The 45,859-nt window shown below is 58.3% G+C and carries 45 protein-coding genes; 20 read left to right on the top strand and 25 right to left on the bottom strand.

Features of this window, described 5'->3' with window-relative positions; translation table 11 throughout:
• Positions 1 to 159, top strand: a 159-nt coding sequence (locus tag G494_RS26215) for an ATP-binding protein (protein ID WP_161629994.1), incomplete at its 5' end; no start/stop codon positions are given.
• 164 nt (positions 160 to 323) lie between these two features.
• Here the strand turns inward: G494_RS26215 and G494_RS0113455 are convergent.
• On the bottom strand, positions 324 to 995 hold the full coding sequence (locus tag G494_RS0113455; RefSeq protein ID WP_028584965.1) for a hypothetical protein: 672 nt from the start codon (positions 993 to 995) through the stop codon (positions 324 to 326).
• Between the two features lie 409 nt (positions 996 to 1,404).
• Between G494_RS0113455 and G494_RS0113450 the strand changes: the two genes are divergently transcribed.
• A complete protein-coding gene (locus G494_RS0113450) occupies positions 1,405 to 1,836 on the top strand; it encodes an FKBP-type peptidyl-prolyl cis-trans isomerase (RefSeq protein WP_028584964.1) in 432 nt (143 codons plus the stop codon).
• A 105-nt stretch (positions 1,837 to 1,941) separates the two neighbouring features.
• Here G494_RS0113450 and G494_RS0113445 read toward each other — a convergent pair whose 3' ends face one another.
• Entirely contained in the window at positions 1,942 to 2,538 is a 597-nt protein-coding gene (locus tag G494_RS0113445; protein WP_028584963.1) for an outer membrane protein assembly factor BamD, read from the bottom strand.
• A gap of 313 nt (positions 2,539 to 2,851) precedes the next feature.
• On the opposite strand from G494_RS0113445, the gene G494_RS0113440 reads away from it, so the two are divergent.
• The 4 genes from G494_RS0113440 (at position 2,852) to G494_RS25580 (ending at position 5,998) form a co-directional block, all read left to right on the top strand.
• Positions 2,852 to 3,490: a LysE family transporter gene (locus G494_RS0113440; RefSeq protein ID WP_028584962.1), complete on the top strand. Its 639-nt coding sequence runs from the start codon at positions 2,852 to 2,854 to the stop codon at positions 3,488 to 3,490.
• Between the two features lie 90 nt (positions 3,491 to 3,580).
• Positions 3,581 to 4,705 carry a tRNA guanosine(34) transglycosylase Tgt gene (tgt, locus tag G494_RS0113435; RefSeq protein WP_035246514.1) on the top strand — a complete coding sequence of 375 codons (1,125 nt, stop codon included), beginning with the start codon at positions 3,581 to 3,583 and terminating at the stop codon, positions 4,703 to 4,705.
• Between the two features lie 28 nt (positions 4,706 to 4,733).
• Entirely contained in the window at positions 4,734 to 5,075 is a 342-nt protein-coding gene (gene yajC, locus G494_RS0113430; RefSeq protein WP_028584960.1) for a preprotein translocase subunit YajC, read from the top strand.
• Positions 5,076 to 5,200: 125 nt separating this feature from the next.
• Positions 5,201 to 5,998 (top strand): spermine/spermidine synthase domain-containing protein, encoded by a 798-nt coding sequence (locus G494_RS25580; protein ID WP_028584959.1) that lies wholly within the window; start codon positions 5,201 to 5,203, stop codon positions 5,996 to 5,998.
• Here the strand turns inward: G494_RS25580 and G494_RS0113420 are convergent.
• From G494_RS0113420 to G494_RS23470, 5 genes are all read right to left on the bottom strand, one after another.
• Positions 5,974 to 6,921 carry a radical SAM protein gene (locus G494_RS0113420; protein ID WP_028584958.1) on the bottom strand — a complete coding sequence of 316 codons (948 nt, stop codon included), beginning with the start codon at positions 6,919 to 6,921 and terminating at the stop codon, positions 5,974 to 5,976. The genes G494_RS25580 and G494_RS0113420 overlap by 25 nt on opposite strands.
• Before the next feature lie 22 nt (positions 6,922 to 6,943).
• Positions 6,944 to 7,297, bottom strand: a complete 354-nt coding sequence (locus G494_RS0113415) for a cupin domain-containing protein (protein ID WP_028584957.1) — start codon at positions 7,295 to 7,297, stop codon at positions 6,944 to 6,946.
• A gap of 6 nt (positions 7,298 to 7,303) precedes the next feature.
• Positions 7,304 to 7,900 carry an FmdE family protein gene (locus G494_RS0113410; protein WP_028584956.1) on the bottom strand — a complete coding sequence of 199 codons (597 nt, stop codon included), beginning with the start codon at positions 7,898 to 7,900 and terminating at the stop codon, positions 7,304 to 7,306.
• A 111-nt stretch (positions 7,901 to 8,011) separates the two neighbouring features.
• The gene (locus G494_RS23475; RefSeq protein WP_035246512.1) at positions 8,012 to 9,085 is read right to left on the bottom strand and encodes a hypothetical protein; all 1,074 of its coding nucleotides are present in this window, start codon (positions 9,083 to 9,085) and stop codon (positions 8,012 to 8,014) included.
• A 131-nt stretch (positions 9,086 to 9,216) separates the two neighbouring features.
• Positions 9,217 to 10,476, bottom strand: coding sequence for a U32 family peptidase (locus G494_RS23470; RefSeq protein ID WP_035246509.1), 1,260 nt, complete (start codon positions 10,474 to 10,476; stop codon positions 9,217 to 9,219).
• Positions 10,477 to 10,731: 255 nt separating this feature from the next.
• On the opposite strand from G494_RS23470, the gene G494_RS0113395 reads away from it, so the two are divergent.
• Entirely contained in the window at positions 10,732 to 11,028 is a 297-nt protein-coding gene (locus tag G494_RS0113395) for an isoamylase early set domain-containing protein (RefSeq protein ID WP_028584955.1), read from the top strand.
• A gap of 131 nt (positions 11,029 to 11,159) precedes the next feature.
• On the opposite strand, the gene G494_RS0113390 is transcribed toward G494_RS0113395, so the two are convergent.
• From G494_RS0113390 to G494_RS0113320, 15 genes are all read right to left on the bottom strand, one after another.
• Positions 11,160 to 11,714 (bottom strand): gamma carbonic anhydrase family protein, encoded by a 555-nt coding sequence (locus G494_RS0113390; protein ID WP_028584954.1) that lies wholly within the window; start codon positions 11,712 to 11,714, stop codon positions 11,160 to 11,162.
• A 97-nt stretch (positions 11,715 to 11,811) separates the two neighbouring features.
• Positions 11,812 to 13,305 (bottom strand): ABC transporter ATP-binding protein, encoded by a 1,494-nt coding sequence (locus tag G494_RS0113385; protein WP_028584953.1) that lies wholly within the window; start codon positions 13,303 to 13,305, stop codon positions 11,812 to 11,814.
• A 6-nt stretch (positions 13,306 to 13,311) separates the two neighbouring features.
• Positions 13,312 to 13,794 carry a xanthine phosphoribosyltransferase gene (gpt, locus tag G494_RS0113380; protein WP_028584952.1) on the bottom strand — a complete coding sequence of 161 codons (483 nt, stop codon included), beginning with the start codon at positions 13,792 to 13,794 and terminating at the stop codon, positions 13,312 to 13,314.
• A 72-nt stretch (positions 13,795 to 13,866) separates the two neighbouring features.
• Positions 13,867 to 14,787: an ABC transporter permease gene (locus G494_RS0113375; RefSeq protein ID WP_028584951.1), complete on the bottom strand. Its 921-nt coding sequence runs from the start codon at positions 14,785 to 14,787 to the stop codon at positions 13,867 to 13,869.
• Positions 14,784 to 15,848, bottom strand: a complete 1,065-nt coding sequence (locus G494_RS0113370; protein WP_028584950.1) for an ABC transporter permease — start codon at positions 15,846 to 15,848, stop codon at positions 14,784 to 14,786. The genes G494_RS0113375 and G494_RS0113370 overlap by 4 nt, the downstream gene beginning before the upstream one ends.
• A 40-nt stretch (positions 15,849 to 15,888) precedes the next feature.
• Positions 15,889 to 16,950: a BMP family ABC transporter substrate-binding protein gene (locus tag G494_RS0113365; protein WP_028584949.1), complete on the bottom strand. Its 1,062-nt coding sequence runs from the start codon at positions 16,948 to 16,950 to the stop codon at positions 15,889 to 15,891.
• Between the two features lie 303 nt (positions 16,951 to 17,253).
• The gene (locus G494_RS0113360) at positions 17,254 to 17,478 is read right to left on the bottom strand and encodes a hypothetical protein (RefSeq protein ID WP_028584948.1); all 225 of its coding nucleotides are present in this window, start codon (positions 17,476 to 17,478) and stop codon (positions 17,254 to 17,256) included.
• Positions 17,456 to 17,875, bottom strand: coding sequence for a response regulator (locus G494_RS23465; RefSeq protein ID WP_035246506.1), 420 nt, complete (start codon positions 17,873 to 17,875; stop codon positions 17,456 to 17,458). The genes G494_RS0113360 and G494_RS23465 overlap by 23 nt, the downstream gene beginning before the upstream one ends.
• A gap of 94 nt (positions 17,876 to 17,969) precedes the next feature.
• The gene (locus G494_RS25575) at positions 17,970 to 19,754 is read right to left on the bottom strand and encodes a sensor histidine kinase (RefSeq protein WP_028584947.1); all 1,785 of its coding nucleotides are present in this window, start codon (positions 19,752 to 19,754) and stop codon (positions 17,970 to 17,972) included.
• Positions 19,745 to 20,104, bottom strand: coding sequence for a NifB/NifX family molybdenum-iron cluster-binding protein (locus tag G494_RS23455; protein ID WP_035246504.1), 360 nt, complete (start codon positions 20,102 to 20,104; stop codon positions 19,745 to 19,747). Before G494_RS23455 ends, G494_RS25575 begins: the two co-directional genes overlap by 10 nt.
• An 11-nt stretch (positions 20,105 to 20,115) precedes the next feature.
• Positions 20,116 to 21,492, bottom strand: coding sequence for a sigma-54 interaction domain-containing protein (locus G494_RS0113340; protein ID WP_028584946.1), 1,377 nt, complete (start codon positions 21,490 to 21,492; stop codon positions 20,116 to 20,118).
• Between the two features lie 274 nt (positions 21,493 to 21,766).
• The gene (locus G494_RS0113335; protein WP_051305691.1) at positions 21,767 to 23,188 is read right to left on the bottom strand and encodes an SLC13 family permease; all 1,422 of its coding nucleotides are present in this window, start codon (positions 23,186 to 23,188) and stop codon (positions 21,767 to 21,769) included.
• A gap of 88 nt (positions 23,189 to 23,276) precedes the next feature.
• Complete coding sequence (locus G494_RS25570; protein ID WP_051305690.1) at positions 23,277 to 23,837, bottom strand: CBS domain-containing protein; 561 nt, start codon at positions 23,835 to 23,837, stop codon at positions 23,277 to 23,279.
• Between the two features lie 140 nt (positions 23,838 to 23,977).
• Positions 23,978 to 24,418 carry a response regulator gene (locus tag G494_RS0113325; RefSeq protein ID WP_028584944.1) on the bottom strand — a complete coding sequence of 147 codons (441 nt, stop codon included), beginning with the start codon at positions 24,416 to 24,418 and terminating at the stop codon, positions 23,978 to 23,980.
• A gap of 35 nt (positions 24,419 to 24,453) precedes the next feature.
• Positions 24,454 to 25,671: a response regulator gene (locus G494_RS0113320; RefSeq protein ID WP_028584943.1), complete on the bottom strand. Its 1,218-nt coding sequence runs from the start codon at positions 25,669 to 25,671 to the stop codon at positions 24,454 to 24,456.
• 656 nt (positions 25,672 to 26,327) lie between these two features.
• Between G494_RS0113320 and G494_RS0113315 the strand changes: the two genes are divergently transcribed.
• The gene (locus tag G494_RS0113315; RefSeq protein WP_028584942.1) at positions 26,328 to 27,644 is read left to right on the top strand and encodes a uracil-xanthine permease family protein; all 1,317 of its coding nucleotides are present in this window, start codon (positions 26,328 to 26,330) and stop codon (positions 27,642 to 27,644) included.
• A gap of 24 nt (positions 27,645 to 27,668) precedes the next feature.
• On the opposite strand, the gene G494_RS23445 is transcribed toward G494_RS0113315, so the two are convergent.
• Positions 27,669 to 28,739: an MBL fold metallo-hydrolase gene (locus G494_RS23445; protein ID WP_051305689.1), complete on the bottom strand. Its 1,071-nt coding sequence runs from the start codon at positions 28,737 to 28,739 to the stop codon at positions 27,669 to 27,671.
• An 83-nt stretch (positions 28,740 to 28,822) separates the two neighbouring features.
• Entirely contained in the window at positions 28,823 to 29,395 is a 573-nt protein-coding gene (locus G494_RS0113305) for a TetR/AcrR family transcriptional regulator (protein WP_028584941.1), read from the bottom strand.
• Between the two features lie 427 nt (positions 29,396 to 29,822).
• On the opposite strand from G494_RS0113305, the gene G494_RS0113300 reads away from it, so the two are divergent.
• From G494_RS0113300 to G494_RS0113275, 6 genes are all read left to right on the top strand, one after another.
• Complete coding sequence (locus tag G494_RS0113300) at positions 29,823 to 32,099, top strand: ATP-binding protein (RefSeq protein WP_028584940.1); 2,277 nt, start codon at positions 29,823 to 29,825, stop codon at positions 32,097 to 32,099.
• Positions 32,100 to 32,750: 651 nt separating this feature from the next.
• Positions 32,751 to 34,070: a PAS domain S-box protein gene (locus tag G494_RS0113295; protein WP_028584939.1), complete on the top strand. Its 1,320-nt coding sequence runs from the start codon at positions 32,751 to 32,753 to the stop codon at positions 34,068 to 34,070.
• Positions 34,071 to 34,820: 750 nt separating this feature from the next.
• Positions 34,821 to 36,035, top strand: a complete 1,215-nt coding sequence (locus G494_RS0113290) for a transporter substrate-binding domain-containing protein (protein ID WP_028584938.1) — start codon at positions 34,821 to 34,823, stop codon at positions 36,033 to 36,035.
• Between the two features lie 236 nt (positions 36,036 to 36,271).
• Positions 36,272 to 37,657 (top strand): sigma-54 interaction domain-containing protein, encoded by a 1,386-nt coding sequence (locus tag G494_RS0113285; RefSeq protein ID WP_028584937.1) that lies wholly within the window; start codon positions 36,272 to 36,274, stop codon positions 37,655 to 37,657.
• A 186-nt stretch (positions 37,658 to 37,843) separates the two neighbouring features.
• Positions 37,844 to 38,398: a universal stress protein gene (locus G494_RS25565; RefSeq protein ID WP_051305688.1), complete on the top strand. Its 555-nt coding sequence runs from the start codon at positions 37,844 to 37,846 to the stop codon at positions 38,396 to 38,398.
• 84 nt (positions 38,399 to 38,482) lie between these two features.
• Positions 38,483 to 39,262: a sulfite exporter TauE/SafE family protein gene (locus G494_RS0113275; RefSeq protein WP_028584936.1), complete on the top strand. Its 780-nt coding sequence runs from the start codon at positions 38,483 to 38,485 to the stop codon at positions 39,260 to 39,262.
• 635 nt (positions 39,263 to 39,897) lie between these two features.
• Here G494_RS0113275 and G494_RS28110 read toward each other — a convergent pair.
• Positions 39,898 to 40,224 (bottom strand): ATP-binding protein, encoded by a 327-nt coding sequence (locus tag G494_RS28110; protein WP_208597678.1) that lies wholly within the window; start codon positions 40,222 to 40,224, stop codon positions 39,898 to 39,900.
• A 336-nt stretch (positions 40,225 to 40,560) separates the two neighbouring features.
• On the opposite strand from G494_RS28110, the gene G494_RS0113270 reads away from it, so the two are divergent.
• The 6 genes from G494_RS0113270 to G494_RS26865 all read left to right on the top strand — a co-directional run.
• Positions 40,561 to 40,938, top strand: coding sequence for a pyridoxamine 5'-phosphate oxidase family protein (locus G494_RS0113270; RefSeq protein WP_028584935.1), 378 nt, complete (start codon positions 40,561 to 40,563; stop codon positions 40,936 to 40,938).
• A gap of 1,152 nt (positions 40,939 to 42,090) precedes the next feature.
• Positions 42,091 to 42,372, top strand: a complete 282-nt coding sequence (locus tag G494_RS0113265) for a hypothetical protein (RefSeq protein WP_028584934.1) — start codon at positions 42,091 to 42,093, stop codon at positions 42,370 to 42,372.
• Positions 42,373 to 42,474: 102 nt separating this feature from the next.
• Positions 42,475 to 42,786 (top strand): TSUP family transporter, encoded by a 312-nt coding sequence (locus tag G494_RS23435; RefSeq protein ID WP_028584933.1) that lies wholly within the window; start codon positions 42,475 to 42,477, stop codon positions 42,784 to 42,786.
• Between the two features lie 585 nt (positions 42,787 to 43,371).
• Positions 43,372 to 44,004 (top strand): DUF2867 domain-containing protein, encoded by a 633-nt coding sequence (locus G494_RS0113255; RefSeq protein ID WP_028584932.1) that lies wholly within the window; start codon positions 43,372 to 43,374, stop codon positions 44,002 to 44,004.
• A 70-nt stretch (positions 44,005 to 44,074) separates the two neighbouring features.
• The gene (locus tag G494_RS0113250; protein ID WP_028584931.1) at positions 44,075 to 44,257 is read left to right on the top strand and encodes a hypothetical protein; all 183 of its coding nucleotides are present in this window, start codon (positions 44,075 to 44,077) and stop codon (positions 44,255 to 44,257) included.
• An 859-nt stretch (positions 44,258 to 45,116) separates the two neighbouring features.
• Positions 45,117 to 45,859 (top strand): transposase (locus G494_RS26865; protein ID WP_153305875.1); only part of this gene is annotated, 743 nt, incomplete at its 3' end.

The following is a 45,859-nucleotide window of genomic DNA, read 5'->3' as shown; positions in this document are numbered from 1 at the left end:
GGCTTTGCAGACTGGTCGCAGGTTTTTGGCGATCCGATAATGACAGGGGCGTTGCTTGATCGTTTAACGCATAAGGCGCATATCATCACATGTGACTGGAAAAGCTATCGATTAAAGCAAAGCCTGGCCGAGCAAGAGATGGCGGCAAAGCGAAAATAGAAACCGCCGGGCCAGCCCCAGCATAGGGAGCCCCCGGGGGCTCCCTATGCTGGGGCTGGCCCGGCTTAAAAACGATGCCGAGTTCCCCTTAACCGGTAACTTTCAAACAATAATAGGTGGTCAAAATTCAGTTAGCACAGGTGGTCAATTTTAGGTTGTCATTTCTAGGCACAGGTCCCCACCACCAGCCGTACCCCCAGGCTGCGGGCCTCGGCCACCAGGGCAAGCTGCTCCGGCAGGCGCGCGGGATCCTGGCTCTTCAAGGCGAGCAGGCTGGGCATCCAGGCCCCCCCCTGCCTGGCCAGCTCCTCCAGTTGCTCCCGCCCCTGGCAGGGCCCCTGGAAGAATCCGCCCGGGGAGGGATCCGGCTCTTTCTCCCCTGCATCCGGACAGAGCCGGATAGGAAGGGGAAAGTCGGCCGCCTCGGTTGCATCCTGCCAGTGCCGGAGCGCCTGACCCTGTGGAGATGAGGGGACCTGCCGATATGCGGGATCAGCCACCGCCAGGATACCATGACTGAAGTGATCCCGCAGGTGCCTGCTGAGCTGCAGACGCAACTGTTCAGGGGAGGCACGCTGCTGTTCCTGCCGTTTGCCGAGATCCGTGGTGGCTGAGAGGGCCAGGTGGGCACGGCCATCGACCAGGGGGGGCAGGATGGTACAGTGGGAGAGTTCCTCCACCACAGCCTGGGCAGAGAGTTCGGCGAGCCGCTCCCCGCTGCACGGCTCCCACCCGGCCCAGCGTCCCTCTTTCACCGCAAGCAGCATCTGCCGGGCCACAGGTTTGCCACTGCCATCAAACAGCCAACCGGCAACAATATAATGGGGCTCTGTCATGGGATCTCCTCCCTGCCAAGCTTGTCCACCACCGCCTTTCCCCAGGGAAAGACGGTCCCTGTTTCAACCTTAGGTCAGCTAGCGGGCCAGTCAAGGAAGGGATCCACCTTTTGCTGCTGGCCCTGCTGAACTTTTCCAGAAAAAAAATTGCATTTCCCCGGATCGCCTGGTAGATCAAGGCAGATCTTCGTTGCAGCAGGGCCTCTCTGCCCTGCTCGTTGCATATCCTTTTGGCGGGCTGCTTGCCAGAGATCTGGAACACGTCAGCCGCACACCTATCTGACCTGCTCTCCACCCCCTCCCCTCTAAGGATGGACTGCGACCGAGGCGAACCCCCATATCGATCCCCTGAGCGCCCGGCAAAAAAGAGGCCTGGGGACGCATCAAACATTTAACGCAGGAGACAGCCATGACACAGGCAAAAGATGGTGATAAGGTAACCATCCATTATACCGGTAGACTGACGGACGGGACGGTTTTTGATTCCTCGGATGGCCGTGATCCCCTGCCCTTCACCATTGGTGCAGGCCAGGTAATCCCGGGTTTTGAAGAGGCGGTCCTCGGCATGGCCTGCGGAGAGAACAAGACGGTGACCATTCCGGTGGACAAGGCCTATGGCCCCCGCAACGAAGAGATGGTCCTGACCTTTCCCCGTGATCAGGTGCCTGCAGACATCAAGCCCGAGGTAGGGATGCAGCTCCAGTTGATGAATGAGCAGAATCAGCCCCTGATGGTCCGGATCACCGAGGTGACGGAAGAGTCCGTCTCCCTGGACGCCAACCCGCCTCTGGCAGGGCAAGAGCTGACCTTTGACATCGAACTGGTCAGCTTGGACGGCTGAATCGTCGGCCCTCGCCCGCTGGCACAGAGAGCAGGCATCGGGGACGATGCCTGCTCTCCTCACCCTGCTCAGCCGGCGCCCTGTTCCATACCCGGTAGAGCTTCCTTAGAGGCTGGAAAGCTTTTTCAGATCGATCCCCTTGGCATAGGCCTTGAGATCATCCTTACTGACCTGACTGCCCTCCACCGAGACCAGGAAACGGTTGGCGATGATCATCTTGATATCACCGTCCCTGCCGCTCTCACCATACTTGACAATGGCCTTCTGGCCGTTAATCCGTTCCAGCTTACCGCCGTCGGCCATGGCATAGGCCGGATTGCTGAAGAGCATCATCAAGCCCTGGAGCATGGGCGAGTCGGTGACGATCTGGACCGTGACCCTGCTGTCGCCCTTGGCAAAGCTGCGTTCCGCGGTGACCCCGCCGCCGAACATGGCCGCCCCCATGGCCTGGGAAGAGGCATCCTCTGCCGTCCAGCCGGGCAGGGCCTTGGGCAGGATGGACTCCAGTTGACCGCCCTTCTTCTGGCGAATCAACTGGGCCGCATATTCCAGGTTGCCGGCAGCACTGGAATAGTCCCCCTGTTTATAAAACTCCATGGCCTCCTTGACCACATCCTCCACCTCATCGGCATAGACCATGGTGGAGCACAAACAGCTCAGCACCAGCCCGACGACCAGCCCGATCAACCTCTTGGTTCTCATCGCTTCTCCCTCTGCAGCCCGAGCTGCACGCTTTTCAGCCAGCCTCCTCTCAGAGACGGGACTCACTGTTCCCGTGGACCCGGGGCCCACAGCCTGTTTCCGGAAAACTTGTTGAATAATAGTCTATTGTTGCCCGATTCTCAGCCAAAGGTCAACGCCTTTTCAGCGGATCGATTCGGTGGCCGTCGCCCCCGAGCCTGGGCCTGGCTGGCAACGATCCGCCCCTGGGGGGCAGGCCTGGAGACTTGCGAAAAACAGCCGGGAAGCGTATAAATGGCCACACCCTTTCTCTCTATCCTGCGCTGAGGCCGCCATGAACGAACTCTACATCTCCCAACTCTGCACCATTGCCCTGGTCCACCTCCTGGCCGTAGCCAGTCCTGGACCTGATTTTGCCATCATCGTCCGTCAATCCATCAGCCATGGCAGGGCCACCGCCCTCTGGTCCAGCCTGGGAGTGGCCTGCGGCATCCTTATCCACGTCTGCTACTGCCTGCTGGGTATCGGGGTGATCGTCTCCCAGTCCATCCTGGCCTTTACCCTGATGAAGCTGGTCGGCGCCTGCTACCTCTTCTACCTGGGCATCCGCTGCCTGGCTGCCCGCCCCCAAAACCAGGCCATCCTGGTGGGGGAGAAGGCCTGCCAAACACCCACGATCCGTCAGGCGATCTGGACCGGCTTTCTCACCAACGGACTCAATCCCAAGGCGACCCTGTTCTTCCTCTCCCTGTTCACCGTGGTCATCCAGCCGGCAACGCCCCTGCCCATCCAGGTCGGCTATGGACTCTACATGGCGGTGGCCACCGGGATCTGGTTCAGCCTGCTCTCCCTGTTCTTCGGCCACGCCCCGGTGCGCAGCTCTTTTTTAAAGATCGGCCACTGGTTTGAACGGCTGACCGGAGCGGTGCTGATCCTCCTGGGGCTGAAACTGGCCACCACGGCCAACCACTAAACCCCGGATCCAGGCCTGTCGAGGTGACAGACGCTGGAAAAGGACCTATATTCTTTATTTAACCTTACCTCCTTTTACACATAAGGCCCCATGACAAGCTCACCCTTCACCCTGCTCCACAGCTCCTCGGAATGCGCTGCCCGCGCAGGAGAGGTCACCACCCTCCACGGGACCATCAAGACCCCGGTCTTCATGCCCGTGGGCACCCAGGCTACGGTCAAATCCATGACCCCGGAAAACCTGAGCCAGGCCGGTGCCCAGATCATCCTGGGCAACACCTACCATCTCTTTATCCGCCCGGGCCATGAGCTGATCGCCAGCTTCGGCGGCCTCCACAACTTCATGAACTGGCAGGGGCCCATCCTCACCGATTCCGGCGGATTCCAGATCTTCAGCCTCCAGGAGCTGGCCAAGATCACGGAAGAGGGCGCCGCCTTCCGCTCCCATCTGGATGGCCGCAAACTCTTTCTCAGTCCCGAGGATGCGGTCAGAGTCCAGGAGGCTCTGGGTTCGGATATCATGATGGCCCTGGACACCTGTATCCCCTATCCTGCCAGCCGGGAAGAGGCCATCCGGGCCACGGCCCTGACCAGGCGCTGGGCAAAGCGCTGCCGCGACGCCCAGAAAGAGACCGGCCAGCATCTGTTCGGCATTGTCCAGGGCGGGATGTATCCCGACCTGCGGCGCGAGGCCATCGAGCAGCTGGTGGAGATCGGTTTTCCCGGCTATGCCCTGGGTGGACTCTCGGTGGGGGAACCCAAGGAGTTGATGTATGAGATGCTGGAGGCCTCGGTCTCCTACCTGCCTGCGGCCCATCCCAAGTACCTGATGGGAGTCGGCACCCCCGAGGACCTGGTGGAGGGCGTCTATCATGGGGTGGATATGTTTGACTGCGTGATGCCCACCCGCAACGCCCGCAATGGAATGCTCTTTACTTCACAGGGGAGACTTGTTATAAAAAATTCCAGCTACAGGGATGATCCCCGTCCCCTGGACGAACAGTGCGACTGTTATACCTGTCGTCATTACTCCCGGGCATACCTGAGACATCTCTTTCAATGCCGAGAAATTCTGGCCTATCAACTGAACAGTATCCACAACATCCATTACTATTGTTCACTGATGGCCGCCATGCGGGAGGCCATTGTCGAGGATCGCTTCACGGCCTTCCGCCAGACCTTTTACCAACAGCGGGATATTCCCGCACCAAGCTGATATCTTACTTATTTGGAGGTTTCTTCCCATGATCGGAATTGCCCACGCAGCCGATACCCCGCTGGCCGGCGGTGCCGGCGGTATTGCTTCATTTGTGCCGCTTATCCTTATCTTTGTGGTTTTTTATTTCCTGCTTATCCGTCCCCAGCAGAAGAAGGCCAAAGAACATCAGCAGTACCTGTCCAACCTGAGAAAGGGGGACAAGATCGTCACCGGTGGCGGTATCCACGGCCAGATCACCGGCATCACCGACAGCGTGGTTACCCTGGAGATCGCCGAGAATGTCCGCATCAAGGTCAACCGCGCCTCCATCATGGGCTCTGCCAATGATGGCGACAAGAAGGCAGCTCCTGCCAAGGGCGGTGGCTGAGGGATCGGCGGCAAATGCTGATTTTCATCGGGTATGAAAATTGATCCCGGAACGATGTTCCGCTATCAGTAATAAAGGCTGCAACGGTACTGCGTTGCAGCCTTTTTTCGTTCCAGTCTGCTGAGATGGAAGAGCTGATCTATCGGGGGCAGGGCGAGAGCCACCCCATCGAGGTGAGCGATGACGGCCCCCTGCGCTACCTGCGCTTCGGCGCCGAGGAGAGCCAGAGCTGTCTCCACCTGGAGCGTCCCCATGAGCTGCAGCTGGCCTACACCCGCTGGATGATGACCGCCCTGCTCTTTCCCCCAAACCCCGGTCGTTTCCTCCTCTGCGGCCTGGGAGGCGGAGCCATTGCCCACTTTCTCCACCACCACCACCCCGAGGCCCGGCTGGATATCATCGAAAAGGAGGAGGAGGTTATCCGGGTGGCTGACACCTTTTTCAAGCTCCCCCGCGGCCCACGGCTGCAGGTCCTCCACGCCGACGTGGTCGACCACCTCTGCCGGACCCCGCAGGCCCCCTGCTATGATGTGGCCTTCATCGATATCTTTGGCCCCAGGTCCATGGCCCCGCCGCTCTTTGTGCCCGCTTTTTATCACGACCTCCTCCAGCGCCTCAGCCCCCAGGGGGTCTTGGCCGTCAATCTCTGGAACGGCGAGCTGGAACTGTTTGGCCGGGCCCGCCGGGCCCTGGCCGAGAGCTGCAACCATCAGCTCCTCCAGTTGGCCGTCAAAAAACGAAGCAACACCATCCTCCTCGCCTTTCCCACCACTCTTCCCAAGGATACCATCAAACGGGCCAGGAAAGAGATCCCGCTTTATCAGCAGCGTTACCGGCTGCCCTTCCACCGCTACCTGAAACGGCTGCGTCGCACCAACAAGCTCGCCGCCATCCTGGCTCAGGCTGAGCTGTTTCTCCCCTGAGAACGGCAGCCCTGAAAGAGCTTGCGTGCGGCCAGCAGCCGCTGGAGGCGGGGACTGAGCGTGGAGGGCAGGACCTGCCAGCGGGGAGCCACCAGGATATCGGGATGGGAGGTGGACCAGAGACGGTGGATGGTGATATCTGCGGGGATCAGGGGGAGCAGGCGAAGGAGCAGCTCCAGGTAACCCTCCAGGGTAAAGAGGGAAAGGTTCTGCCTGAGGTGCAGGCTGTGCAGGGGGGTGTCGGCGATCACCTGGAGATGATGGAGCTTCAGGGCCTGGATGCCGCAGGCAAGGACCCCGCTCAGAGTGGCCTCCATCTCGGCAACCGACTCCCCGGGGATCCCCATGATCAGGTGCACCCCCAGCTCCAGGTTGCCCTGGTCCCTGACCCGCTGGGCAGCGCTGAAAAAATCCTCTACACTGTGGTTGCGATTCAGCAGGCGAAGACTCTTTTCCTGGAGCGACTGGAGGCCCAGCTCGAGCAAACACTCCTTGCCGGACAAGTGGACCAGGGCGGACAGACGCTCCAGCAGTTCAGTGGGAAGATAGTCCGGTCGGGTGGAGAGGATCAGCCCCAGGCATTGGGGATCGGCCAGCACCGACGCCAACAGCGGCAGCAGCTTGTCCGGAGCCAGGGCGGTGGTGGTCTCCTGCTGAAAGTAGCCGAAATAATGACTGAAACGACCAGGAAGCAGTTGCTGCTTGCCCCGGGTCAGCTGGGTCATGATCCCGTCGCTGCCAGAGAGGTAGCCCGGGGTAAAGCTGGCCGGACGACAGTAGATGCAGCCACCCTGGACACGGTTGGGACAGGGGATGCCCACATCCAGGGGAACCTTGCCCACCCCCATGCCGAACCTCTGACGGCAATGGACACTGAAGGTCCGGATCAGCGGCCCGCGACCACCCAGCTCTGGCACCGACACCCCTGCGGCTCAATGGTTGCTGCTACTCGATGATCTCGATAATATCTTCCTGGTTCGGCACCAGGCAGAGGAAGGTAAAGGGCTCATCCCCCAGGGTCGTGTAGGAGTGGGGCACGCCACTGGGAATGAAGACCACATCATCCTTCTCCACCTCCAGGACCTGATCCGCGATGGAGACCCGGGCCCGGCCGTTGAGGATCAGCTGCTCATGTTCCACCGAGTTGGTGTGCATGGGCATGAAGCCGCCGGCAGCAATGGTGAAGCTGCGCATGGCAAAGTTGGGCCCCTCCTGGGGACTGATCAGGATCTTCCGGGAGACACCCTCTCCCACGGGCACAGCCTCGGCTGCCACCTCTGTCATCTTCTTCACATACATGGGGCTTCACCCCTCCTGTTGTTCGATGGGTTGATAATAACGGGCCCCGGCACAGGCACGACAGATGGTCCTGCCCTGATCGCTGACCTCGCGACAATCCTGGACCCAGTCACCGCACTGCTCGCACCGGACCCTCCGCAGGGGACGTCCGGGCATATCGCAGTCAGCCAGTTGGACCGTGACCTCCTGGAAGGAAAAGAGTTCCTCCAGGGGCATGACCCGATAGGCGGCCAGCTGTTGCTGATATTTATTCTCGATCTCCGGGCAGTAGTGCTTGGAGCGTTCCCGGGATTCCTCCAGGGCCGTAATCCGCACGGCCTGCTTGGTCTCCAGGTTGACAAAGGTGGCGGCCATGATCCCGAAATCCAGCCAACGCATGGAACGTTTGCCCAGGCTGCAGCCGGTCACCGACTGGATGGCATCGGTGGCGCAGCGATCAATCTCCACCAGGACATAGAGTTTTTTCCGATCCCTGCCCTTGGGCTCAGCGATGCCGATCCGCTCCAGTCCGGCCATGGCCATCCGCACCCCGATCACCTGACCGGCGCAGATATGGCCATGAATCCTGGTTGACACCTCCAGCAGCTCTTCAAACGACTCCATGCTCTTCTCCCCCTGACAACGCTCCGCCAGGCGCTGGGCTGTACCATTTACAGCCGCACCGGACAGCAGCTCAATACCAGTGCTCCAGACTACCTCCAGAGGCTGGCCCTGTCAATCGGCGAGCGCACGATGGTCGGGAATTGCTGCAGGCAGGCGGTGACTCACCGCCTCAAACAGGTCCTTGCAAAAGCCGCACTGATCACAGCGATAATCGCACATGGAGAGCATGTTGGCAAAGTCAAAGGAGAGGGAGCTGTTCTCGATATAGAGGGACCTGGCCAGCCAGTTGACGGCATCCAGCAGGTCCAGGAGGTTGCCTTCATAGCGACGATCGAGGTAGCCCTGGAAGACATTGCGGAGAAAGCCGCCCCCCAGGGAGCGTCCGCAGAGCTTGATGGTGTCGATGTGATAGAAGTAGAGATCGATATCCTCGGGCCGGATAAAGGGGGAGAGCAGCAGCCGATGGGGCTGTTCATTCAGCAGCCGCACACAGCCCAGGTTGCAGTTGAGCTGGTAGGTGGTGTCCTGCTGGGAGATGTTGGCCAGGGCAATGTAGGAGTCGTGGGAAAGTTTGAACGGACAGTAGGGCAGACACCCCTCGTTGGCCAGCACCTCGAGGCGCAGCTCAGGAAACTGGGTATGGCACTGCAGGGCCACCTTGGCCAGCATATCCAGATCCCGATTGAGGGAACGGTCCAGGATGATCTTGCGGGGTTGTTGAAACCTGGTCTCCCGGATGTAGTAAAGCTGGGACTCGATCTTGCCAAAGCAGTCCAGCATGGTATTCACCCCGGGAACCGCCTCCAGGGACGAGGCAATATCCGGGGCCTCATCGGAGAGGCGCTGGAGCAGGTAATGGTCGCAGTAGATGATCCCGTCGATCACCCCCAGGCAGAGGGCCTCCTCCAGGGTGTCGATGATGGGCCGGATATTTTCCGTGTCAGTCAACAAGGGGGGCAGATAAAAACGACTGTTCATCAGGGCATATTTCCTGGGGCCCTGCAACCGTGCCAGCTGGGCCAGATTCTCACTGCGCTCGGCCTGCTCGGCCTGGAGAATCCGGCTGTCCAGCCTGGCACCGGGAAGGAGACTGAAGTGGACACTGTCCAGTTCGTCCACGTTGTCCCGGAGAAAATCCACATAGGATGCTTCGGGTAGAAAAGGTACATCAAAGAGTGACTTCATGGGGCGACTCTGTCTCATAGCAAAAATCGAGGCCATCCTGGTGAACTGTTCTTCTCTTCCCCTCTCCGCGTGCCGAAAATCAGGGTCTCTTCGGAGACGCCGCCCAGCTGAGGCTGGTCGAAAAAAACAGTTTACTCAGGATCCCCTCTGTATATTCTGACAATGGCGTCCAACTGGGGAGCACCCAGGGGCGGCTCGGTGACCAGTTCCACCCGGTTGCCGGGGTTGACCCGTTGGGCCTTACTCCCATCCGGGTGAATCATTCCGGTCACCTCCATCTGGAGCGGCTCAATCTCCGCTCCCAGGTATTCGATCCTGTCTCCCAGTTCAAGCACATTGCGCGTTTCAATAATCAGCGGTTCGGTTGCCCGGACGATACCCACCGGGGCATACCCTTGCGCTTGACGCATTGTATCATACAACATGTCCTCTGATGAAGGGGGAGCGTCAAAAAAATTCTGGGAATGTCCCCTGGTACCGATCTTCTTCATTTCCTTACGAAAAACCTGGGGCAACTCGACTTCTTCCAGATCCGCGCCTGAAGAAAGTTGCTGTTCAATCCAGTCCAGGGCCGCTCGATAGAGCCTGACCGCACTGCCCACATAGCCCATGGATTTCATTCGACCTTCGATCTTGATCGAGTCGACCCCGGCAGCAATCAACTGGGGCAGACGGGGCAAGAGACAGAGGTCGGTGGAGTTAAAGATATAGGTCCCCCGTTCATCCTCTTCCACGGGAAAGTACTGACCCGGTCGCTTCTCTTCCACCAGCCTGTAGGAGTAGCGGCAGGGGTGGGCACAGTCCCCCTTGTTGGCATCCCTGCCGGTCATATAGTTACTGAGCATACAGCGCCCCGAATAGGAGATGCACAGGGCCCCATGGACAAAGACCTCCAGCTCGACACCGGTGCACTCCCGGATCTCTGCGATTTCCCTCCGGCCGAGCTCCCGGGCCAGGTTCAACCTGGACACCCCCTGCTCGGCCCAGAAGGCCGCACTGGCCCCGTTGGTGACGTTGGCCTGGGTGGAGAGATGGAGGGACAGGGAGGGCACCTCCTGGCGGGCAATGGAGAGCACCCCGGGATCGGCGATGATCAAGCCATCCACCCCGGCAGCTTCAAGCTCCCGCAGGTAGGCAGGAAGGGTCTCAAGGTCCCTGTTATGGGCAAAGATATTGACCGTGACATAGACCTTGACCCCGCGGCCGTGGGCATAGTCCACGGCCCGGATGATCCCGGCCTGATCAAAGTTGCCCGCCCGGGCCCGCAGACTGAACCGGGTACCGCCCAGATAGACGGCATCGGCACCGTAATGGATGGCGGTGACCAGTTTTTCAAAGGTACCGGCCGGAGCCAGCAGTTCAGGCAGGGAAGGGTACGGTTGTTGGCTCATGAAAACCTACTCCAGATGTTGTCCGGTCGGCGAGGCTGGCCTCTGCTCCCGGGCAGGGAGGCCAAACTGGCGGCCGGACCGGGACGGATCATTGGTTTTTAAGTGATACATCAAGAAATTATCTACTATCGAATTGACCGAAACAGGAACTTATTCTACAGTTGAGCTAGTGGTTCAACAGGGGACCGTGGCTGCCTGACAAGGGGCGACCGAAAACGGTGCACCGGTTGATAAGAGGACAACAGGGAGGATAGGATGTTAAAAAAAAGCTACTCCACCACCGGCAGGGTCTGCCGGACCACCTTCAAGTACGCAAACCCGGAAGAGGCCGAGAGCGCCGTACTGGCAGGTGAATTCAATGGTTGGTCCCTGGAGGCCAACCCCATGAAAAAGTTGAAAGACGGCAGTTTCTCGGTAACCGTCTCCCTGGAGGCGGGCGCCTCGTACCGCTTTCGCTATGTGCTGGACGGCAACGTCTGGGTCAATGACCCCCAGGCCGATGACCATGCCCCCAATGAGTACGGCGAGGAGAACAGCCTGATCACGGTCTAAGCGGCCGAGGCAAAGCGCTCCCCCAGTTGAAGCGACTTCCGCTTGAGCAGCCGCTCTCTGCCATCCAGGGTCCCCCTGTCCGGGCTTGTTTCAACCCACCGGCCCGGGCAGGGGAGCAGCGCATGGCCGCCCTAGAAGCAGTGTCCCACCAGGGCCTGGTGGTACTCATTCTTCAAGTCCACATAGCGCTTCCACGAGGCATGCAGCCCCTGGACCTCTTCTTCACTGAGCTCGCGCACGGCCTTGGCCGGCGAGCCCAGGATCAGCGAACGGGGGGGAAACTTTTTACCGCCCGTGACCACGGCACCGGCCCCGACAATGGACTCCCGCTGGATCAGGGCACCGTCCAGGATGATGGCGCCCATGCCGATCAGGCAGAGGTCTTCCACGGTACAGCCGTGGAGAATGACGTTATGGCCCACGGTGACATCGCTGCCGATGATGGCCGGATAGCCATCCTCCAGGCTGCGGCCCTCCCCTTCATGGTGGGTCGTATGGATCAGGGAGTTGTCCTGGATGTTGGTGCGGGCGCCGATCCTGATGCTGTGAACATCACCCCGGACCACGGTGCCGAACCAGATGGAGACATCCGCACCGATCTCCACATCACCGATAAAGGTCGCATTGGGTGCCACCCAGGCACCTTTGCCGGCCTGGGGCAGGAAATCTCTGTAAGGTAATATCATCGTTCGTCCTCCATGGGATAAAAGAGAGCAAAGAGCCCCCCGCGCCAGGGGACTCTTCAACAAGGCAGCGCTGGGACCGGCACCGGCCGACCTGGGGTCAGGAGTCCTTCAGCCCGGCCATCATCTGGGGAATCCGCTCCACCTGCTCCTGGTCGTCCCTGGAAAAGGTGGAGACCAGGGTGCCGTCATACATCACCCCTATCCGGTCGGACAGGGCCAGGGCCTCGGAGAGGTCACCGGTGACCAGCAGGATCCCGGCCTGTTCCCGGGCCTTCATCAACAGGTTCCAGACATCTTCGGCCGCGGCAATATCCAGCCCCTGGGTGGGCTGCTCGGCCACGATCAGCCGGGGCTTACGATAAAACTCCCGGGCCAAGACCATCTTCTGCAGGTTGCCCCCGGAGAGCTGCCAGGCCAGGGCCTCCGGATCAGGGGGACGGATATCAAAATCCCGGATCAAGCCGTCGGCCTTGATCCCGGCCTGGCGGCGCTGCAGCCAGGGCCCCCGGACAAAACCGCCCCTGGTGGTCAGGAGGAAGTTATCCAGGAGACTCAGCCCCTGGCAGGTGGCCAGCCCCTGACGATCCTCGGGGATATAGCTCAGGGTCTGCTCCCAGGCCTGCCTGGAAAAAAACCGTTTCCACTCCTGGCCCAGGATCCGGATATGGCCCTCCCTGGGCGGGCTCAGGCCGCAGATGGTCTCCACCAGGGGTTTCTGGCCATTACCGGCCACGCCGACAATCCCCAGGACCTCTCCCTGACGCAGTTCAAAATCCGCCTGCTCCAGTCCCTGGGCCCGGAGGTTTGAGACCTTCAGCACCACCTGGCGGGGTTCCACGGGGGGCCGCTCCACCTCGAGCAGGACCGCCCGCCCCACCATCCGCCGGGCCAGATCGGCGCTGGAGGTAACCTGAGCCGCCTCCAGCTGATCGATGATTTGCCCTCGTTTGAGGATGGCGATATCATCGGCCAGTGCCCTGACCTCCTCCAGCTTATGGCTGATAAAGACGATGGCCTTGCCCTGTTCGATCATCCGACGGATGGTGGCAAACAGCTCCTCTGACTCCCTGGGGGTGAGCACTGCGGTGGGCTCGTCAAAGATCAGGATGGAACTCCTCCGGTGGAGAAGCTTGAGGATCTCCACCTGCTGGCGCTCTCCCATGGAGAGTTCACCGACCACGGCCTCGGGCCTCACCGACATCCCGTAGGAACGGGCCAGCTCGGCCACCTCCCGGTTCATCGCGCCATGACGCAGCCAGAGCCCGTCGCTCTTGCCCAGAAAGACATTTTCCGCCACGGTCATGGCGTCCACCAGCTTGAAGTGCTGGTAGACCATGCCGATGCCGCTGGCGATGGCCTTATCGGTGTTGCTAAAGGCCACCGGCGCACCCTTGAGCCGGATGGTCCCGCTGTCGGGTTGGAGCTGTCCGGCCAGGATGGACATCAGGGTCGACTTGCCGGCCCCGTTCTCCCCCACCAGGGCCAGGACCCTGCCCTGGTGGATATCCAGGGTGATATTCGAGTTGGCCTGGACCTCACCAAAAGCCTTGGAGATCTCCTCCAGGCGAATCACGGGAACCTGCGCCGTCATGGGCGGCTACTTCCCGCTGGCCAGGGGTTGGACAAACTGTGATTCCGAATCCCAGGGAAAGAGAATCCAGGTATCCTGGCTGACCTCGGTGATATAGGTGTCCACCAGGGGACGGCCGGCAGGTTTGGCATAGACCGTGGCAAAGTGGGCCTTGGGCACCATCTTCTTGACCAGCTGGGCAGTACGGCCCGTGTCCACCAGATCGTCCAGGAGGAGCCAGCCCTCACCGTCCCCCTCAAAGGATTTGAGGATCTCTGCCTCACCCTTCTGGTCCTTCCAGTCATAGCTGGAGATACAGATGGTATCCACCAGATGGATATCCAGCTCACGGGCCACGATGGCGGCCGGTACCAGGCCGCCGCGGGTGATGGCCACGATCCCCTTGAAGTAGTCCATGCTCAACAATCGCCAGGCCAGGGCCTTGGAGTCGCGGTGGAGCTGTTCCCAGGAGATGGGGTAGGTCTTGCGATATTTTTTATTCTCTTCCATACTCATTTTTTTCCTTAATCACGCGCAAAGATCCCGGTGGAGGAGGCGGCAGGCAGGCCTCCCTTGCCACCGTTAATCCGCAGGTTCAATATTTACTCCCAGGGCCGCCGGCTCACCGGTCCGTCCCCTGCCCAGGGAGGAGAGGACCAGGACCACCACGGTCAGCCCGTAGGGCAGCATCAGCAGCAGCGAAGAGGGGAGCTGGGTACCCGAGGCCTGCAGCCGCATCTGCAGGGCCATGATTCCCCCAAAGAGATAGGCCCCAAAGACCGCCCGTCCCGGACGCCAGAAGGCAAAGATCACCAGGGCCACGGCGATCCAGCCCCGCCCGGCGGTGAGGTTGTTGGTCCAGAGGTGGGTATAGGCCAGGGAGAGGTAGGCACCGCCCAGTCCCATCAGAAAACCACCGCCCATGATCCCCCACCAGCGATGGACGGCCACGCTGAGCCCGGCTGCGGTGGCCGCCTCGGGATACTCGCCCACGGCCCGAATGCCCAGGCCGTAGCGGCTGTTGTTCAAAAACAGCCACATGCAGGGTGGAATCAGGTAGGTCAGGTAGACCAGGGGGTCATGTTGAAAGAGGATCGGACCCAGGATGGGAAGATCCGCCAGCCAGGGAATCGGGTAGGGTTGAAATCCCGGGGCCGACAGCCCCACATAGGAGGTGCCGAAGTAGTTGGCAAAACCGGTCCCCAGAATGGTCAGGGCCAAGCCCGAGACCACCTGGTTTCCCTGAAAGATCAGGCAGACCAGACCGTGGAGGGAGGCGGTGATCCCACCGGCCAGACCGGCAGCCGCAAAGGCCAGCCAGGGACTGCCGCTGCTGTAGGCCACCAGAAAGCCGGTGAGGCTGCCCACGATCATGATCCCCTCGACCCCCAGGTTGAGCACTCCGGACTTCTCGGTCAGGATCTCACCCAGGGTGGCGTAGAGGATCGGGGTTCCGGCAACGATGGCTGCAGCCAGCAGGGGGATGATCATCTCCAGGGTCATGGCTGCCTCACGCTGACGATACGATAATGGACAAAAAAACCGCCGGCCAGCACGGTCATCAGGATCAAGCCCTCGAGGATGCCGCCAAAGGCCGCCGGTACCTGGAGGTCCAGCTGGAGGTTCTCCACCCCCACCCTCAGCCCGGCCAGGAGCAGGGAGGTGACGGCGATGTTGAGGGGATGGAGTCGGGCCAGCCAGGCCACCACGATGGCGGTGTAGCCATAGCCCACCATGATGGAGGGCTGGAGGCGGTTGATGGTGGCCGAGGCCTCCAGAAAACCGGCCCAACCGGCCAGGGCACCGCTGATGACCATCACCAGGACCACCAGGCCGCTGTAGGGAATGCCGGCATAGCGGGCCGCCCGGACACTGTCACCGCTGGCCCTGAGCTCAAAGCCGGTGCGGGTAAAGGTGACAAAGACCCAGAAGAGGATGCCCAAGAGCAGGCAGTGGAGGATGCCCCAGTTCACCCCGCTGCTGCCGATCTTGCCGACAATGGCCTGGGGGACGAACTCCGCGGTCATGGGAAAACCGAAGCTGGTGGGATCCTTCCACACCCCGTAGACCAGGTAATCCAGGAGCAGGATGGCGATATAGTTCATCATCAGGGTGACGATGATCTCATTGGTGCCCAGGCGCTGACGCAGGATGGCCGGGATCAGCCCCCAGCAGCCGCCGGCCACACAGGCCATCCCGACCATCAGGGGCAGCAGCACCAGCTGGGGCAGTTCGGGAAAGGAGAGGGCCATCCAGGTGGCGCCGATGGCTCCCAGGGCAAACTGGCCCTCGGCGCCGATGTTCCAGATCTGGAGACGAAAGGCCATGGCCACGCCCAGGGAACAGAGAAAGATGGGGATGGCCTTGATCAGGCTGTCCTCGATGGCCCAGCGGGAGCCAAAGGCCCCCTTGAAGAGGATCAGGATCCCCTCCAGGGGCGGAGTGCCGCGCAGGGCCAGCATCACCCCGCTGAAGAGCAGGGAGAGGAGGATGGCGGCAAGAAAAATAAAACAGGAACGCCAACCAAGGCGTTCCTGTCGCTTGATGATTCGAAACCGTGGCATCGGGATGGGCTCAGGTTCCTCGCGCTGAAGTCATGGCAGCTTACTCGGTGGTGCCGACCACGCCCTGGACAAACCAGGTCATGCCCAGCATCTCCTGATCCGTGGCCATACTCCCGGCCGGGATCTTGACCGCGCCCTGCTGATCCTTGATCGGACCGGAAAAGACATGGAAGGCGCCGGAGACGATCTCCTCCTGCTTGGCCCGGACCTGGTCCTGCAGCTGCTTGGGCACCATGGGACCAAAGGGGGCCAGCTCAACGATGCCGGCATCCATCCCGCGCCAGGCTGCCTCAGCCTTCCAGCTGCCGTCCTGGACCTGGCGGACGATCTCGCTGTAGTAGGGGCCCCAGTTCCAGATGGCGGCGGTGAGATGGGCCTTGGGGGCAAAACCGCTCATGTCCGAGTTGTAGCCAATGGAGTAGACCCCCTTCTCCTGGGCCGCCTCCTGGGGACCGGGAGAATCCTGGTGCTGGGCGATGACATCGGCACCCACATCCAGCAGCGACTTGGCCGCCTCCTTCTCGGTGGCCGGATCATACCAGGTCTTGGTCCAGACCACCCGCACAGATACCTCCGGGTTGACGGCCTGGGCCCCCAGGGTAAAGGCGTTGATCCCGCGGATGACCTCGGGGATGGGGAAGGCCGCTACATAGCCGAGGATGTTGCTCTTGCTCATGGCACCGGCCACCATGCCGCTGAGGTAACGTGCCTGGTACATCCGACCAAAGTAGTTGCCCATGTTATCGGCCTTCTTAAAGCCGGCGCAGTGCATGAAGACGGTCTTGGGGAACTGCCGGGCCACCTTGAGCATGGGATCCATATAGCCGAAGCTGGTGGCAAAGATCAGATCATAGCCCTTGCGGGCCATGTTGAGGATGACCCGTTCCGAGTCAGGTCCTTCCTTGACCGACTCCACGTAGGAGGTCTTGACCCCGTCCATACCCTCCACCGCCTGACGCCCCTTGTCATGGGCATAGGAGTAGCCGGCATCACCGATCGGGGAGACATAGACAAAACCGACCTGCAACTCCTTCTCTGCCGCAGCATGAGCGGCCATCACCATGCTGAGGAGTAAAACAGAAATTATCGTTACAACACGCATGCTTACCCTCCTGAATAGATATAAAAGCCCCTGAATACGCTCTGGTAGGCGCACCCAGGGGTGGATAAAAAATCAGATTTCACGCATTTTATACGTAATCAACAGGGTGGTGTCAAACGAAAAGGTCCTTTCCCGGAGGGTGGTGCGGCCAATCCCCTTAAAAAAATATCCCAAACCATTCTCCGGAGCTGCAGCCGGAGATCAGGGCCTCCGGCACGTGGTACAGGATGAGGCAAAGGATGAGGCGGACCCTGCGGACAAGATCTTCCGACCTCAGCAGGCCCGGCCCCGGAAAACCAGATCTTACCCCCCTGCAACCACCGGCCCCTCATCGACCTGGGAGAGGGAGGGAATCAGGCAGCAGGTCGACAGCTCTTGCCCGGCCGGGCCCAGCAGATCTTCCACCAGCCCATTGGACTCACGGATGATGCCCAGATGATTTTTCATCTCATGGGAGAGGCCGGCCATGATCCTGCCATGGGCCGCCAGTCGTTTTTGACAGAGTTCATGATCGCTGATCGCGTTCATCCGCTTCCCCTCCCTGGCCGCCGTTGCCCCCTATGTCCTGGTCGGCCTGTTCCATCTTGGCCAACAGTTCCTTGAGATCAACCGGCTTCATGATGTAGTCAAAGGCCCCCTTTTCCATGGCCCTGACCCCGGAGGCCACCGAACCGTGACCGGTGAGCATGATCACCTGGATGGCCGGGTGATTCTCCTTGATCTCGGTCAGGATATCCAGGCCGTTCATGTCAGGCATCTTCAGGTCAAGGACCACGATATCCGGGCCAAGCTCACCCAAGCTGGCCAAGCCCTCGGTGCCGCTGTGGATATCCACCGCATCAACCCCCCGCAGACGCAAGCGCTGACACAGGGTCGCGGCAAACTCCACCTCATCATCAATGATCAACACCTTTCCCTTTATCATCCTTCCTCCCTGCTCACAGCCGGGCCACACCCATGGCCCGCCCCTTAACGGTTATCCCCTGTAAACCGCCCCTCTTCAGAGAAGCAACGGCGGCTCACCCTGCTTGCCCCCGGCCCACCGGGAGGGTGATTTCAAAACAGGTGCCTGCACCCACCTCCGACTCCACCCGGATGGTGCCGCCCAGCTTCTCGACAATACCATAGGTGATGGAGAGTCCCAGGCCGGTACCCTTGCCCGTCTCCTTGGTGGTAAAGAAGGGATCAAAGATCCGCTGCTGCACCTCCCGGGACATGCCCCCACCGTTGTCAGCGATGGTCACCACCACCTGCCCACGATCCTTCTGCCTGGATCCCAGGATGATCCGGCCGTTGCTGCCGATGGCGTCGATGGCGTTGTTGACGATGTTGAGCAGGACCTGTTGGAGCTGACCGCGGTCACTGACGATCCGCTCCAGCTCCTGATCCAGTGCATAGTCGATGCAGATCTGATTATAGGTGGCCTCCTTGGCCAGAAAGGCCACCACCTCCTCCAGGAGGAGATTGAGATCGATCTCTTCGCTTTCCACCTCGGTATGGCGGGCAAAACCCAGTAAACGGTGGGTGATGGTCTTGCAGCGGTTGACGCTCTTCTGGATGCCGTCCAGGGCCTCCTCCATGGCCTCCTTATGGTCAAAGACACCGCTCATCTCAAAGTAATCGAGGACCAGGCCGGTCTTCTGGTTGATGATGGAGAGGGGATTATTGATCTCATGGGCCACCCCGGCGGCCAAGCGGCCGATGGAGGCCAGCTTGTTGGCATGTTCGGCCTCTGCCAGAAAAAGCTGGCGCTTGCGATCACTCTCCCGGATATAGCTGGTGATCCCGTTACTGAGCCGGAGAATAATAAAGATCGCCACCACCACGCAGCAAAAGAGGATGGAGAAGAGGCGGAGCTGGAAGTAGAACCAGGCCTCACCATGCATATAGAGCTCCTTGACCATCACCAGCCGCCAGGGGGTCTCTTTCAGATCCACGGCCACATGGAGGATCCGCTCGCCACCCTGAATCTTCTTGACCGTGATGGCGATATGCTGCTGGAGCAGGACCTCGTGTTCGGCGACAATGGAGGAGAGGTCATAGCTGGTGGATTCCACGGCCTCAGCAAAGGCGCTGTGCTGACCAACCAGCCCGTATTTCTGCGGCCTGGTCAGTACCTTCTGGTCTCCATCAACCAGAAAGATATCATCCACCGAGGAGGTCCTGATGGTATCCACGTAGCGCTGAAGGGTGTTGCCGTCGATGGTCACCCGCAGGACCCAGGAACCCGGCTGCCGGGGATGCCTGCGGCTCACCGCGATCACAAAGTGGGGAACCCGGCGGAAGCCGGAAAAGACCGTACTGATATAGACCCCCTTGAGGAGCACCTGCCGGTACCAGGTCTGGTCACCGTACTCCCTCCCTTTGAGTTGATACGGTCCGACATAGGATCTGGAGATCCCCCGGGCATCGATGATCTCCAGGTCGACAAAGTCGGGATACTCACGCTGCAGGCGGCTGAAGAGGGTTTCCAGGGCCTGGGGGTCGAGCAACTCCTGGTAGCGATCATCCCGGCCGACAAACTTGATGATGGATTGCAGCTTGGAAACGAAGCGTTCGATGGTGCTCTCTCCCTGCTCCACGTTGAGGACGATCTGGGCCAGCTCCTTCTTCTGGAGGAGCTGCCGGTACTGGTAGTGGGAGAGCATGGAGATAATCATCAGGGGAGTGAGTACCAGCACCAGGATGATGGCAAACAGGCTCCTGGAAAAGAAGCGGTACTCTTTTTCAAGATCACCACCATGCTCGATATCCTGGCTGAAGGAAGGCATGATCCGCGCCAGCCAGCCGTGCTTTAAAGACATCCCCCAGCTCCCACGGAGTCCACCCCGGCCAGGAGGGTGCCCGGAGCGAGTTCTTCGCCCAGGGCCATCTCCAGGACCCGTTCATGGGGGCCGATGACCGAATCGATCACCCTGACCTTTTTCCAGCGCAGATACTGGTAATGCTGCTCCTCGATGGCCCCGCAGATGACCATGTCCACATTCTCCTTCAGGGCCAGGTCGCAGAGTTTTTCTGCAGAAGACTCGGCCAGGAGAATGGAACGGGGCTCCTCCAGCAACTGACGATCATAGCAACTGGCAATCATCACCTCCGCGATTCGATCAAACCTGGGGGCAATGAAATCACCACGGATGGTAAGCAGTATCTTCATCGTTACCTCACTCAGACCAACTGATACTTGATCATCTTCCGCCAGAGGGTGGTCCTGCCCCAGCCCAGGGCGGCGGCAGCCCTGGTCCGGTTGCCGCCGCTGGCCAGGAGGGCATCGACGATCTGTTGTCGTTCCAGCTCGGGCCAGGCCCGGGGCCGCAGCTCCCCGGAAAGGGCGGAGGCGGCAGGCAGGGAGGCGGCTGTGCGCTGCAGCCGGGGGGCTGCAGGCTGCCTGGAGAGATAGCGGGGCAGGTCCTTGATCCCCAGCTGTCCGCCAGGACATAAGTTCACGGCAAACTCCACCAGGTTGCGCAGCTCACGGACATTACCTGGATAGGGGTAGCTTTCCAGCAGGGCCCGGGCCTCATCGGAGACCCCCTGGATATTCCGGCCATGGACCCGGTTGAAATGCTGCACAAAGTGCTCCAGAAGCAGCTGGACATCACCACTCCGTTCCCGCAGGGGCGGCATGTGGAGGTTGAGGACGTTGAGCCGATAGAAGAGATCCTCCCGGAAACGCCCCTGCTCCACCTCTTCCCGGAGGCGGTGATGGGTGGCGGCTATGATTCGGACGTTCACCTTCAGCTTGGTGCTGCCCCCCACGGGATAGAACTCCTGGTCGTCGAGCACCGAAAGCAGCTTGACCTGAAGCGGCAGGGAGAGGTCACCGATCTCGGTGAGGAAGATGGTCCCCTTGTCGGCCAGCTTGAACATCCCGGCACGATCTGCCACGGCCCCGGTAAAGGCCCCCTTGACATGGCCGAAGAGTTCAGATTCCAACAGGGCCTCGGGCAGGGCGCCGCAGTTGACCTTGACAAAACGGTGTCGGGCCCGGGGAGAGGATTGATGGAGCTGTTCGGCGATCTTATCCTTGCCCGTGCCGGTCTCGCCGGTGACCAAGACCGCCGCATCGGTACGGGCCAGCACCGCCATCAACTCAAAGACCGCCTCCATCTCCTGGCTATGACCGATGATCTCGGAGCGGACTTCAGCGCCGAGTCCCGGACCAGCCTGCTGGAGAAGCGAGATATCCTCCAGCACCATCACCAGCCCCACCGGCTGCCCCTGCTGATCATGGAGCCGGCTCAGGGTGCAGTGCACCGGAATAGTGGTGCGGGAGGTGTTGATGATGGTGGTGTCCCTGGCCACGGTCTTGCCGTCTGCCAGTACCTGCCTGCTCAACTGGTCGTTGCTGCCCAGATCGGTACGGAGAATATAGTCGCCGTACACCCCCCTGGCCTCCAGGGCCTGATAGCCGGTCATGGCTTCCAGGGTACGGTTCATGGTCACCAGGCAGAGCCTGCGGTCCAGGAGGGCCACTCCATGGGGGATGGAGTTGAGCAGTTCGCCGCACTCGAGACGGCTTTGAAAGGCACGATCAGCATCCATGGCAGCTACTCCCTGCAAGAGAAAGATTCACAGGAGGGGCCCTGGACCAACGGCTATCTTGCATAGTCCGGGCGCCCGCTCAACATTTCCTACCACCTGGCTGTGGAGTATAGCTCGTCGACCAGAAAATGCACCATCAGACTCAAGCGAGCCACCAATCTTTTAACTTAAAATCAGTACATTAAACAACCAGGCCACCTCTACGCTCCCACAACGTGGTTGATGGACGGCGCTTCCCGGACCGCCCACCAATACCACCTGGATCAGCTTCAGCTCAGACCACCCTGGGGATATAGACCTCCATGCCCATCAGCGGCCAGATCACGGTGATGGCCAGCCAGGTAACCAGCATCAGCATGATACTGGCCGGAATGCCGTAGAGAAAAAATTCTCCCGGGGTAAATTGCTTTGAGTTGTAGGCAATGGCGTTGGGCGCTGCCCCCACCAGCAGCATGAAGGGCATACCGGCGACGATCAGCGAGGAAAAGAGGATCACCTCGCCGGCCACACCCAGGTAGGGGGCAATAACCAGGGCCACGGGCAGGGAGATGGCGATGGCAGCCACGTTCATGATAAAGTTGGTCATGATCATCACGAAAAAGGCCATACCCAGGATAAAGACCAGGGGAGGCGCATGCTCAAAGAGCACCAGCCAGTTGACGGCCAGCCACTTGGCAGCCCCGGTCTCCCACAGACAGAAGCCGATGGACATGGCCCCGGCAAAGAGGAGAATGATGTTCCAGGGAATCTCTTCCAGGTCATCGATATCCAGGATGTTGCAGAGGAAAAAACCGATGGTGGAACAGAGCAGCACCCCGGTCTTATGGAGTCCGCCCAGGGCCGGAATAAAATTCTTCAGGGCGATGACCACGATGGTCACCAGGACAATGGCGGCGGCCAGTATCTCCTGGCGACTCCAACGGCCCAGATCCTGATACATCCGCTTCGACTTCTCCTTGAGCCCCGGGATGGCGCTCTGCTCCGGCTTGAACACCACCATGGCAAAGCCCCAGAGCAGGAAGGTCATCAGCCAGCCAACGGGAAACATGTAGGCGGTGAGCTGGAAGAAGCTGATGTCCACATTCATGATATCCTTATAAAAGCCCAGGGCTACCGCCCCCCGGGCCGCACCGAGCAGGGTAATGATGGAGCCGGCCCCGGCCACATAGGCCATGCCGATGAAGAGCCCCTTGCCGAACCGGGTGACCTCCCCCTCTTCGGCGTAAAGGGCATGGATGGCTATCAGCAGGGGAAACATGGTGGCTGCCACCGCCGTATGGGCCATCAGGTGGGTCAGGGCTGCGGTCATCACAAAGCAGCCCAACATGATCATGCCGGTCCGCTCGCCCACCACAGAGAGCATCTTATAGGCGATCCGCCGGGTCAGTCCGGTCTTGGTAAAGACCATGCCAATGACAATGGAACCAAAGATGAAGAGCACCGAGGGATCCATGAAGTCCTTGAAGGCCACCTTGGGGTCCCTGATCATAAACAGGGCCTGGAGGGCGCCGATGGTCAGACTGGTCACCCCGATGGGCACCACCTCAAAGACCCACCAGATCGCGGCCAGACCAAAGACCGCCAGGGCCCCCTTGGCCTCTCGACTCAACTCGAAATGCTGACCCATGGGATCGATGGCATCGGGCCAGGGCGGGCAGTAATAGACCAGGGTAAAGACCCCGATACCCAGCAGCATGAAGGCCAGTCGCTTCCAGTCCAGGGTGCTGGGCAGTTCCGGCAGCCTGATTACCGGAGTGGTTTCGCTCCGGATTGCTTGAGATGCTTCACTCTTCATCTTCCATTCCTCCGCTTTTATCCGCTACCCTGCAGTAGCTGTTACAGGTAACCATGAATATCTCTTCCAGGCGCAGGACCCCGATGACCTGCCCTCCTTCAGTGACCGGGACATGGTAGGCATGGTGTCCGGACATCATCACCAGGGCCTTGAGGATATGGCTGTCTGCCTCCAGGGTAAGGTCCAGGGGCCGCACCAGGGGCCGGATGCTTTTTTGCCGGTTCCTGGTCCACTCTGCATAGAGAGATTCCTCGTGGAACGCGGCCAGGCCCGGGAACTCCCCCTCCTTACCGTCGAACTGCTCCACCTGGACACTGGCAAACAGCCTGGGGGCAAAGCCCCTGAGAATGTCCATCAGCGACAACCGGCCCACCAGTTGATTGTGCGCGTTCACCACCAACACCAGGGCATGGGGGGTGAGCTGAGCCGGGTCACGGTGAAAGGCCATGACCTCCCGAACCGCCTCTTCCACGCTCTGCTCTTCGTTGACTTGGGGATAACGCTCCAGCGGGATGATCAACTCCCGAATGGTCGTCTGTTGCTCTTCCATCTTTCCTCCTTGTTCTCCTTGATCGGTTCTTTTCTGCTCCGACTCCGGACAGACCAATCCTGTTCAGCTGCAGCACGACTGCAGCTTCTAAAATTACAGCAGGTTATGAAGGGGGATGGTCTGCCGGAGGCGGCAGATTCTTACCAGCTTTTGCTTTTCAGGATATGCTTCACCTCTTCTGCAGATCTCTTCTCCAGGACATCCATCCTGGTCTCCTTGGCCGAGCGGATCGCCTCCATCAGCACAGCGAGATCAACGGGTTTTTCCAGGTAATCGATGGCACCGTTCTTCATGGCGGCGATACCGCTCTTGACGGTGGCGTTGCCGGTGAGCAGGATCACCTCCAGATCCGGCCGTTTCTCCTTGAGTTGTTTCAGGGTCTCAATGCCGTCGATGCCCGGCATGGCCAGGTCCACGACCGCAACATCGATGTTGCGATCTTCGATCATGGCCACGGCCTCTTCGCCGCAGGTCACGGCAATGACCTTGAGGCCCCTGGTCTCCAGACGCTGGGACATCAGCTCGATGAACTCTCCCTCATCGTCAACCAGCATTACCTTGGTGGCTAATTGGCTCTCCATAGAACTTCCTTTGTACTCAGGGTTAGAGGCAGCGCTCAGGCCAGCGCTGCCCTGGTTGTGGCGGTCTTGGTATAGGCCTGATCAATGATAGTGGTCAGCTGGCCCAGGTCGACGGGTTTGCGCAGGTAGGCAAAGGCCCCAAAGTCCATGCAGGTCTTGCGCTCTTCTTCCGAACCATGACCGGTGAGAATGATCACCTGGACCTGGGGTTTGCTGGCCTTGACCCGCTCGAGCACCTCAACCCCCTGCATGCCCGGCATCTTCAGGTCCAGGACCATCACGTCCGGGGTATCGTGGACCAGGCATTCCAGGGCCTGTTCGCCGTCAAAAACCGGGTGGGAGCCATAGCTGCGGGTGTTGAGCCGCTCGGACAGGGTCTGGACAAACTCCTGCTCATCATCCACCAGAAGCACCTTGGGGGGCAGCTTGAACTCCTGGTCTCTGTAAATGGAAACATGGTACTCCCTGCCGGCCCTGACCTCGACCTTTTCCACCCCCTCCAGCTCGGCGACCAGGCTGGTCAGGTTCCTGGAAAGTTTCGTAAAGTTGTGAACACTCTTGTTCACCCGCAACAGCACCCGGCCCTCGCTGCAGGCCACCTCCATGGAATAGCCCCGGGCAGCCAGGACCAACTCCACCCGGGCAGAGAGGACCATATCTGCGGCAGCCTGGCGTGAGGCTGGGCTGATCAGCACCGTGGGCTTGCGATAATTCTCCAGGATGAGCTGCACCGCCTCTTCCGGAGTTTCCACCCGCCTGGAGAGAAAAATATCATAGAGGCTCGGATCGTTGGCTGGTTTTTTATGGAGGAAATCCACCCAGTCGCCGATGCCGGCATCATGCCGCTTCATCAGCTTCAGGGCCGCCTTTTCCGTTAGCCCCTCAGCCACGGCCCGCCGGAGTCGATGGGATTTGTCGTCAAAGATGCCCACTTTGAGCACATGGCTGACGCTGGCAGGAATCAGTTGGCTGATAAAACCGGAAAAGATCATCCCGGTTACGGCCGCCTTGGCAGCCACCACGGCCTTGAGGTAGGCGGTGATGGTTTCCCGCTCCAGGGTAAACTGGTTAAACACCGATGGCGGGCCGTAGAGGGCCCGTTCCACCTTGGAACGTTCCACTCCATGCTCAAAGTTGACCTGATCGATGATATCGCGATCAGAGACCAGCTCATAGCCCGAGGCCTGGGCCAGTTGTTCCCGAATTTCCTTTTCCTGGGTAAAGATGCTGTATGATAGTGCTATTGAGGACATGGTTTGCTCCCTGCTGGTTGCCGGCTGGCTGCTTGGCCAGCCTCACTGTCGCCTGATGACCGACGTATCCTGTACTGTGCTGCTCCGGCCACCCCTGTCACCGTTCCCGGCTGTTCCTCCCGTACCGGGACGTCTGGCCGCTTGCCCCCCTACTGCAGGGCCTGGTCCACCCGTTGGGATTTTTTATGAAAACATTACAATTTCAAGCAACTGGCAGAAAAACACCTTCCAGAGAGAGTCAGCGTCCCCCTGGCCACGCGAAACACATCAAAACAGATTGAAACAGACCACTGTTTACCGTTTCCATATGTTTTCAATCGTTTCAGTCCAGGCCAGAGCCGCACCAGGGAGGGGGCCCCGCTCCCAGGGGCTGAGCGAGAAAAAGAGCGGGCAGATTGACGAAAGCGACAGGATATTCTATAGGGTACCTTGACAAATTCGATTTTTCGATCAAGGTCAAGGCGCGCGATACATTTTCCCGCAGGCATATATTTGATATTCCGAGGATAAAATCTTGAGTGCAACGCCGAGATTGGAAGACAAAGCCATTTTTCAATGGTGGTCTATAAGGGTACCTCCTCAAGCCTACTGTTCCCCCCTAAAAACAAGGCCGTAGTCAAGGCCATCAAAACCATCCAAAACCGCCAGGAGCCACCATGAGCCGTGACCCCAACCGATTTCAAGATCCCGACTACCTGCCCCCCCTCCACCAGGCGGTCCCCCTGGGCATTCAGCACATCCTGGCCATGTTCGCCAGCAACGTCACCCCGGCCATCATCATCAGCAGTGCAGCCGGCTTTGCCTTTGGTTCCCTGGAGATGGTCTATATGATTCAGATGGTGATGGTCTTTGCCGGGATCTCCACCCTGCTGCAGACCATCGGTCTGGGACCGGTGGGCGCCCGCCTGCCCGTGGTCCAGGGGACCAGCTTCGCCTTTATCCCGGTGATGATCCCCATCGTCAAGACCGCGGGCATGGCCGCCCTCTTCGGGGGGGTCGTCATCGGCGGCATCTTTCACTTCTTCCTGGGCACGATCATCGGCAGGCTGCGTAACCTGCTGCCGCCCCTGGTCACCGGCACCGTGGTCCTGACCATCGGCCTGACCCTGCTGCCCGTGGGAATCAAGTACGCTGCCGGCGGGGTACCGCTGATGGGTACGCCCGGCTTCGGCAGCCTGGAACACTGGGGCCTGGCCCTGTTGGTGATCTTTCTCACCCTGGGGTTGAAGTTCTTTACCCGCGGCATCCTGGCCACGGCCGCCATCCTGATCGCCCTGGTGATCGGCTACCTGGTGGCCATCCCCATGGGCATGGTCAGCTTTGCCACGGTGCAGAGTGCGGCCTGGTTTGCCATGCCGCAGCCGCTCCACTTCGGCTTTGAGTTCAACCTGGCGGCGGTCATCGGCATGGGCCTGATGTCCTTTGTCTCTGCCATCGAGACCGTGGGTGATATCTCCGGGATTACCAAGGGAGGAGCAGGGCGGGAGGCCACCAACCGGGAAATCGCCGGCGGCACCTTGGCAGACGGCCTGGGAAGCGCCCTCTCCGGCCTGTTCGGAGGCCTGCCCAACACCTCCTTCTCCCAGAATGTGGGCCTGATCTCCATGACCGGGGTGATGAGCCGCCATGTGGTCACCCTGGGGGCGATCTTCCTGCTGATCGCCGGCCTAGTGCCCAAGGTCGGGGCCGTGATAGCGGCCATGCCCATCTCGGTGCTGGGCGGCGGGGTGATTGTGATGTTCGGGATGGTGGTCTCTGCCGGAATCACCATGCTCAGCGAGGTCAAATGGAACCGGCGCAACATGGTCATCCTGGCGGTGTCGCTCTCCATCGGCATCGGCCTCCAGGCGGTTCCCCAGGCCCTCCAGCACGTGCCCGGCACCATGAAGATCCTCCTGACCTCCGGAATCCTGCCTGCCTCGATCCTGGCCATCGGCCTGAACTACCTCTTGCCCCACGACCTGCCCAACTGAGCCCGGGCAGAGGGGCTGCTGCTGTCAGCTGCCGCCCTCCCGGAGCAGCGGCAGCCACCACAACTCCTCTGCCAGGGGCTGGTCATAGTCGACCACCTGTCCCATGGTGGGCAGCGAGAGTTGGATCCGCTCTGCCCAGGCAGCAGCGGTCAGCCGCTCCACCGGTTCGTACCAAGGATGGAGGGCCAGGTTAAAGGTGGCCCAATGGATCGGCTGGAGCACCCTGCCCCTGAGATCGATAAAGGCCTGGACCGTCTCCTCGGGCAGCATGTGGACCCTGGACCAGCGATGGTCATAGGCTCCACACTCCAGAAAGGCGAGGTCAAAGGGGCCATAGTGGTTGCCGATCTCCTTAAACCCCGGAAAGTAGCCTGAATCGCCGCTGAAAAAGACGGCGTGCCGGGGGGTCTTGATCACCCAGGAGGCCCAGAGGCTCTGGTTTCTATCCCAGATCCCCCTGCCGGAAAAGTGTTGGGCAGGGGTGGCCGCTATGGTCAGCTCCGGATGGGCTTGAAACTCCTGCCACCAGTTGAGCTCCCTGATTCGCTCTGCAGCCACGCCCCAACGGGCCAGGAGCGGCCCCACCCCCTCGGGTACCACAAAGCAGCCGACCCGATCTTTGAGCTGCCGGATGCTCTGCCTGTTGAGGTGGTCGTAGTGGTTATGGGAGATGATCACCACATCCACCTCCGGCAGTTCGAGCGGATCCAGGGGCAGTTCGCGGTTAAACCTGGTGGGTCCAAGGGGTGAGACCTTGTGCTCAAAGACGGGATCCGTCAGCAGGGTAAAACCGTCCAGATTGATCAGGAGGGTGGAGTGTCCCAGCCAGGCCGCCTTGAGGGTGTCGGCCTGGGCGCTCAAGAGCTCAGCCGTGCGGAGCCGCTCCTGGGGCAGGGGCATTGCCGGCACCTTCTCACCCTTGACAAAAAAGAAGTCCCAATACAGGGCCAGGTGTTCTCCGAGACTCATCGACTTCATTGCTCCATCGATTTCAGGCTGCCCTTCAGTTGGAGAGCCGGTGGTAAGCTCTGCTCCGGAGGCCGACTCCAGGGGGCGGCTGGGGGTGGCCGGAGGAAATCCGCTCTTGACGCTCATTATAGTCACTCCAATGTAGATGTAAAAGATCAGGCCGGTCAGTTAATAAATGAATGTTCACTATCACGGGTTCCAAAAAAAAATTAGAGCCGGAGGGCGTCCCAGGCCATCCGAAAGGCGATCTCGATGTTCTCCCCGCTGGGCTTAAAGCTGCTGCAGTGCTTGGGGTTCGCCAGTACCATGATGGGATGAAAGAGAAAGGCGGTCAGGATATCCGGGTCCACATCCTTGATAATCTTGCGGTCAATCCCCTGCTGGATCACCCGTAACAGCGGCTCAAAATGGGCCCGCACCCGGGTCTTATCCACCAACTCGCTGTAGGGCGAGTTGGCAAACTGCTCGGTATAACGAAACTCAGCCAGGTTTTCGGAAACATAGGCAAAGGTGTTGCACCAGACCCGGTGGAGGAGGTCATGGACGGGGAGCCCCTCATCAAAGCCGGCCAACAGGGCCCGGCCCATCTCCTCTTTGATCTCCAGGTAGGTGGAGACCAGGAGATCTTCCTTATTTTTGAAATAAATATAGAGCGTTGCCGGAGAAACACCGGCCTCTCTGGCAATCTTGGCCACAGAGCTGGCGGAAAAACCGATCTCGTTGACCAGCTTGATGGTGGCCAGATAGAGGGCCTCCTGTTTTTTATCGTCTCTACTTCGCATGGGGGCTACAGTAAACGTTCATTCACTTATGTCAATTTTTTTCTTTTCCTGGTCCCGCCCCCCCCCCGGCTGGAGGCCGACCCAGCAACACAATGCAGGCTGAAGCGGGGCCCTGCTTTCATTCTCCCGGATCAACTAACAGAAAACTCGATTCTTTTTCAAACAAAAATTGGCTACACTGTATTCAGGCTGACTGCATAAGGAACTCTTCTCTTCCGACCCGGCAGAGCGTAGCCCCGGAGAAACGGCACGATTGGCTGCGTATATTGGCTGCGTATTACAGGTCAGCAGAGATGACATGCCCTTACTCTTACAAACAAAGGTACCCCCACAAGGCCGAACAAGGCCGAAGTTGAAAGAAAGAGTCCCGCTTCAGGATAGCCGCTCAACACGACCTCTCCCCCAAACGCTCCCAGGAGGCTGCCCCATGACACGCCCAGCAACGCCGCCCACAGCCCCAAACATCCTCCTCCTCGGTTCCCATGTCAGCATCAGCAACCTCCCCCTCAAGGAGGTGAGCCTCCTCACCGAAGGCTCCCTGCCGGCCTACGGCTATAACCCCGGCGACTTCATCGAGCTGCTCGCCGGCCCGGTTAAGGTGGAAGACGGTCGCCTGGAACAGTGCTGCACCTGGCTCTCCACCTGCCTGGGATTCAGCAAACAGACCCCCCGGCTGCGCACCGTGAAGTATGGCGAGCGGAAAAAGGTCTACCAGATCTTCAGGAAACGGAACCTCGGCAGCGGCCGGGAAGAGGAGAAGGGCTGGTTCATGTTCCAGCAGATCCTGCCGCCCGAGGGACGCAGTGGTGAGCCTGCCAGGGTGGAGCTGGATGGCCCGGACCAGGAAAAGTTCCAGGACAACCAGGGGATCATCGTGGTGGACGACTCGGGGCACCCCCCGGAGATCGCCGCTGCCCTGGGCCAACGCAACGAGCAGCCCTGGGTGATCGGCATGGGGATCAGCACTGCCAACTGGCAGCAGTGGGCCGCCACCTTCCGGGATCACTTCTATCTCTGCTGCCGGCTCTCCGACCTGGAGACCACCCGAACAGAGATGGACGCCTCGGTGGTCTGGGAGTCCCTGGTCGCCATGACCATTCGCGCCATCAAAAGCACGGAAACCGGGCTCTGGTCAGAGCAGGAGCAACGATTCCGCTGCCACATCCTGGTGGAGATGTACCCCCACGGCCTGCTCTACCTGGGCCCGGCCGGGATATTTTTCCGCCACCGCAAGAAAAAACTGCCCCAGCGGAGCTCTCCCCGGCACCTGGGCTCGGTCCCCTGCTACGACACCATGGTCACCTCCATGCTGGCCCGAGACTTCCTCATCCAGGGTGGGCCGATCTTCTCTCCCAACTATTTTTTCGACTTTTCCCAGCGGGTCCTCCACAACTGGCTCCAGATCCATGAGCAGGGCTACGGTTTTGACGGCGGCCTGAAGTTTCCCAGCCTCCACTTTGGCCAGGATCCCTCCCAGGCCGGGGCCTGCTCGATCCTGGAGCACCAGCCGGAACCCCATTTTTTGGGGCTGCCCACCCGTTCCAGGAGCTTTGACCTGCGGCTGGACCAGGCGGCCTGCCAGCACTGGAACCAGGAGAAGAAACAGGCCCTGCGGGGTATCTTCCCCCTCAAGTCACCCTATAGCACCACCCTGAAACAGCAGCACGGCCTCCCCGGCGGCCCCCTGGGACTCGTGATCGAGGTCCTCCACTACCTCATAGAGGAGGTCTGCTGGAAGCGGGGTTTTGACCAGCTCCGCCTCTTTTCCGTGGGCCACCTGCGGACCACCGATCCGGTGGAGATCGGGCCGGTGATCACCCTCCAAAACGTGATGAACTCCTATGTCTCCCGGGAAACCTACCAGCGCCCCCTCTGTGTCGGGGTCTTTGGCCCGCCGGGAAGCGGCAAATCCTTCTCCGTCAAGGAGGTGGCCCGGATCATCGCCAGAAAGTTTGAAACCAACCCCTTTGAATTCTTTGAATTCAACCTGACCCAGTTCCAAAATCCCGACGAGATCAACGGGGCCATCGAACCGGTTCGGGCCTCGGTGGCCAAGGGCAAGCTGCCCATCGTCTTCTGGGACGAATTTGACTGTCGCTACGACAACAACGAGTTCGGTTACCTCCGCTACTTCCTGCCGGCCATGCAGGACGGAGTGACCTATGAACATGGTGCTCCCTATACCATCGGCCGCTCCATCTTTGTCTTTGCCGGTGGGGTGAAGTCCAGTTGGGAGGAGATGGAGCAGCTCCTGGGAGCCGATGATCCCGGCCAGGCCCGGCTGGCCAGGACCCTGAAGCTGCCGGATTTCATGAGCCGCCTGCGGGTGGTCCTGGATATTGACGGCATCACCCTGGACGACAAGCTCCTCCATCACAACGCCAACCAGGAGGAGATGGACACCCTCCGCCGCATCCTCCTCAAGCGGGCCTTTATCATCGCCCATCAGATGGACACCCACTGGAAGAAGGCCGCCCGCAAGACCTCGGGCCTGCTCTTACGGTTGCTGCTGGCAGAGTATAAGTATGGGGCCCGCTCCATCGAGGCGGTGATCGAGGCCAGCGGGGCTGCAGATCGCCTGGTCTACGGCCTGCCCGAGCTGATCGCCCCGCCTGCCGCCCGCATCCACGCCCACTGGCGGGTGGAACTGGAGCGGGAGGTGGACCTGATCCGCAAGCAGCAGGGGGTCCGTTCGGTCTGGTGAGAGGCTGCAACCCGGCTCGCCCCAATCCGCCGGGGCAGCCAAGCCGAGCGTAAAGGTGTTTCCCGATGGCAATGAGGGCTCAGGTCGCGGGACCTGAGCACCTCCCGGCAAGGCAGGACTAGAAATAAAGGGGCTCTCCGGATCTCCCAAGGCCTGAGCTACATAAGCTCTCCCCTCTCTTCACCCTTTTTTTGCTGTCATTCCCGCGCAGGCGGGAATCCAGTCTCGGAGAAACCATGAAGCGTCCCTGCCTCTAGATCACTTCGTGCGAGCAAACGCAATGGGATACCCTACACTGGTCTGACCACCGACCTCCTCAGCTATACGGCCTTAGTGTAAAGAAATGGATGCCCGCCTTCGCGGGCATGACGGCAAAAGAACCTTAAAAAAATAGCTCTCTCCTGGTTCTGTACCGAGAAATGCGGCGAGAGCCAGCGATGGGATGAAAAAACAATTTTACAAGGTAGCCTTAACCCTGGCCAGCCTCTATACTCTAGCTATGCGATCTTCTCTCTCCCAAGACATTGGGGTACCGTGAAAAAGGGTATTTTTTTCGATCACGATCAAGGCGCGCGATAAATTGTACCGCAACGACGAAATTTGAAAAATGCACTTTTTCAAGATAGCCATTGAACCAACAGAAGAGCTGCCATGACATCGAGCCTATCCAACAAAAAGCAGACCGACACAGGGATCCCCCTGCAATTTCTTTCCGCTGCATTCATCCTAACGATTTTTCTTTTCCTGACCATGGCCTGGTTTCACTGGAGCCTGCACAAAGAGGTAGAAGGCTCACACCGGAAGGCACATGCAATCATCGAGCTCAAGGGGACGATCCTTCAATATAGTGAATTATTAACCATGTCGGCCAAGATGGCCTCGTCAACAGGAAACCTGTACTGGGAAGAGCGCTACAGAACCCTTGCAGCCCAGCAGGACCGGGCCATAAAGGAGCTGGTCCGGATCGCACCGGCTGCCTTTAGCGGTGAGGCAGCGGCGACAACGGATGCAGCCACACTCAAGCTCGTAGCCATGGAAAACCAGGCATTCACCCTGACCAGGAGAGGAAAAACCCTTGAGGCAGCCTCACTGCTGAACAGCAGTGAATATGAGCATGAAAAATACATCTATACCGCAGGAATGCAGCAGCTCAAGAGGCATCTTGATGGTGCGGCAGAGCAGCTCCTCGATCAGGAGCATAAACGGGGCCTTGGGGCCATCATGACGATTGCCATAGCCATTCCCCTGCTGCTCTTCATCTGGTCTGCCACTCACCAAAAAATCAGGCTGTACATTGTCAGACGCAGACAGGATGAACAGGGGCTCAAGGAGAGCGAGGCACAGTTACAGACACTGCTCCAGAGCATCCGCGCCGGAGTTGTGGTGCACGACCGTGACACCAAGATAACGAGATGCAACAGGGCCGCCCAGGAGCTGCTTGGTCTGACAGAAGGCCAGATGCTTGGCAAGGAAGCCATTGACCACTCCTGGAATTTCTGCACCAAAGACGAGCAGATCATGCCCCTGTCCGACTATCCGGTCACCCAGGTACTCAACAGCAAAACCGCACTGGAGAATTTCATTGTCGGCATCAATAAAGCCAACAGTGACGAGCGCACCTGGGTACTCGTCAATGCTGTCCCTGAATATAAGGAAGATGGAGAGATCGCCAGGGTGATCGTCACCTTCATGGACATCAGCGAACGGCGACAGACGGAGCAGGAGCGCAAGAAGTTGGTGGAAGAGCTCCAAAAGGCACTCAGTGAGATAAAAACACTCCAAGGGATAATCCCTATTTGCTCCCACTGTCATAAGATAAGAAACGACAAAGGATACTGGCAGCAGGTCGATCAATATATCAGCGAACACTCGGAAGCCGAATTCAGCCACGGGATATGCACGGATTGCTTTGCTGAGCTCTATGGTGACCAGGAGTGGTATGAACGGGTAAAAAAAGAGACGGAACAGTAAAGGAGTGGCCAGCAGAACACAGGCTCAAGCCGTTTCTCCACGCAAAACCCTCTGAACATGTCGATATAACTTCTTTTTTTGTACCATTGAGAAAATAACAGCTTCCATGCCGCTCCTGCCCGGATTTCACCGTCCTCTCCCAGCTCGCAGGTTTCGTGCTGCCCGGCAAAGTCGCCTGTTCAACCATTCAAAAACTCTTGAACACCTTACCGTGGAATCACGGAACCACCTTCAGGCTTAAAGGCTACCTTGAAAAATGAGGGATACCCCTTCCGGAGAGTCCCTCATTATGGAAGTCATTGCGGCCGATGCGCTGGCTGGTTTTGATAGCATTCATTATGGCTCTATCAACGCATTCTTTTGCCGTCATGCCCGAGCCGATACCCTCATCTCCGCGCTTCTTCCGTCATGCCCGCGCAGGCGGGCATCCAGGTCTGTAGACCACGGCCTCATATAACAAATCCCACAGCCCCCTCTTCCCCGAGCCCTATTCTCCCGATTCTACACTATTTTTTCGACCTACCCCCTCTCTTGCTCGTGCAGAAAGCATCTCTTCACACGGCCCATGGGACAAAGAGGTGAAGGGTCTCTTTTTGCTAACCCTTCTGCTTGATTGTTTTTATGTTCCAAGATACGCTTTAAGCTAGCTTGAAAAATGAGGTTTTTCGATCAAGCTTAAGGTACGCGACAGATTGTACCGTAGACATATGACTGATATTCCGAGGATAAAACTTTGAGCGCAACGCCAAGATGGAGCTGCAGGGATGCTTCATGGGCGTCTTCAAGACTGACCACCTCTTCCTTCATCAATCCATGATATTAATGAAAGACAGCAGCCCCACCCACCCTCTCCTTATCATCACAGCGATCATCCTGGGCCTTCTCTGCCCTTCTCTTTCCGGATTTGCTGGCCAGGAGGTGGAACTTGACCTGGCGGAACAAGAGTGGCTCCGGGAAAAAAAGCTGGTCAGGGTTTTCATCGGCCATTGGCCGCCCTACATGTTTGCCGACAGGAAGCAGGGAATCATTATCGAATACCTGGAGTACATCTTCCGACAGCACCAGATAGAGTATACCTTTATTACCCCGGACCAGCTCTCCTGGAACGAGGCCCTGGCCGACCTCAGCCATAACAGCCAGGTCGATCTCATCCCTGCCATGGTGAATACCGAACAGAGAAGAGAGCAGCTTATCTTCACAGACGATTACCTCTTTTCCCAGTGGATGATCTTCACCAGAAAGGATGCGCCCTTTATCTCATCCATCAACGACCTTGAAGGAAAATCCGTGATTGTCCGCCAGGGGGTGCTCGTCCAGCAGCTCCTGGAGGAGCACTACCCGCAGCTCAAGCTCCTCCCCCGCAAACCGGACAAAAAACTCGGTATCAGGACCTTTCCGGAGCTGCTTGCAGCTGGCAGCGGAGATGCCCTGGTCGCCAACCTGACCGTGATGTCCTATCTGATCCAAACCTACGGCTACACCAACCTGAAGGTGGCCGCCCCTGTGCCCCTGGGAAGCCAGAACCAGGCCATGGCCGTGAGAAAAGACTGGCCCCAGCTTGCCTCGATCATCAACAAGACCCTGAAGAGGATGACGCCGGAGGAACATGCCGCTTTTCGCAATAAATGGTTCCCGATCCGTTATGAACACGGTCTCCAGGTCAAAGATATCATCTGGTGGGGTCTGGCCGTGCTCGCGACCACTTCGCTGTTGTTCATCACCGGCTTTTTCTATTACCAGAAGCTAAGCCGGGAAAGAGAGAGAAGAACATCGGCTGAGGCAGAACTCCAGGCCTTGCGCGGGATCCTGCCCCTCTGCTGCTTTTGCAAGAAGATCAGGGACGATGAGGGCAAGTGGCACGAGGTGGACCTCTATATCCAAAAGAATTCAGCAGCCGATGTAAGCCACGGAATATGCGAGGAGTGTGCCCAGACCCATTACCCTGATCTCATGAACAAGAAATAGCGTGCGGCGGTCCGTTGAACTCCTGGCCCCAGCCCCTGGTGCATCAGGTTGAAGCCAGCAGGGGCTGGGGGAAACTATAATGGGAAGACCGTTTTTTCGTTGCGCCCTGCAGCAACTCCCTGTATCCCTGAGCCCTGCCAGGCTCAACTGACACAAGCCTTGATCTTGAACGAAAACTCGAATTTTTCATCGTACCCTCCCAACTGCTCTCTCCAGGACAAGACCCCATCACGCCCATGCCTGCTCCTTATCTTCTCCCCGATCTTGACCTCGACGAATTTCTCACCCTGATCCTGGAACATGCCACCGACGGCATCCTCCTCACCGATGCCACCGGCCGGGTGGTTGCCATGAACCGAAGCTATTCCATCCTCTTTGATATCCCCTGTGCAGCGGTGCTTGGCCGCAGCGTGCTGGAACTGGTCGCCGAGGGGGCCTGGTCGCCCAACCTCTTTCAACGGGTGGCCCTGCAGCAGAAACGCCTCTCGGTGGTCCAGACCACCCATACCGGCAACACGGTCCTCTCCACCGGGACCCCGATCTACGACGACTCCGGCGAGCTGCGCTATGTCCTCTTCAACGACCGCGACATGTCGCTGCAGTCCCTGCTGGAAGACGATGCCGGTTCCCCGGTGGAGCTCTCCCTCCATGCCGAGCCGGAACACGATCCGCCTGCACCGGGTCAGGCCTCTGCCCTGAACAACATTGTCGTCCAAAGCAGCGCCATGAAGCGGCTGCTGCAGCTGGCCCTGCGGGCCGCCCAGTTCCCGGTCCCCATCCTGCTGAGCGGCGAGTCAGGGGTGGGCAAATCCATGGTGGCCCGCTTTATCCATGATCAATCCCCCAGGCGGCAGGGTCCGTTTGTTGCCATCAACTGCGGGGCGATCCCTGAACAGCTGCTGGAGTCGGAACTGTTTGGTCATACCGCGGGCGCCTTTACCGGCGCCAGCTCTGGCGGCAAAAAGGGGCGGATAGAGTCGGCACACCAAGGCACCCTCTTTCTGGACGAGATCAGTGAACTGCCCTACCCCCTGCAGGTAAAGCTGCTCCAGTTTCTGGAAACAAAACAGCTCTATCCCCTGGGAAGCACCAGCCCGCGGGCGATTGACTGTGTGGTGGTGGCGGCGACCAACCGCTCCCTTGGCGAGATGATCAGCGAAAAGAGTTTTCGAGAGGACCTCTACTACCGCCTCAACGGCATCCCCCTGCAGCTGCCGCCCCTGCGTGAGCGCAGAGAGGAGATCCCCACCCTGGTGCACTATTTTCTGGAACAGTATGCTGCCCGCTTCGGCATAGAGGCCAGCCTCTGCCCCTCGGCCGGAAAGGCCCTGGAAGAGCTGCCCTATCCGGGCAATGTCCGTGAACTCTCCCATCTCATCCAACGGCTGCTCATCGTGGCAGAGGGCGGCCTTATCAGCGCCCAGCTGGTGCGCTCATGGGCCGACACCAGCGGCCAGCCGGCCCCAGAGGGGGAGCTGGCCGCCACGGCCGGCACCCTCAGCCAGCAGGTGGCCCAATTTGAGCGCAAGCTCATTCGCCAAACCATCCAACAATGCGGCAGCCAGCAGGAGGCCGCAAAACTGCTGGGAGTGCACCAGTCCACCCTCTCCCGCAAGCTCTGATCCTATGCGCTCGTGCATTATCCCCATGCACAAACGCATAACCCCGCCCGCCGGCTCCAGCCATCCCCCTGTTTTCCGGCCCCTTTATTTACTGGCACACCCTTTGCTAAGACTCTGCTGCAGGCGTGACCAGCCATTTCGGCTCAACGGTCAGCAATCAAGAAAAAACATCCAAAGGAGCAGCAGATGAAACCGGACACCTCTCTTTCCCCAGCAGCCCAGGACACCATGCGGTGCTCTGCCATCAAGAAAATCCTCTACGCCACCGATCTCTCTGCAGAGGCCCCCAAGGGATTTCACTATGCCCTCTCGCTGGCACGACAGTTCGGGGCAGAGGTGACCAGCCTGCATGTCCTGGACAAACACTCCCCAGAGGCAGACCTTATCCTGGCCAAATATTTCTCCAGAGAACAGCGCAAAGAGCTGAGCGCGAACAACCTGCAGCAGGCCCTGGAGGAGATGCTGCACCGGGACAGCGTGGCCTGCAGTCAGAGCGGCACGCCAGCAAGCGAAGGGGAATGCCAGCAGACTCTTGGGGTAACCTCGATCAACCGGGTGGTCTACGGCAAGGTCGAAGAGGAAATCTTGGCCTGCTCAGCGCACCTCAACCCTGACCTGATCATCCTGGGGGCCCACGAAACCTTCCGCAACCGCAGCTCCCTCAGCACGGTGGCCAAGCGGGTCATCAGCCGTTCAAAGGTACCGGTGACCATCGTGCCCATCCCTGGCAGCAGTTGCTGAGCGGCTCCAGCCACTGACAAAAGGCGAGAGCACACTGCAGCAAGCCGGCAATCCATGCAGCGAACCTAAAAAAGATGAGACCATATGTTTGAACTGGACCAGATCCTGAACCCGATAACAGCCTTGCCTGCCGCCGAACTCGCCCTGGCAACGGTGGTCCTGCTGACCGCGGCCATCATCCGGGGGCTCACCGGCTTTGGCTTCTCCGCCATCGTGGTGAGCGGTTTAAGCTGGGTGCTGCCGCCGGCGCAGACCGTTATCCTGGCCCTGTTTCTGGAGATTAGCGCCAGCATCCATCTCCTGCCCTCGGCCTGGAAGAATATCGACTGGCTCCTGCTGGGAGCCCTGGCCGTGGGCATCGGCGTGGGCACCCCCATGGGTATCGCCCTGCTTGCCTGGATGGCCCCAGAGGCCGGCCAACTGGTGATCTCCTGCCTGGTGCTCGGCTTTGCCCTGCTCATCCTCAAGGGGGTATCCTACCAGGGGCCCAGAAACTTCTCCGTCCACGGCGGCCTGGGGGTGGTTTCCGGGATCTGCAACGGCACGGCCGCCCTGGGCGGCCTGCCGATTGTCACCTTCCTCCTCTCCACCGACACCAGGGCGGTCACCACCCGGGCCACCCTGATTGCCGCCTTCCTGGGCACCGACATCTACGCCCTCTCCCTGGCCGGGGGCCACGGCCTGCTCAACACCACGGTGAGCGGCTATGCCCTGGCCTCCCTTCCCGTCGTGATCATCGGCATCACCCTGGGCCAGCGCCTGTTCAAGGTAGCCAGCCCGGATCTCTTCAAGACCCTGGCCCTGATCCTCCTTCTGGGCCTCTCGGTAATCGGGATCATCCGCTCCCTGGTGCTGATGCTGTAGCAACAGGAGCAGCTCAACAAGGGCTCCACCTAATACAACTTCTTTCTGGCCGGAGAGCCCCTGCACCTCCTTGCTTTTCCAGGTATCCTCCCCAAAGGCTCAAGAGGACCAGGAGCACCTCTCCACCTCTCCACTTCTCCACCTCTCCACAGAACGCACCCCTTCCACTCACCTCCGGCCCTGCACAGCAAAGCCCTCATCCGGGCGCACCATCTCCCTCCCGCGAGATCCTGAAAATTTATTGAAGAAAAAGAAGGTGCTGAGTCTCACTTAACCCACTGAACTTACAACACAAGGTTCACTGTTGCCACAAGATAGCAACCGACCTTATCCCCTCTCCAGGGAAAAGAGAGAGCCTTGCAAGGGCTCCGGGGCAATCAGGTTATTCCGCTTAGGAAGCAGGACAGGTTGAGATAGAATGGAACGATCTCTACCTTGGAGCTTAAACCTGCCTTTTTGGGGATAAAAAAGTGCTTTTAAGGCTAAAAAACGAGCCCTTTTCGTTACTTTTTACCGTAATTTTATACAGTTGACTTGGTCCGACCCCGGTTTGCGACCCCGGTTTGCCGGTTTACCCCGGTTTGCTGCCCGGTTTGCCGCTGAGGGGTGCCTCCGTCTGTCTGGGGCACGCGACATCAGAAATTGCCCCCCTGGCGACACGAAGAGTCCCCCCTTTTGTTTTCTTTGTTGTTATTGGGTTTTCTGTTTTCGGTAGCCTGAGTCTCTGAGCGTATTAGACGTGGACAGTGCTGCTCTCTTGGCAGGCACCTGTCGTCCTGGATGGTGCGCGCATGAGGGTGATGCTGTAGCTGATCGAAAATGGCCGTGGCCACGACAGGATCACCGAATACGCCTCCCCATTTGCCTGCAGCCCTGTTGCTGCTAGGAGGCAGCAGACTCCCTCGTTTATATCGGCGCGAGACCGGCTGAAAGAACAGGTTGATCTTGTTTTTGGGGAGCAAGAAGCCAGTTTTTAAATTTCCGATAAAGGTTACAATTTCATCCTATAGGTTGTTTGCTCCTTGTTGCTCCAGGTATTGTTTGGTATTGTCCGTCCGAGCCTTTCCTTTCTGATATTATTGATAAAATCGCAAGATTCAATGTACCAGAAAGCGAAAGGCTTCTGGTGTTCATGTGTTGTTATTTTTTCTCGTTAGCTGCTGGCGTTACCTCTAGGCTGCCAGCCCGGAAACTTGAGTGATATCTTTAACACAGGAATTTTTACAGGGGACTTCAGCCCCATAAACTCGCGCCCTTGTCGGGCGTCTATATTCAATGCCATAAGGAAGGCGAACAATATGTCAATTTTACCAGAAAACGTCGGTAAAGCATGGGATGAGCGAAAAGGTCCAGCCATTTTAACCACTGTAGATAAGAATGCGGTTCCCAATACTATCTACGTTACTTGTGTGAGTACATTCGGCGAAGACGCCATAGTGATTGCAGATAACTATTTTGACAAAACACGAAATAATATTCTTGCTGGCAGCAAGGGCAGTATCCTTTTTATCACGAGTGAAGGCAAGGCGTTTCAATTCAAAGGGGTCGTTGAATATCACCAAGAAGGTGAAATTTTCGATGATATGAAAAAGTGGAACCCTGAAAAGCATCCGGGGCATGCTGCCGCCGTCCTGAGAATAGAAGAGGTCTATTCAGGAGCTGAAAAACTTATGTAGCACCAGCATTACTGCACTGCATATCCGACTTGCTATGACTGGGAAATACTATAAGTTGGACCGCGTATACCATCCGTATTAACGGGGCAGGCACCAAGCCGACTCCGGTTGCCGATCAAAAGAATTTTTAACCGACAATCCTCGCGGCTTATTGCCAGCCCCGTTAATTTGCCCGTCCTCTTCCACTCTCCTCCCGCTCTGCACAGCAAAACCCTCATCCGGGCGCACCATCTCCCTCCCGCGAGAATTACCACAAGGTAGCAACTCACCTGACCCTCGCTCCAGGGAAAAGAGAGAGCCTTGCAAGGTCTCCGGGGCAATCAGGTTTTTCCGCTTAGGAGGCAGGACAGGTTGAGATAGAGTGGAACGATCTCTACCTCAGAGCTTAAACCTGCCTTTTTGGGGATAAAAAAGTGCTTTTAAGGCTAAAAAACGAGTCCTTTTCGTTACTTTTTACCGTAATTTTACACAGTTGAATTGGTCCGACCCCGGTTTCCGGCCGGTTTCCGGTTTCCCCGGTTTGCACTGACCAATCAAGACAAAGAATACTCAAATGAAGAGATCCACCAATTGATTGGTGAAATCTTGAACTATATTGCACACAAAATAAACAGAAGAGAGAATAGTAACTATTCTATAAATATCTGCGCGGTGCTTTTGTTAACAAAAAAATACACCATTAACGCTAAAACACCTAATGAAGGTGCAAAACACCATGCACATTCCTACAGAGATAACGGTCAGTTTGGGTCATTTCCGACACATGACGATTATACAGAAGAAGGTGACCTGTAAAGTAGAAAATGGTTTTTCGGTGTTTGAAATCGATGCAGGCTAGTTGTGTACCAGAAAAAGAGGCTAAATTATTTATACCATGTTGATGCAGTCAACATATCTCCTATAAATCTGCCCCCTTTTTCCAATCCGGCACTGTTCCCGTGGTTTTTGCAGATTGTGTTGAGGTGTGGACTGACGGGCACCTTGAAGAGTTGCTCTTCCTCCCAGTCTCCAGGAGGTTACGGTTATCTGATTTTGAACAAAACGTCTCCTTGTTGAAGATACCCTTTGGTCGTCAATGGATATAGAGCTAGAGTGATAAGTAGGGTAGGTAGGGCAAAGATGAGATAACAAGATACTCCAAGGAGGAATGGTATGAAAATGCAGGAAGAATTTAACCGATTGGTTGAAAAGCTAAAAGTGGAGCGTGATGAGCTCAGAGTAAAAATGCACCTGGCCTCCATGGATGCCAAAAAAGAGTATGAAGATGCAGAAAAGACCTGGAGCCAGGTGAAATCAAAGGCCTCTGAGATTGCCGATGAGGCGGTGGAAACCTCAGAAGAATTTATCGACAAGGCAAAGATCGTGGGGGAAGAGTTGAAGGAAACCTACAGCCGTATTTCAAAACGTTTATCGAAACAGGAGGTGACAGCCTGACATCGGACAGTGAAATCGGGGCTTTAGTATCATTAGTATCATTAGGGGTCAGACCACTATTCTATTCATTAGGGGTCAGACCACGGTTTAACCATAACAGCCTTGCCTGCCGTCGAACTCGCCCTGGCAACGGTGGTCCTGCCGACCGCGGCCATCATCCGGGGGCTCACCGGCTTTGGCTTCTCCGCCGTCGTGGTGAGCGGTTTAAGCTGGGCGCTGCCGCCTGCGCAGACCGTCATCCTGGCCCTGTTTCTGGAAACTAACGCCAGCATCCACCTCCTGCCCTCAGCCTGGAAAAATATCGACTGGCTCCTGCTGGGAGCCCTGGCCGCGGGCATCGGCGTGGGGACCCCCATGGGTATCGCCCTGCTTGCCTGGCTGGCCCCAGAGGCCGGCCAACTGGCGACCTCCTGATTGGTGCTCGGCTTTTCCCTGCTCATCCTCAAAAAAAAAGAAGGGGGGGGTCTCCTACCAGGGGCCCAAAAACTTCTCTGTCCACGGCGGCCTGCCGATTGTCACCTTCCCCTTCTCCACCGACACCAGGGCGGTCACCACCCGCCGCCTTCCTGGGGCTCTCCCCAATCGGGATCACCTGCTCCCTGGAGCACCCCTTCCACCCTCCTCCCCCCAGAGATCCTGAAAAGTCATTGAAGGAAAAGAAGGAGTGGAGTATCGTGCAAGACATTGAACTTACGTCACAAATGTTACCATCACCACAAGGTAGCAACTCACCTTACCCTCACTCCGGGAAAAGAGAAGGCCTTGCAAGGGCTCCGGGGCAATCAGGTTTTTCCGTTTAGGAGGCAGGGCAGATTGAGGGGGAAGCAGCTTGACTCGATTTCAGGGGAAAGAAATGGGTATTGTGTCCCGAAATTTCCCCGGCGCAGGTCAACACCGCGATTAGCTGGAAAGTACAACATTACTGGCATTTGATTTGGTAACAAGAGTGAAAAATGATCCATCATTTTTGGTGAAAACTATCTTTACAAAGGGATAACTATGGATTTTATTGCCCCGGCTTCTACGCATACCAAATTCAACTGGAGGGTCCGTTCTTTGGCTTCCGATTTCCTACTCGAGGATACCTGGGAGTTCCCATACGAATTCAGCGCAAAGGACGGGGTCGATTTACATTTGTTCCAGAAATCCGCCATTGAGCCTATGATGAAGAACATTTATGATGGCTCCTTAACAGGAATGCTCTTCAGGGTGCGAAAGGTTTTCGGGGCCTTATTTCGTATCGATAATAACTTGAATAATCTCCCTATTCCGGGCTGCCGGGAAAAGAGTCTTCGGGATCGTTTGCAGGAAAGCGATCTTGAGAAAAACACTCCGGAACGCGCGATGGACATCTCAACGCAAGACTATATGAACTTCAGGCCAGTGTATACCTTCGAGGACGAAACGCTCCATGAACTCTCCAATTCCACCGAGCATGCATTAATGCATTATGCTTGGTCTCCCTCGGGAGAAGGAAAGTGGAAGGTCCGCCTTGCGGTGTACATTAAGTACAGGACCGCTTTCAGCGCGTTTTACATGAACTGTATCCGACCATTCCGCCATTCCATCGTCTATCCCCATATTTTCAGAAAGTGCATGAAACACTGGGAAGCGCGAAAGGTGCCCGGATAGAAATCATTCGGGAATCATTCGGGGTCAGACCACGGTTTAACTGTGCATTCCACTGATCCTGATAACAGCCTTGCCGACCGCGGCCATCATCCGGGGGCTCACCTGCTTTGGCTTCTCCGCCGTCGTGATGAACGGTTTAAGCTGGGTGCTGCCGCCTGCGCAGCCCGTCACCCTGGCCCTGTTTCTGGAGATTAGCGCCAGCATCCACCTCCTGCCCTCGGCCTGGAAGAATATCGACCGGCCCCTGCTGTGAGCCCTGGCCGTGGGCATCGGCGTGGGGTCCCCATGGGTATCGCCCTGCTTGCCTGGTGCTCGGCCTTGTCCTGCTCATCCTCAAGGGGGTCTCGCACTAGGGACCCAGAAACTTCTCCGTCCACGGCGGCCTGGGGGTGGTTTTCGGGATCTGCAATGGCACGGTCGCTCTGGGCGGCCTACCGACTGTCACCTTCCTCCTCTCCACCGACACCAGGGCGGTCACCACCCGGGCCACCCTGATTGCCGCCCTCCCGGGGCTCTCCGCAATCGGGACCATCCGCTCCCTGGTACTGATGCTGCAGCAGGAAGCGTACTCCCCTCCCAGCTTTTCCGGGTATTCCGCCCCAAAGGCTCAACAGGACCAGAAGCACCCCTTCTGCCCTCCGCCCACTCTACACAGCGAAGCCCTCATCCGGGCACCCCCCTTAGATCCTGAAAATTCATTGAAGGAAAAGGAGGAGAAGAGTATCGTACAAGCCACTGAACTTACGTCACAAACGTAACCATTACCACAAGGTAACAACTGACATGGTCGTCGATTCAGGGAAAAGATCGGCCCTACAAGGGCTCCAGGGTAATCAGGTTTTTCCGCTTAGGAGGAAGGGCAGGTTTAGAGAGAAGCAGCTTAACTCGATTTCAGGAGAAAAAAAGGGTCTATCCGAATCTCCCAACGCCCTGAGCCCGAATCGAGCACCCAAGGGAGCTGCGATATTGTTGTCGTGAGAATGGGCCAAAGTGACGCTCGTCGGAGCGGCAATGATGTCGCAGCGGATCATGCGCGCAGAGCTTGACAAAGAAACATGCCCAAGGGTTCCATTTAAGTAGGCTAGCAGACTTACTTAAAAGAGGAGGAACCCTTGAGCATACTGAATTTTATCCGCAATCTGCTCCAAATCAAAGGATATCGTGTCAAAGGCTTCACTTTCCATAACCGATACAAAGAGCTCTGGCTGGAGGTTAAACCGTATAAAAATGGTGCTCAATGCCCACATTGCGGTCGACGAGGCAAAATCATTCGCGGTCTTGCTACTCCCCGCACCTGGCGTGATCTGCCGGTCTGCGGCAGGCTGGTCTTCCTGGTCTATTGCCCCAGGGAAATCAAATGCAAAACCCATGGCAGGGTTCAGGAGGATCTCCCATGGGCCGCACCATACTCAAGGGTCAGTCTCCGCTTTGAATATGCCCTGCTCACCTACTGCACAATGATGACCCAGAAGGCAGCAGCGCAGCTGTTACATATATCGCCAACTACCCTGTCCGACATCCTTCATCGCGTGATAACCAGGGCACGACAAGGACACCGTATCAGAGGGTTGCGACATATCGGCATTGACGAAATCTCCTACTGCAAGGGTCGCAAGTATGCAACCATCGTCTATGACCTGCAACGCTCCTGTGTTCTTTGGGTCGGTAAGGGCAAGGGACGCGACACCATTGACCGTTTCTTTGCAGGCAATCTCAGCCGCTATCAGCGAAAACAGATCAGCGCCGCCTGTTGCGATATGGGCCAGGCATACATAGGCGCCATTGAGTATTGGTGCCCTAGCGCCACCCTGATCTTAGATCGCTTCCACGTCGTCAAGGCTTTGAAAACCGCCGT

Source organism: Desulfogranum mediterraneum DSM 13871 (genome assembly GCF_000429965.1).
GTDB classification, from domain to species: Bacteria; Desulfobacterota; Desulfobulbia; order Desulfobulbales; family Desulfobulbaceae; genus Desulfogranum; species Desulfogranum mediterraneum.
Note: the sequence above shows the minus strand (reverse complement) of the source record. Positions and strands in the feature narration are given on the sequence as shown.

Bases quoted from the DNA above. Each gene is read 5' to 3' on its own strand.
- G494_RS0113455 (WP_028584965.1), bottom strand. From the start codon at position 995: ATGACAGAGCCCCATTATATTGTTGCCGGTTGGCTGTTTGATGGCAGT.
- G494_RS0113450 (WP_028584964.1), top strand. From the start codon at position 1,405: ATGACACAGGCAAAAGATGGTGATAAGGTAACCATCCATTATACCGGT.
- G494_RS0113445 (WP_028584963.1), bottom strand. From the start codon at position 2,538: ATGAGAACCAAGAGGTTGATCGGGCTGGTCGTCGGGCTGGTGCTGAGC.
- G494_RS0113440 (WP_028584962.1), top strand. From the start codon at position 2,852: ATGAACGAACTCTACATCTCCCAACTCTGCACCATTGCCCTGGTCCAC.
- tgt (WP_035246514.1), top strand. From the start codon at position 3,581: ATGACAAGCTCACCCTTCACCCTGCTCCACAGCTCCTCGGAATGCGCT.
- yajC (WP_028584960.1), top strand. From the start codon at position 4,734: ATGATCGGAATTGCCCACGCAGCCGATACCCCGCTGGCCGGCGGTGCC.
- G494_RS25580 (WP_028584959.1), top strand. From the start codon at position 5,201: ATGGAAGAGCTGATCTATCGGGGGCAGGGCGAGAGCCACCCCATCGAG.
- G494_RS0113415 (WP_028584957.1), bottom strand. From the start codon at position 7,297: ATGTATGTGAAGAAGATGACAGAGGTGGCAGCCGAGGCTGTGCCCGTG.
- G494_RS0113410 (WP_028584956.1), bottom strand. From the start codon at position 7,900: ATGGAGTCGTTTGAAGAGCTGCTGGAGGTGTCAACCAGGATTCATGGC.
- G494_RS23475 (WP_035246512.1), bottom strand. From the start codon at position 9,085: ATGAAGTCACTCTTTGATGTACCTTTTCTACCCGAAGCATCCTATGTG.
- G494_RS23470 (WP_035246509.1), bottom strand. From the start codon at position 10,476: ATGAGCCAACAACCGTACCCTTCCCTGCCTGAACTGCTGGCTCCGGCC.
- G494_RS0113395 (WP_028584955.1), top strand. From the start codon at position 10,732: ATGTTAAAAAAAAGCTACTCCACCACCGGCAGGGTCTGCCGGACCACC.
- G494_RS0113390 (WP_028584954.1), bottom strand. From the start codon at position 11,714: ATGATATTACCTTACAGAGATTTCCTGCCCCAGGCCGGCAAAGGTGCC.
- G494_RS0113385 (WP_028584953.1), bottom strand. From the start codon at position 13,305: ATGACGGCGCAGGTTCCCGTGATTCGCCTGGAGGAGATCTCCAAGGCT.
- gpt (WP_028584952.1), bottom strand. From the start codon at position 13,794: ATGGAAGAGAATAAAAAATATCGCAAGACCTACCCCATCTCCTGGGAA.
- G494_RS0113375 (WP_028584951.1), bottom strand. From the start codon at position 14,787: ATGACCCTGGAGATGATCATCCCCCTGCTGGCTGCAGCCATCGTTGCC.
- G494_RS0113370 (WP_028584950.1), bottom strand. From the start codon at position 15,848: ATGCCACGGTTTCGAATCATCAAGCGACAGGAACGCCTTGGTTGGCGT.
- G494_RS0113365 (WP_028584949.1), bottom strand. From the start codon at position 16,950: ATGCGTGTTGTAACGATAATTTCTGTTTTACTCCTCAGCATGGTGATG.
- G494_RS0113360 (WP_028584948.1), bottom strand. From the start codon at position 17,478: ATGAACGCGATCAGCGATCATGAACTCTGTCAAAAACGACTGGCGGCC.
- G494_RS23465 (WP_035246506.1), bottom strand. From the start codon at position 17,875: ATGATAAAGGGAAAGGTGTTGATCATTGATGATGAGGTGGAGTTTGCC.
- G494_RS25575 (WP_028584947.1), bottom strand. From the start codon at position 19,754: ATGTCTTTAAAGCACGGCTGGCTGGCGCGGATCATGCCTTCCTTCAGC.
- G494_RS23455 (WP_035246504.1), bottom strand. From the start codon at position 20,104: ATGAAGATACTGCTTACCATCCGTGGTGATTTCATTGCCCCCAGGTTT.
- G494_RS0113340 (WP_028584946.1), bottom strand. From the start codon at position 21,492: ATGGATGCTGATCGTGCCTTTCAAAGCCGTCTCGAGTGCGGCGAACTG.
- G494_RS0113335 (WP_051305691.1), bottom strand. From the start codon at position 23,188: ATGCTGCTGGGTATCGGGGTCTTTACCCTGGTCTATTACTGCCCGCCC.
- G494_RS25570 (WP_051305690.1), bottom strand. From the start codon at position 23,837: ATGGAAGAGCAACAGACGACCATTCGGGAGTTGATCATCCCGCTGGAG.
- G494_RS0113325 (WP_028584944.1), bottom strand. From the start codon at position 24,418: ATGGAGAGCCAATTAGCCACCAAGGTAATGCTGGTTGACGATGAGGGA.
- G494_RS0113320 (WP_028584943.1), bottom strand. From the start codon at position 25,671: ATGTCCTCAATAGCACTATCATACAGCATCTTTACCCAGGAAAAGGAA.
- G494_RS0113315 (WP_028584942.1), top strand. From the start codon at position 26,328: ATGAGCCGTGACCCCAACCGATTTCAAGATCCCGACTACCTGCCCCCC.
- G494_RS23445 (WP_051305689.1), bottom strand. From the start codon at position 28,739: ATGAGCGTCAAGAGCGGATTTCCTCCGGCCACCCCCAGCCGCCCCCTG.
- G494_RS0113305 (WP_028584941.1), bottom strand. From the start codon at position 29,395: ATGCGAAGTAGAGACGATAAAAAACAGGAGGCCCTCTATCTGGCCACC.
- G494_RS0113300 (WP_028584940.1), top strand. From the start codon at position 29,823: ATGACACGCCCAGCAACGCCGCCCACAGCCCCAAACATCCTCCTCCTC.
- G494_RS0113295 (WP_028584939.1), top strand. From the start codon at position 32,751: ATGACATCGAGCCTATCCAACAAAAAGCAGACCGACACAGGGATCCCC.
- G494_RS0113290 (WP_028584938.1), top strand. From the start codon at position 34,821: ATGGAGCTGCAGGGATGCTTCATGGGCGTCTTCAAGACTGACCACCTC.
- G494_RS0113285 (WP_028584937.1), top strand. From the start codon at position 36,272: ATGCCTGCTCCTTATCTTCTCCCCGATCTTGACCTCGACGAATTTCTC.
- G494_RS25565 (WP_051305688.1), top strand. From the start codon at position 37,844: ATGAAACCGGACACCTCTCTTTCCCCAGCAGCCCAGGACACCATGCGG.
- G494_RS0113275 (WP_028584936.1), top strand. From the start codon at position 38,483: ATGTTTGAACTGGACCAGATCCTGAACCCGATAACAGCCTTGCCTGCC.
- G494_RS0113270 (WP_028584935.1), top strand. From the start codon at position 40,561: ATGTCAATTTTACCAGAAAACGTCGGTAAAGCATGGGATGAGCGAAAA.
- G494_RS0113265 (WP_028584934.1), top strand. From the start codon at position 42,091: ATGAAAATGCAGGAAGAATTTAACCGATTGGTTGAAAAGCTAAAAGTG.
- G494_RS0113255 (WP_028584932.1), top strand. From the start codon at position 43,372: ATGGATTTTATTGCCCCGGCTTCTACGCATACCAAATTCAACTGGAGG.